This is a genomic window from Citrobacter sp. FDAARGOS_156 (assembly GCF_001559235.2).
In the GTDB taxonomy this organism is placed as follows: Bacteria; Pseudomonadota; Gammaproteobacteria; order Enterobacterales; family Enterobacteriaceae; genus Citrobacter; species Citrobacter youngae.
Genome location: NZ_CP014030.2, coordinates 692,057 through 749,727 on the forward strand (window position 1 = coordinate 692,057; position 57,671 = coordinate 749,727).

The 57,671-nt window shown below is 51.4% G+C and carries 56 protein-coding genes, 3 rRNA genes and 1 pseudogene (1 of these 60 cut by a window edge); 16 read left to right on the forward strand and 44 right to left on the reverse strand.

Annotated features, from left to right (window positions below; all coding sequences use genetic code 11):
* From AL515_RS03345 to AL515_RS03360, 4 genes are all read left to right on the forward strand, one after another.
* On the forward strand, positions 1-867 hold the 3' end of the coding sequence (locus AL515_RS03345) for a hybrid sensor histidine kinase/response regulator (protein ID WP_061067043.1). 1,398 nt of this gene lie to the left of the window's left edge; the window shows 867 of its 2,265 coding nt (coding positions 1,399-2,265); its start codon lies beyond the left edge, outside the window; it ends in the stop codon at positions 865-867.
* 69 nt (positions 868-936) lie between these two features.
* Complete coding sequence (gene yjdP / locus AL515_RS03350) at positions 937-1,266, forward strand: DDRRRQL repeat protein YjdP (RefSeq protein ID WP_048213892.1); 330 nt, start codon at positions 937-939, stop codon at positions 1,264-1,266.
* Between the two features lie 155 nt (positions 1,267-1,421).
* Entirely contained in the window at positions 1,422-1,724 is a 303-nt protein-coding gene (locus AL515_RS03355; RefSeq protein ID WP_061067044.1) for a type II toxin-antitoxin system RelE/ParE family toxin, read from the forward strand.
* Between the two features lie 26 nt (positions 1,725-1,750).
* Positions 1,751-2,092: a HigA family addiction module antitoxin gene (locus tag AL515_RS03360; protein WP_061067045.1), complete on the forward strand. Its 342-nt coding sequence runs from the start codon at positions 1,751-1,753 to the stop codon at positions 2,090-2,092.
* Positions 2,093-2,144: 52 nt separating this feature from the next.
* On the opposite strand, the gene phnP is transcribed toward AL515_RS03360, so the two are convergent.
* The 16 genes from phnP to AL515_RS03445 all read right to left on the reverse strand — a co-directional run bounded on the left by phnP (position 2,145) and on the right by AL515_RS03445 (position 14,055).
* Positions 2,145-2,903 carry a phosphonate metabolism protein PhnP gene (phnP, locus tag AL515_RS03365; protein ID WP_061067046.1) on the reverse strand — a complete coding sequence of 253 codons (759 nt, stop codon included), beginning with the start codon at positions 2,901-2,903 and terminating at the stop codon, positions 2,145-2,147.
* A gap of 8 nt (positions 2,904-2,911) precedes the next feature.
* Complete coding sequence (gene phnO / locus AL515_RS03370; protein WP_061067047.1) at positions 2,912-3,346, reverse strand: aminoalkylphosphonate N-acetyltransferase; 435 nt, start codon at positions 3,344-3,346, stop codon at positions 2,912-2,914.
* Positions 3,333-3,887, reverse strand: a complete 555-nt coding sequence (gene phnN, locus AL515_RS03375; RefSeq protein WP_061067048.1) for a ribose 1,5-bisphosphokinase — start codon at positions 3,885-3,887, stop codon at positions 3,333-3,335. The genes phnO and phnN overlap by 14 nt, the downstream gene beginning before the upstream one ends.
* A 2-nt stretch (positions 3,888-3,889) precedes the next feature.
* Positions 3,890-5,026, reverse strand: a complete 1,137-nt coding sequence (gene phnM, locus AL515_RS03380; protein WP_105242139.1) for an alpha-D-ribose 1-methylphosphonate 5-triphosphate diphosphatase — start codon at positions 5,024-5,026, stop codon at positions 3,890-3,892.
* Positions 5,023-5,703: a phosphonate C-P lyase system protein PhnL gene (phnL, locus tag AL515_RS03385; RefSeq protein ID WP_061067049.1), complete on the reverse strand. Its 681-nt coding sequence runs from the start codon at positions 5,701-5,703 to the stop codon at positions 5,023-5,025. Before phnL ends, phnM begins: the two co-directional genes overlap by 4 nt.
* Positions 5,704-5,712: 9 nt before the next feature.
* Positions 5,713-6,471: a phosphonate C-P lyase system protein PhnK gene (gene phnK / locus AL515_RS03390; RefSeq protein WP_003844769.1), complete on the reverse strand. Its 759-nt coding sequence runs from the start codon at positions 6,469-6,471 to the stop codon at positions 5,713-5,715.
* Complete coding sequence (gene phnJ, locus AL515_RS03395; RefSeq protein WP_232034721.1) at positions 6,468-7,259, reverse strand: alpha-D-ribose 1-methylphosphonate 5-phosphate C-P-lyase PhnJ; 792 nt, start codon at positions 7,257-7,259, stop codon at positions 6,468-6,470. The genes phnK and phnJ overlap by 4 nt, the downstream gene beginning before the upstream one ends.
* Positions 7,260-7,305: 46 nt before the next feature.
* A complete protein-coding gene (locus AL515_RS03400; protein ID WP_061067051.1) occupies positions 7,306-8,373 on the reverse strand; it encodes a carbon-phosphorus lyase complex subunit PhnI in 1,068 nt (355 codons plus the stop codon).
* Positions 8,373-8,957, reverse strand: coding sequence for a phosphonate C-P lyase system protein PhnH (gene phnH, locus AL515_RS03405; RefSeq protein ID WP_048213881.1), 585 nt, complete (start codon positions 8,955-8,957; stop codon positions 8,373-8,375). Before phnH ends, AL515_RS03400 begins: the two co-directional genes overlap by 1 nt.
* Positions 8,954-9,406 carry a phosphonate C-P lyase system protein PhnG gene (gene phnG / locus AL515_RS03410; RefSeq protein WP_048213880.1) on the reverse strand — a complete coding sequence of 151 codons (453 nt, stop codon included), beginning with the start codon at positions 9,404-9,406 and terminating at the stop codon, positions 8,954-8,956. The genes phnH and phnG overlap by 4 nt, the downstream gene beginning before the upstream one ends.
* The gene (phnF, locus tag AL515_RS03415) at positions 9,407-10,132 is read right to left on the reverse strand and encodes a phosphonate metabolism transcriptional regulator PhnF (protein WP_061067052.1); all 726 of its coding nucleotides are present in this window, start codon (positions 10,130-10,132) and stop codon (positions 9,407-9,409) included.
* A 20-nt stretch (positions 10,133-10,152) separates the two neighbouring features.
* Positions 10,153-10,932, reverse strand: coding sequence for a phosphonate ABC transporter, permease protein PhnE (gene phnE / locus AL515_RS03420; RefSeq protein ID WP_016155398.1), 780 nt, complete (start codon positions 10,930-10,932; stop codon positions 10,153-10,155).
* Between the two features lie 104 nt (positions 10,933-11,036).
* Complete coding sequence (phnD, locus tag AL515_RS03425) at positions 11,037-12,053, reverse strand: phosphonate ABC transporter substrate-binding protein (protein WP_048213878.1); 1,017 nt, start codon at positions 12,051-12,053, stop codon at positions 11,037-11,039.
* A 155-nt stretch (positions 12,054-12,208) separates the two neighbouring features.
* Positions 12,209-12,997 (reverse strand): phosphonate ABC transporter ATP-binding protein, encoded by a 789-nt coding sequence (phnC, locus tag AL515_RS03435; RefSeq protein WP_048213877.1) that lies wholly within the window; start codon positions 12,995-12,997, stop codon positions 12,209-12,211.
* Between the two features lie 132 nt (positions 12,998-13,129).
* A complete protein-coding gene (gene yjdN, locus AL515_RS03440) occupies positions 13,130-13,579 on the reverse strand; it encodes a VOC family metalloprotein YjdN (RefSeq protein WP_061067053.1) in 450 nt (149 codons plus the stop codon).
* Between the two features lie 140 nt (positions 13,580-13,719).
* Positions 13,720-14,055, reverse strand: a complete 336-nt coding sequence (locus AL515_RS03445; protein ID WP_003031835.1) for a zinc ribbon domain-containing protein YjdM — start codon at positions 14,053-14,055, stop codon at positions 13,720-13,722.
* A gap of 542 nt (positions 14,056-14,597) precedes the next feature.
* Here AL515_RS03445 and crfC point away from each other — a divergent pair.
* Both crfC and AL515_RS03460 read left to right on the forward strand, forming a co-directional pair.
* The gene (gene crfC, locus AL515_RS03455; RefSeq protein WP_061067054.1) at positions 14,598-16,955 is read left to right on the forward strand and encodes a clamp-binding protein CrfC; all 2,358 of its coding nucleotides are present in this window, start codon (positions 14,598-14,600) and stop codon (positions 16,953-16,955) included.
* Positions 16,952-17,845, forward strand: a complete 894-nt coding sequence (locus AL515_RS03460) for a diguanylate cyclase regulator RdcB family protein (protein WP_048213874.1) — start codon at positions 16,952-16,954, stop codon at positions 17,843-17,845. The genes crfC and AL515_RS03460 overlap by 4 nt, the downstream gene beginning before the upstream one ends.
* 24 nt (positions 17,846-17,869) lie before the next feature.
* On the opposite strand, the gene kdgT is transcribed toward AL515_RS03460, so the two are convergent.
* On the reverse strand, positions 17,870-18,868 hold the full coding sequence (kdgT, locus tag AL515_RS03465) for a 2-keto-3-deoxygluconate transporter (RefSeq protein ID WP_048213873.1): 999 nt from the start codon (positions 18,866-18,868) through the stop codon (positions 17,870-17,872).
* 699 nt (positions 18,869-19,567) lie between these two features.
* On the opposite strand from kdgT, the gene proP reads away from it, so the two are divergent.
* Together proP and pmrR are read left to right on the forward strand one after the other, a co-directional pair.
* Positions 19,568-21,070, forward strand: a complete 1,503-nt coding sequence (gene proP, locus AL515_RS03470; protein WP_048213872.1) for a glycine betaine/L-proline transporter ProP — start codon at positions 19,568-19,570, stop codon at positions 21,068-21,070.
* A 156-nt stretch (positions 21,071-21,226) separates the two neighbouring features.
* A complete protein-coding gene (gene pmrR / locus AL515_RS03475) occupies positions 21,227-21,316 on the forward strand; it encodes an LpxT activity modulator PmrR (RefSeq protein WP_003826741.1) in 90 nt (29 codons plus the stop codon).
* Here the strand turns inward: pmrR and pmrB are convergent.
* The 7 genes from pmrB to melR form a co-directional block, all read right to left on the reverse strand.
* A complete protein-coding gene (pmrB, locus tag AL515_RS03480) occupies positions 21,310-22,383 on the reverse strand; it encodes a two-component system sensor histidine kinase PmrB (protein ID WP_086523823.1) in 1,074 nt (357 codons plus the stop codon). The two genes, pmrR and pmrB, sit on opposite strands and share 7 nt — an antisense overlap.
* A gap of 9 nt (positions 22,384-22,392) precedes the next feature.
* Positions 22,393-23,061 (reverse strand): two-component system response regulator PmrA, encoded by a 669-nt coding sequence (pmrA, locus tag AL515_RS03485; protein WP_048213870.1) that lies wholly within the window; start codon positions 23,059-23,061, stop codon positions 22,393-22,395.
* 4 nt (positions 23,062-23,065) lie between these two features.
* Positions 23,066-24,703 (reverse strand): phosphoethanolamine transferase EptA, encoded by a 1,638-nt coding sequence (gene eptA, locus AL515_RS03490; protein ID WP_061067055.1) that lies wholly within the window; start codon positions 24,701-24,703, stop codon positions 23,066-23,068.
* Between the two features lie 147 nt (positions 24,704-24,850).
* On the reverse strand, positions 24,851-26,188 hold the full coding sequence (gene adiC, locus AL515_RS03495) for an arginine/agmatine antiporter (protein ID WP_048213868.1): 1,338 nt from the start codon (positions 26,186-26,188) through the stop codon (positions 24,851-24,853).
* Positions 26,189-26,315: 127 nt separating this feature from the next.
* Entirely contained in the window at positions 26,316-27,077 is a 762-nt protein-coding gene (locus AL515_RS03500; RefSeq protein ID WP_048213867.1) for an AraC family transcriptional regulator, read from the reverse strand.
* A 315-nt stretch (positions 27,078-27,392) separates the two neighbouring features.
* The gene (gene adiA, locus AL515_RS03505; protein ID WP_105242207.1) at positions 27,393-29,660 is read right to left on the reverse strand and encodes an arginine decarboxylase; all 2,268 of its coding nucleotides are present in this window, start codon (positions 29,658-29,660) and stop codon (positions 27,393-27,395) included.
* 275 nt (positions 29,661-29,935) lie between these two features.
* Positions 29,936-30,868, reverse strand: coding sequence for a transcriptional regulator MelR (melR, locus tag AL515_RS03510; protein WP_061067057.1), 933 nt, complete (start codon positions 30,866-30,868; stop codon positions 29,936-29,938).
* Between the two features lie 268 nt (positions 30,869-31,136).
* Between melR and AL515_RS03515 the strand changes: the two genes are divergently transcribed.
* Positions 31,137-32,492 (forward strand): alpha-glucosidase/alpha-galactosidase, encoded by a 1,356-nt coding sequence (locus tag AL515_RS03515; protein WP_105242140.1) that lies wholly within the window; start codon positions 31,137-31,139, stop codon positions 32,490-32,492.
* Positions 32,493-32,546: 54 nt separating this feature from the next.
* On the opposite strand, the gene AL515_RS03520 is transcribed toward AL515_RS03515, so the two are convergent.
* From AL515_RS03520 to AL515_RS03540, 5 genes are all read right to left on the reverse strand, one after another.
* The gene (locus tag AL515_RS03520) at positions 32,547-33,179 is read right to left on the reverse strand and encodes a DUF2238 domain-containing protein (RefSeq protein ID WP_048213863.1); all 633 of its coding nucleotides are present in this window, start codon (positions 33,177-33,179) and stop codon (positions 32,547-32,549) included.
* 147 nt (positions 33,180-33,326) lie between these two features.
* Positions 33,327-34,973, reverse strand: coding sequence for a class I fumarate hydratase FumA (gene fumA, locus AL515_RS03525; RefSeq protein WP_061067059.1), 1,647 nt, complete (start codon positions 34,971-34,973; stop codon positions 33,327-33,329).
* A gap of 96 nt (positions 34,974-35,069) precedes the next feature.
* Positions 35,070-36,410, reverse strand: coding sequence for an anaerobic C4-dicarboxylate transporter DcuB (gene dcuB / locus AL515_RS03530; protein WP_048213861.1), 1,341 nt, complete (start codon positions 36,408-36,410; stop codon positions 35,070-35,072).
* Positions 36,411-37,163: 753 nt separating this feature from the next.
* Positions 37,164-37,883: a two-component system response regulator DcuR gene (gene dcuR, locus AL515_RS03535; protein ID WP_061067060.1), complete on the reverse strand. Its 720-nt coding sequence runs from the start codon at positions 37,881-37,883 to the stop codon at positions 37,164-37,166.
* Positions 37,880-39,511: a sensor histidine kinase gene (locus AL515_RS03540; protein ID WP_048213859.1), complete on the reverse strand. Its 1,632-nt coding sequence runs from the start codon at positions 39,509-39,511 to the stop codon at positions 37,880-37,882. Before AL515_RS03540 ends, dcuR begins: the two co-directional genes overlap by 4 nt.
* A gap of 613 nt (positions 39,512-40,124) precedes the next feature.
* Between AL515_RS03540 and AL515_RS03550 the strand changes: the two genes are divergently transcribed.
* From AL515_RS03550 to rrf, 3 genes are all read left to right on the forward strand, one after another.
* A 16S ribosomal RNA gene (locus tag AL515_RS03550) occupies positions 40,125-41,666 on the forward strand.
* Positions 41,667-41,899: 233 nt separating this feature from the next.
* Positions 41,900-44,806: ribosomal RNA gene (locus AL515_RS03555) — 23S ribosomal RNA — on the forward strand.
* Between the two features lie 93 nt (positions 44,807-44,899).
* Positions 44,900-45,015, forward strand: a 5S ribosomal RNA gene (rrf, locus tag AL515_RS03560).
* The 16S, 23S and 5S rRNA genes sit together here, the layout of an rRNA operon.
* Before the next feature lie 114 nt (positions 45,016-45,129).
* On the opposite strand, the pseudogene AL515_RS03565 reads toward rrf, so the two are convergent.
* Positions 45,130-45,234 (reverse strand): annotated as a pseudogene (locus AL515_RS03565) (acetyltransferase); the annotation flags it as partial.
* Positions 45,235-45,498: 264 nt separating this feature from the next.
* A complete protein-coding gene (locus AL515_RS03570) occupies positions 45,499-46,335 on the reverse strand; it encodes a DUF4942 domain-containing protein (protein ID WP_061067061.1) in 837 nt (278 codons plus the stop codon).
* 266 nt (positions 46,336-46,601) lie between these two features.
* Between AL515_RS03570 and AL515_RS03575 the strand changes: the two genes are divergently transcribed.
* Positions 46,602-46,856 (forward strand): hypothetical protein, encoded by a 255-nt coding sequence (locus tag AL515_RS03575; RefSeq protein ID WP_061067062.1) that lies wholly within the window; start codon positions 46,602-46,604, stop codon positions 46,854-46,856.
* Positions 46,857-47,148: 292 nt separating this feature from the next.
* The gene (locus AL515_RS03580) at positions 47,149-49,581 is read left to right on the forward strand and encodes an autotransporter outer membrane beta-barrel domain-containing protein (protein WP_192575273.1); all 2,433 of its coding nucleotides are present in this window, start codon (positions 47,149-47,151) and stop codon (positions 49,579-49,581) included.
* Between the two features lie 189 nt (positions 49,582-49,770).
* On the opposite strand, the gene AL515_RS24055 is transcribed toward AL515_RS03580, so the two are convergent.
* The 13 genes from AL515_RS24055 to AL515_RS03640 form a co-directional block, all read right to left on the reverse strand.
* A complete protein-coding gene (locus tag AL515_RS24055; RefSeq protein ID WP_442861283.1) occupies positions 49,771-50,070 on the reverse strand; it encodes a DUF5983 family protein in 300 nt (99 codons plus the stop codon).
* A 75-nt stretch (positions 50,071-50,145) separates the two neighbouring features.
* Positions 50,146-50,247, reverse strand: coding sequence for a DUF5983 family protein (locus AL515_RS24060; protein ID WP_442861284.1), 102 nt, complete (start codon positions 50,245-50,247; stop codon positions 50,146-50,148).
* Positions 50,244-50,627, reverse strand: a complete 384-nt coding sequence (locus AL515_RS03590; RefSeq protein WP_061067064.1) for a TA system toxin CbtA family protein — start codon at positions 50,625-50,627, stop codon at positions 50,244-50,246. Before AL515_RS03590 ends, AL515_RS24060 begins: the two co-directional genes overlap by 4 nt.
* Before the next feature lie 55 nt (positions 50,628-50,682).
* Positions 50,683-50,916, reverse strand: coding sequence for a hypothetical protein (locus AL515_RS03595; RefSeq protein ID WP_061067065.1), 234 nt, complete (start codon positions 50,914-50,916; stop codon positions 50,683-50,685).
* On the reverse strand, positions 50,913-51,266 hold the full coding sequence (locus AL515_RS03600; protein ID WP_061067066.1) for a type IV toxin-antitoxin system YeeU family antitoxin: 354 nt from the start codon (positions 51,264-51,266) through the stop codon (positions 50,913-50,915). Before AL515_RS03600 ends, AL515_RS03595 begins: the two co-directional genes overlap by 4 nt.
* A gap of 32 nt (positions 51,267-51,298) precedes the next feature.
* Entirely contained in the window at positions 51,299-51,520 is a 222-nt protein-coding gene (locus AL515_RS03605; RefSeq protein ID WP_061067067.1) for a DUF987 family protein, read from the reverse strand.
* Complete coding sequence (radC, locus tag AL515_RS03610) at positions 51,517-52,026, reverse strand: RadC family protein (protein WP_061067068.1); 510 nt, start codon at positions 52,024-52,026, stop codon at positions 51,517-51,519. Before radC ends, AL515_RS03605 begins: the two co-directional genes overlap by 4 nt.
* An 11-nt stretch (positions 52,027-52,037) precedes the next feature.
* Entirely contained in the window at positions 52,038-52,457 is a 420-nt protein-coding gene (locus AL515_RS03615; RefSeq protein ID WP_061067069.1) for an antirestriction protein, read from the reverse strand.
* A gap of 115 nt (positions 52,458-52,572) precedes the next feature.
* On the reverse strand, positions 52,573-53,391 hold the full coding sequence (locus AL515_RS03620) for a DUF932 domain-containing protein (protein WP_061067070.1): 819 nt from the start codon (positions 53,389-53,391) through the stop codon (positions 52,573-52,575).
* Positions 53,392-53,472: 81 nt separating this feature from the next.
* On the reverse strand, positions 53,473-53,712 hold the full coding sequence (locus AL515_RS03625; RefSeq protein WP_061067071.1) for a DUF905 family protein: 240 nt from the start codon (positions 53,710-53,712) through the stop codon (positions 53,473-53,475).
* A 207-nt stretch (positions 53,713-53,919) separates the two neighbouring features.
* Positions 53,920-54,438 carry a GNAT family N-acetyltransferase gene (locus AL515_RS03630; protein WP_035897605.1) on the reverse strand — a complete coding sequence of 173 codons (519 nt, stop codon included), beginning with the start codon at positions 54,436-54,438 and terminating at the stop codon, positions 53,920-53,922.
* A 26-nt stretch (positions 54,439-54,464) separates the two neighbouring features.
* Complete coding sequence (locus AL515_RS03635; protein WP_061067072.1) at positions 54,465-54,926, reverse strand: GNAT family N-acetyltransferase; 462 nt, start codon at positions 54,924-54,926, stop codon at positions 54,465-54,467.
* 61 nt (positions 54,927-54,987) lie between these two features.
* Positions 54,988-55,590: a helix-turn-helix domain-containing protein gene (locus tag AL515_RS03640; protein WP_048998203.1), complete on the reverse strand. Its 603-nt coding sequence runs from the start codon at positions 55,588-55,590 to the stop codon at positions 54,988-54,990.
* Positions 55,591-55,633: 43 nt separating this feature from the next.
* Between AL515_RS03640 and AL515_RS03645 the strand changes: the two genes are divergently transcribed.
* Both AL515_RS03645 and AL515_RS03650 read left to right on the forward strand, forming a co-directional pair.
* Positions 55,634-56,329: a B3/B4 domain-containing protein gene (locus AL515_RS03645; RefSeq protein ID WP_048998202.1), complete on the forward strand. Its 696-nt coding sequence runs from the start codon at positions 55,634-55,636 to the stop codon at positions 56,327-56,329.
* Positions 56,330-56,350: 21 nt separating this feature from the next.
* Positions 56,351-57,244, forward strand: coding sequence for a dihydrodipicolinate synthase family protein (locus AL515_RS03650; RefSeq protein WP_061067073.1), 894 nt, complete (start codon positions 56,351-56,353; stop codon positions 57,242-57,244).
* Positions 57,245-57,671: the final 427 nt, after the last annotated feature.

Sequence of the window (57,671 nt, forward strand, 5' to 3'; positions counted from 1 at the left end):
AAAACGCTGCTGGAGAATCTGGGAGAGTTGATGCGTCATTCGCTACCCGCCACGCTGACGCTGGAAATTGAAGCCCAGTCTCCGGCCTGGCCCGCGTGGATTGACGTCAGCCAACTGGAAAACGCCATTATCAATCTGGTGATGAACGCCCGTGACGCCATGGACGGGCAGACGGGCACGATTAAAATCCGTACCTGGAATCAGCGGGTTACGCGCAGCGATGGGCGTAAGCAGGACATGGTGATGCTGGAGGTAGCCGACCAGGGAAGTGGGATGTCGCAGGAAGTGAAAGCGCAGGTCTTCGAGCCATTTTTCACCACCAAACAGACCGGCAGCGGCAGCGGTCTGGGATTATCGATGGTGTACGGCTTTGTGCGTCAATCCGGTGGTCGGGTGGAGATTGAAAGCGCCCCCGGGCAGGGAACCACGGTCCGGTTACAGCTTCCCCGTGCCGTTGTGCCGGTACAGATTCAGGCAGAACCGATAGCGGAACATGCGGCGAACAGCGGTGAAAAGCTGGTACTGGTGCTCGAAGATGAGGCCGACGTGCGCCAGACGTTGTGTGAACAGTTGCATCTGCTGGGCTATCTGACGCTGGAGGCCGCCAACGGCGAGCAGGCGCTGCATATGCTGGCGGCTTCCTCCGAGATTGATATTTTTATCAGCGACTTAATGCTGCCTGGAGGGTTAAGTGGGGTGGATGTCGTCAACCATGCGCTGAAGCACTACCCCCAGCTAACCATTCTGCTGATTAGCGGTCAGGATTTACGTCCGGCGCATAACCCGGCGCTGCCGGATGTGGCGCTATTGCGTAAACCGTTTACCCGAGGAGAACTGGCGCAGGCGCTGCGACTCGCACGTAATTGAGATTCCTCCGCTACCCGCGCAAATACGCTTTGATTACCGTGGGGTGTGTTTCTTGATGAGGCGGGTTTGATGCAACGCTCCCTGACATTCTTTCTTTTCAGTCTGCTAATGGTGACCACCGTTTCGGCGCAGGCCGATATTATCGATGAAGCCATCGGCAATATTCAGCAGGCGATTAACGACGCATACAAACCCGATAACGGGCGGGATTACGACGACGCCCGCGACAATGGCTGGGAACGCCAGATGAGTGACGATCGGCGCAGGCAGTATGATGACAGGCGACGCCAGTTTGAAGACCGACGTCGACAACTGGATGACCGTCAGCGCCAGCTTGATCAAGAACGGCGTCAGTTAGAAGACGAAGAACGCAGAATGGAAGAAGATTACGATCGTTAACTGTAACTATCTAAATGTAAGAATATTTTATCCCCTGTAAGGGATTTAGCTGTCAGCTCAACATCTCGCCATTTTATGTCAATACACGCACTTGAGCACAGTGCATGTATGCATTATAATCTCTCTATGCTTATGGAAAAGGAGCCGGCAATGGAATGTCTAAATCATTAAATATCAGGAGCTTTCGGGATACATGGCTTGAAGATTTTTTTGAGCGGGCGACATCGCACAGAAAAATACCAGCGGATATTCATACTGCATTAGCCAGAAAGCTGGATATCATTAATGCGGCTGTTTCGCATCGGGATTTGCGCTCGCCATCCGGTAACAGATATGAAGAGTTAACCGGAAAATTACAGGAATATTCTTCAATCAGAGTAAACAAGCAGTTCCGATTAATATTTAAATGGGTTAACGGTAAGGCCGAAGATGTGTACTTAGATCCACACATCTACTAGAACTAGAGAAAATCTAAGGTAACGATATGAAACAGGCAACCAGAAAACCAACGACTGTGGGTGATATCCTGCAATATGAATACCTGGAGCCGCTCGAACTGAAAATTAACGATCTGGCTGAAATACTGCATGTTCATCGCAATACGGTGAGCGCACTGGTCAACAATAATCGCAAATTAACAACGGATATGGCGTTTCGTTTGGCCAAAGCGTTCGATACTTCCGTTGATTTCTGGCGTAACTTACAGGCGGCGGTTGACCTGTGGGAAGTTGAAAATGACATGCGGGCGCAAGAAGAACTGAACCGCATTGTTTCGGTTAAAGATTTTATCGCTCAGCGAAATAGAGAGTCTAAAAAAGTCGCCTGACTATCGTCTTGTCGGCCGGATAAGATGTTTTCATCGCATCCGGCAAATTTCCTTACTCCAGCATAATCTCCATTCCGTCATATCCTGCCTCAAACCCTGCGGGAAGCTGGTTTTCCATCATCCACAGGTCGAACTGATGGCTGATATGCGTCAGGATCACCCGTGGACAGCGGATAACGTCGTTCAACGCGATAACGGTATTTAAATCACAGTGATTGCGCGGTGGCTCGCTACGCGGGGCGTGGCTGCAGTCGATGATAATCACCTGCGGTTGGTTATTGTGCAGAAACTTCAGCGTTTTGTCGGGCAGTCCGGCGGTATCAGAGAGCCACGCCACGCGGCTGTGCGCGGTCTCCAGCAGATAGCCAAACGTCAGCTTAGAGTGGTTGAGCGGTAAAGGGGTCACCTGCAATCCCTGTAAATCGAACACCACAAACGGCGCGACGGTCTGGCTAAAATCAAGAATGCCGGGATGCTTAAACAGATCGTCGCAGCCCTGTTCATCCGGTGGGCCGTACACCGGGATCGTTTTTCCCACCCCCCAGCGCAGCGGAAACAGTCCCTGTACATGATCCATATGGTAATGAGTGAGCAGGAACTGCTGGAAACTGCCTGCCGGCCAGTCGTCCATCAGATGCGGGATCCCTGCATCCAGCAGCGTCACCGCGTCGTTGAATTTGACCACGCCACTGCAGGGGCGTCGACGATATTGCGCCTGTAAGCGTGCTCGTTGGCAGGCCGCACAGTCGCAGCCAAATGCGGGGACCAGCTGCGCGCCGCCCGTTCCCGTCAGCGTAATGGTCAGACTCATGGCTCCCCCTACAACGGTTTGGTGAAGCGAAAATGGCTCATGGTATAGCCTTCGCGCTGGTAAAAACGGTGCGCGTCAAGACGCTGCGTGCTGGTGGAAAGCTCGGTCATTTCCGCCCCCGCTTCGCGCGCAGTGGCTTCGGCCCAGGCCAGCAGCTGGCTGCCAACGCTTAGCCCTCGTGCCTGTGGCATCACTACCAGTTCCTGAATCTCACCAATCCAGTTAGCGTGGTGCAGATGAAACTGCAAATGCAGGCCGATCAATCCGATGACCTGTCCGTCGAGCAGCGCCAGCTGGTAGTGCATATTTGGATCCTGCAGATTAGCGGCGTAACCAGCGCTAAAAGCCTGCAGGTCAAATTGACCCTGCTTCAACTCGCAGATGAGCGCGTAAACCGCATCGGTATCGTAGAGCGTGGCGCGGCGTAATTCACAGACAGACATGTTTCTTCTCCTTGCGTCCCATCAGTGCGAGCAGTGTATCGACAGACTGTAGCAAACTACCATCGTTATTCAGGACGTGGCAGTCATACGGGGCGTAGCGGGCTGCGCGTTCAAGACGGGCGGCGATTTCCGTTTCGCTCTCCCGCCCACGAGCCTGCAGGCGCTGGCGGAGAATTGCCGGAGAAACCTGTAAGCAAATGGGAAGCAAAGAAGCGCCATAACGGGCCTGCGCCTGGGGCAGATGCGCACGCGAGCCGTTGACCACCACATCAAAACCAGCGTGCAGCCAGAGGTCTATCTCCACGCCGACGCCATAGTACAAACCGTTGGCATGCCAGCTCAGCGCCAGCAGGTTCTGCCCGGCGCGGGTAAAAAACTCTGGTTCGCTTAGCGCAATATGATTTTCATTCCCGGCGTTGGCGGCGCGGGTGATGTAACGATGTGCCACCAGTAGTTGTGCAGGTTCCTGCTGGCGAAGTTCTGCCAGCAGACTGTCCTTACCGGAGCCGGATGGTCCCATCAGCCAGATCAGTTTACCCATAGTCAGAATACCCTTTTGCCCTGACGCCAGACGTGGTCGATATGGATGTTGCCGCCTTTGCGGTGTGCCAGCACCAGATCCGCGCGTTTCCCTTCGGCAATAACGCCGCGATCGTCAAGATTTAATGCCCGCGCCGGATTGCGGGTCACCAGACGAATAGCCTGCGGCAGCGTAAAGCGGTTAGCGTCGTCATCCGCTACGCGAAATGCCGCATCGAGCAGGCTGGCGGGGTAGTAGTCGGAGGAGAGAATATCCAGCAGCCCCAGCTCAGCCAGCCTATGTGCCGCCACGTTGCCGGAGTGAGAACCGCCGCGCACGATGTTAGGTGCGCCCATCAGCACGTTCATGCCATGCTGGCGTGAGGCATCGGCGGCTTCGAAAGTTGTGGGAAATTCGGCGATCACGCTGCCAAGTTGATGCGATTCAAGGACATGATCGTGGGTGGCGTCATCATGGCTCGCCAGCGCAATCTGGCGATCACGGCACATCTGGGCAATCGCCGTGCGGTTGGGCTGTGACCAACGCGCAGCCAGCGCTAACTGTTCTTCTTCATAACGGGCCATCTGCTCGTCGGTGAGCGAATACTTGCCCTGATAATACTCGCGGTACTTCTCTCGATTGGCAAACTGACGCTGGCCGGGGGAATGGTCCATCAGCGACACCAGCGTCACCGGCTCACGACCGACCAGTTTTTCAAACAGCGGCAGGGTAGTGTGATGCGGCAGCTCGCAGCGCAGATGCAGACGGTGCTCGGCGCGATTGACCCCACGCTTTTGCGTCTCTTCCACCGCGTTGATCATCTTCTCCAGATTTTCCAGACGGTCACCACCGTCGCGCACATCGCCAATCGCCACTGCGTCCAGCACGGTGGTAATGCCGCTGGCGACCATTAGCGCGTCGTGGCTGCTCATTGCCGAGTGGGCAGGCCAGTCTACCTTCGGGCGCGGGGTAAAAAATTTGTCGAGATTGTCGGTATGCAGCTCGATAAGCCCTGGCAGCAGCCAGCCGCCTTCGCCGTCCAGCGCCTCAGGTAGGCTGCTCGGACTTTCAGCAAAGGCGCGGATAATCCCGCCCTCGATTTCCAGCGATCCTTGCACCACGTCATCTTCCAGTACCAGCTTTACATTATTGATAATCATGCTGTTGTTCCCATCAGATGCAGACGATCCGCTACGCGGTCGCGCACGGTTTGATCGTGAAAAATGCCGACAATTGCCGCGCCGCGCGCTTTCGCTTCTTCAATCAATGCGACGACTGCGGCGCTATTTTTGGCGTCCAGCGAGGCGGTGGGTTCATCGAGCAGCAAAATTGGGTAATCGACGATAAACCCGCGGGCGATGTTGACGCGCTGTTGTTCGCCACCGGAAAAGGTCGACGGCGCGAGATGCCACAGTCGTTCTGGTACGTTCAGGCGGGTAAGAAGATTGGCCGCTTTGGCGGCGCACGCCTCACGGGGGACGCCCAGATCCAGCAGCGGTTGCATCACCACATCCAGCGCGGAAACCCTTGGGATCACGCGCAGAAACTGGCTTACCCAACCGATGGTTGAACGGCGAACTTCCAGCACTTTGCGCGCCGGAGCCTGCACCAGATCCACCCATTCATCGCTGTGAAGAATGTGGATGTGTCCTTCATCCGGCAGGTAGTTGGCGTACAGCGAGCGCAGCAGCGTGGATTTTCCGCTGCCGGAGTGACCGTGCAGCACCACGCATTCGCCGCTTTTCACTTCCAGAGTGGCGTTTTGCAGCACCGGCAGACGCACGCCGTTTTGCTGATGCAGCACAAAAGTTTTACTGACGTTTTCAACGCGGATCATTTGAGCCTCTTAGTTCTGCAAAACGGACGACACCAGCAACTGGGTGTACGGATGGTGCGGGTCGTCGAGCACGCGGTCGGTTAACCCACTTTCCACCACCTGACCCTGTTTCATCACCAGCAAACGGTCTGCCAGCAGACGCGCCACACCCAGATCGTGGGTGACAATCACCACCGCCAGATCCAGTTCCACCACCAGGCCGCGCAGCAGGTCCAGCAGTTTGGCCTGTACCGAAACGTCCAGCCCGCCGGTGGGTTCGTCCATAAACACCAGTTTGGGATGGGTGACGAGGTTGCGGGCGATCTGCAGGCGCTGCTGCATACCGCCGGAAAAGGTGGTTGGCAGGTCGTCGATACGCGAGGCAGGGATCTCCACCTCCTCCAGCCAGCGCTGCGCGGTGGCGCGGATGTCGCCGTAGTGACGCGCGCCGGTGGCCATCAGGCGTTCGCCGATATTGCCGCCGGCGGAGACCTGACGGCGCAGGCCATCCAGCGGATGCTGATGCACTACGCCCCATTCGGTGCGCAGCAGACGGCGACGGTCGGCCTCGTTCATGCCGTACAGCGAACGGTTCTGATATAAGATCTCACCGCTCTGCGGCGTCAGCCGTGAAGAGATCGATTTCAGCAGCGTGGTTTTGCCAGAACCGGACTCGCCGACGATACCCAGCACTTCGCCAGGCCACAGGTCAAAAGAGACATCGCTGAAGCCTTTGCCCGGCGCGTAGAGATGGGTCAGGTTATTGACTGAAAGCAGCGGTTGCGTCATTGGCTGAGGGCCTCGCTCTGTTGGCGGCAGTAGTCGGTGTCGGAGCAGACAAACATGCGTTTGCCGGTGTCATCGAGCACCACTTCATCAAGATAGCTGTGGGTTGAGCCGCAGATGGCACAAGGCTCATCCCAGCTCTGCACGGTAAACGGGTGATCGTCGAAATCGAGGCTTTCCACGCGGGTGTAAGGTGGCACGGCATAGATGCGCTTTTCGCGGCCTGCGCCAAACAGTTGCAGGGCCGGCATCATGTCCATCTTCGGGTTGTCGAATTTCGGGATTGGCGACGGGTCCATGACGTAGCGGTCGTTGACCTTTACCGGGTAGGCGTAAGTGGTGGCGATATGACCGAAGCGGGCGATATCTTCATACAGTTTCACCTGCATGATGCCGTACTCTTCCAGCGCGTGCATGGTGCGGGTTTCCGTTTCGCGCGGTTCGATAAAGCGCAGCGGCTCGGGGATCGGTACCTGGAAGATGATTATCTGATCTTCTGTTAGCGGCGTTTCCGGGATGCGGTGGCGGGTCTGGATCAGCGTTGCATCTTCCGTACGCTCAGTGGTATTCACTCCGGTCACACGTTTGAAGAAATTACGAATCGATACGGCGTTGGTGGTGTCGTCCGCACCCTGGTCAATCACCTTCAGCACGTCCGGCTCGCCAATCACGCTGGCGGTAAGTTGAATGCCGCCGGTTCCCCATCCGTAGGGCATCGGCATTTCTCGTCCGCCAAACGGTACCTGGTAACCGGGGATCGCTACCGCTTTCAGAATTGCGCGGCGGATCATGCGTTTGGTCTGCTCATCAAGGTACGCAAAGTTGTAGCCGGAGAGGTTAGTGGTCACGAGTGGCCTCCTGTTGCAGGCGTTTGAGCAGTTCCAGTTCGGCCTGGAAATCGACGTAATGGGGAAGTTTGAGGTGCGAAACAAAACCCGCCGCCTCGACGTTATCCGCATGCGCCAGCACGAACTCTTCGTCCTGCGCCGGTCCTGTGACCGTTTCATCGTATTCGGCTGCCTGTAGGGCGCGGTCCACCAGCGCCATCGCCATCGCTTTACGTTCGCTCATACCGAACACCAGCCCGTAGCCGCGGGTAAAATGAGGGGATTCGTTTTCCGGCGCGACAAAACCGTTGACCATTTCGCATTCAGTCATCAGCAGTTCGCCGACGTTCACCGCAAATCCCAGCTCTTCCGGTACGGTTTCCAGTGCCACATAGCCGCTGCGGATTTCGGCGGCAAACGGGTGGTTGCGCCCGTAGCCGCGCTGGGTGGAGTAGGCCAGCGCCAGCAAATATCCCTCGTCACCACGCATCAGCTGTTGCAGACGTGAAGCGCGTGAGCAGGGGTAAACCGGCGGCGTGCGGGTGATGTCGTCGGGTGTCGCGCCATCATCCTCTTCACGTTTTGCCAGGCCCTGGTTCGCCAGCAGGGAAAAGACGTGCGGGGAGGCATCTTGTTCGCTCTCAGCGGTGCGCAGCGGCGGCACTTCACCATTGGCCAGTAAGGTAAAATCCAGCAGACGATGGGTGTAATCGTAGGTTGGGCCTAATAACTGCCCGCCGGGAATATCCTTGTAGACCGCGGAGATTCTGCGCTCAAGGCGCATTTCTGCGCTGTTAACCGGTTCGCTGACAGCGACCTTTGCCAGCGTAGTGCGGTAAGCGCGGAGCAAAAAGATGGCTTCGACGTTATCGCCGCTGGATTGTTTTAGCGCCAGTGCCGCCAGTTCGCGATCGGCGATGCCGCCTTCGGTCATCACCCGGTCGACGGCCAGGTTCATCTGCTGTTCGATTTGCGCCACGCTCAGTTCAGCAATGGTCTCATCGCCCCGGCGTCGGTTTTCCTGCAGGGCGTGGGCGTTGGCTATCGCCTTTTCGCCCCCTTTGACGGCGACGTACATCAGCACACCTCCACATGGGTGGTTCGCGGAATAGCCAGCAGCCGTTCGCCGCAGGTGAGGATCAGATCGACCCCCAGCGGGAACGGATGCGGGCGTTCGGTGAGTTCGTGAATCAGGCATTCCGGCAGCTGTGGCGCGATCATGCGCTCTTCGGCGATGCCTGCGCCGGTCAGACGCAGCATGCGTCCACCGCTTAAGCCAGAAACTTGCACAATCAGCGTGGCGCTGGTTTCAGGTGCGACGGCGGAACCGGCTGAGAGGGCATTTAGCTGTTCGCTGCTAATGCGTTCGTCGGTGACGGCAAAGGCCGCCAGCTGCGGCTGATCCACCAGCGGCGCGTTGGTGTGAAAACGCAGGTTCTGCCGGGCGATATCGTTATCCATCGACGGCGCCAGCCAGACCGGCGTGTCGCCATCGACCAGGGTCAGCAGCACGCTGGTGGTCGCCAGACCCAGCGGCTGCCAGCCGTGTTTCAGTTGATGCAGGGCGACGATTACGCCCGGTTCGCTCATGGCTTTCAGCAGGCGACGAAAGCTCTGCTGAGCATCCTGAACGGGTAAATTAAATGCGGTCTGTAAGGTCATGCGTTATCTCCGCGTACCAGCGTGAAGAAGTCGACCCGGCTGGCGTTGACTTCGGCACGGCGGGCGCTAATCAGCGCCTCGCGTTCCGCTTCCAGCGGGGCAATTAAGGTTTCCATGAGGTTCTGGAAATGCGTTTGTTCCTGCAGCAATGCGTCAATGACCGCACACTGCTCGGCGTGTTGTTTATTGCGACCCAGCAGGTAGCTGTAGCCCAGCGTCCCGCTTTTCAGGCGAATAACCGCGCGGGTGAGCGTGGTGTCGCCAGCAAAGAAGCGATTACCGGTGCCGCCCATACGGGCCTGGATCTGCATCAGTCCGCTTTCCGGGGCGCGGATAAGCTCATAGTCCGGCGTTAGTTTGAGCGCCTTGATACGCGCATTCAGGGCATCGGCATTGCTGTAAGCCAGCGCGCGCATCCAACGCTGGCGAGTGGCGGTATCGAAATGCATTCAGTGCTCCATGGTGAATTCGATCATGTCGGCGCGGGTCAGGCTGACGGAATATTCCGCCGCCTGTTCTTCGCCTTCACGGTGGTTCAGAGTGCGCACGCACAGCAGCGGCGCCATATTGGGGATTTCCAGCACCTTGCTCTCTTTGGCCTGCGCACGGCGGGCGCTGATGCGCGTTTGCGTGCGCAGCAGCGTCAGACCGGATTGTTCGCGCAGGTAATCGTGCAGTGAGCCGCTGTTAAAGCCTTGCAGCAGCGGCCACAGCGTGAGGTCGGAAAAATAGTGGTCGATCTGACACAGTGCGATGCCGTTTACCCGGCGCAGGGTGCGCAGGTGAATCACGTTATCGCCCTCGTTAATGCTGAGCGCATCGGCAATGTGGCCGGAGGCCGGACGCAGCACCGCCAGCAGTTTTTCACTGGTGGGGTGGCTGCCCTGGTCCAGCAGGTTCTGACTAAAGCGCGCCTGGGCATTCAGCGGGTAGTCGAACGGGCGCATCAGCACCAGCACGCCGACTCCCTGGCGACGCTGAACCCAACCGCGTTCAACCAACTGGTCAATGGCGCGGCGCAGGGTGTGGCGGTTTACCTCGAAGCGCGCGGCAAGCTGATGCTCGGCGGGCAGATAGTCACCGCAGCGATAATGTTGACGAAGCTCCTGCTCAAGTCTCGCGGCAATTTCCTGATAACGCGTTGGATAACTGGTCGGATGTGTAGACAAGTGCATAGCAATCAATGCCTCGCTAATCAGATAAAGTGCTTACGCAAACGCTGGGAAAGGAAATCCAGCAGGCTGACGGTGACGATGATTAACACCATCAGGGCGCAGGTTTGCTGGAACTGAAAGCCGCGAATCGCTTCCCATAAGGTCACGCCAATACCACCTGCGCCCACCATGCCGACTACCGTGGCCGAGCGAACATTGGATTCAAAGCGATACAGCGAGTAGGAGATAAGCAGCGGCATGACCTGTGGCAGAACGCCGTACAGAATCTCTTCAATTTTGTTGGCTCCGGTGGCGCGAATACCTTCTACCGGACCCGGCTCAATGGCTTCTACCGCTTCGGAAAGCAGCTTGGAGAGTACCCCGGTAGTGTGGATAAACAGCGCCATCACCCCGGCGAATGGCCCTAACCCGACGGCGACCACGAACAGCATGGCGAAGACCATTTCGTTGATGGCGCGACAGGCATCCATCAGGCGACGCATCGGCTGGTAAATCCACCACGGCACGAGGTTATCGGCGCACATCAGACCGAAGGGAATCGACAACACCACGGCGAGGGCGGTACCCCAGACGGCGATTTGCAGCGTGACGGCCATTTCACCGAGATAGTCCTGCCACTGACTGAAGTCAGGTGGAAAGAAGTCGGCAGCGAAGGTTGCCATATTGCCGGAATCCTGGATCAGCGTGAGCGGGGCCATTTCGGCGCCTTTCCACGAGACCACCAGCACGGCGAGAAGAATGGCCCAGCTCAGCAGCGAGAACCAGCTACGCTTGGGCGGGGCAACGGTGATGGTTTGCATGTTTGGCTCCGTGCATCGGTTATTGCCGGATGGCGGCGCAAGCGCCTTATCCGGCCTACAAAACATCGTAGGCCCGGTAAGCGAAGCGCCACCGGGCATCAGGGTTATTGCACCGCTTTGGTGACGCTGGTCATGGCGCCCAGGGCGGCGGTCAGGCGGTCGAGATCATCAAGCTGTGCTTTCAGCGCCGAGGTTTTGCTGGTTTTCTCTTCCTCGTTCAGCCCTTTGTTGTCCTTCACGCCCTGCATCTCTTTAAACAGCGCCAGTTGGCGAATCGGCACCAGTTGCAGATCGCTGGAGGCACGGAACGGCGCCCAACCCAGGCGTTCCAGGACGGTTTTCTGCTCCGGCGTTTTGCCGTAGTTCATGAAGAAGTCGTACACCTTGTCCTTGGTGGCTTCAGAGAGGTTCTTACGCCAGACGATCGGATCGCCTGGGATCAGCGGTGACTTCCAGATAACCTTCAACTCTTTCAGCTTGTCCGGTGCGGACGTTTTCAGCTTGTCGAGGTTTTCGGTGTTGTTGGTAGCCACATCCACCTGTTTGTTGGCGACGGCCAGGGCGTTAGTTTCGTGCCCGGCGTTAACGGTGCGTTTGAAGTCGCTGGCGGAGATGTTGTTTTTGGCGAAGACGTAATAACCGGGGACGAGGAAACCTGACGTAGAGTTGGGATCGCCGTTGCCGAAGGTCAGATCCTTACGTTTGGCGATCAGATCGTTCAGGTTGTTGATCGGGCTGTCTTTGTTAACGATCAACACGCTCCAGTAACCCGGGGATCCGTCGGCGGCTACGGTCTGGGCAAACACTTGTCCGTTAGCGCGATCCACCGCTTCCATTGCTGAGAGGTTGCCGTACCAGGCGATATCCACTTTGTTAAAGCGCATGCCCTGGATGATCCCGGCGTAGTCCGGAGCGAAGAAGGCGTTTACTTTCACGCCCAGCGATTTTTCCATGTCCTTCAGGAACGGTTCCCACTGTGGCTTCAGGTTTTGCTGTGATTCGGTCGAAATAATGCCAAAGTTAAGCGCTTTTTCTTGCTCTTCGGCATGGGCCGGGCTTAACAAGGTACTGACGCTAAACATGCTGGTGAAAGCCAGCGCGGCAACTGTCTTATAGCTCATGTCGTTTCCTTAATTAGTCATTGTTCCAGGCTATTTCACTTGCCAGCCTGAATCCGGGCAGTGCTCAAAATCCTCACGTACTGCGTGTACGCTCCGGTTTTTCCGCGCTGGCCGTCCCCAGCCTGGCTGCGCCAATAACGCCTGGTTTTTTAGAACTATGCAGCCTGCGCGTTCTGTTCGACGCGGTTCATGCTGCGGTAGAGATGGTCAAAACGGTCGTTGTCAAAATGCTGGCTGCTGCCATCAAAGAAGACGTTGCCCTGGCGCAGCGCGACAATGCGTTCGCAGTAGCGCAGGGCGTAATCCACCTGATGCAGCGTGACGACCACGGTGATGCCGTCGGTCTGGTTGATGTCGCGCAGGGTGTCCATCACGATGCGCGCGGATTCCGGATCCAGCGAGGCAATCGGCTCATCGGCAAGGATCACTTTGGCCTGCTGCATCAGCGCGCGGGCAATCGCGACGCGCTGCTGTTGTCCGCCGGAGAGCGTGGAAACACGCTGGTATGCAAAGTGCGCCATGCCGACGCGGGTCAGCGCCTGTAACGCGCGTTGTTTCTGCTCAGCGGTAAACCAGCTAAAACAGGTGCGCCAGAACGGCGTGCTGCCGAGCGCGCCAATCAGGACGTTCTCCAGCACCGTCAGGCGGTTCACCAGATTGAACTGCTGGAAGATGTAGCCGGTGTGGGCGCGGCTTTTGCGGATATCGCGCGCCAGGCGGCCTTCATGTTGAACGGTGCGACCCAGCAGTTCGATGTGGCTACCAGGTGATTTATCACCGACGATCAAACCGCTTAAATGACGTAAAAGGGTGGATTTGCCGGAGCCGGACGGCCCAAGCAGAGCCACCATCTCACCGGCACAGATATTCAGATCAACCGCATTAAGCGCCTGATGTTGATTGAAGGATTTGGAGAGTTTCTCGACGCGAATAACCGTTTGCATGATGCGGCCTCCCTAAAAAAGTGGCCCCATCGTGGCGGATCAATGTGACGTTTTCGTTAAAGGAAGGTTACTTGGCGATGAAGAGTTGAGCGATATTTGATGACAGTACGGGAGGGGTTGCCTCCCGTTTGATTACTCGGTTGGCGGCTGCTGCTGTTTGACGACGTTGATCATCCACGGCACGCCATACTGGTCGCTCACTTTACCGAAACCGTGGGCCCAGAAGGTTTCCTGCCAGTCCATTTCGATTTTTCCGTTTACTGCCAGGTTATCAAACCAGCGTTTACCTTCGTCGACGTTTTGTGTGTCGAGCACCAGCGTAAAGCCAGAGTAGTGCGCGTTTCCGTCGGGGGCGCTATCGCTCATCATGATATCGCTGCCCGCAACGCGCAGGTTGGCGTGGGCAATAGCGGTATCGGGGAATTTCATGCCAGAAGGGCAACCTTCTTCACTGTCCTGCGCCGATTTGGGCATTTCACCGAAGTTGATTTTGTAGAGCAGCTCAGCGCCTAACGTTTTTTGGTAGAAGGCGATAGCGTCAGCGCAGTTGCCTGCAAAGGAGATATAGGGACTTAACGGCATAATCTTTACCTCAGAGTAAGAGAAGCCAGTTAAGTGTAGTTATCGTCTGTATAAATAAACCAGGCGGGAAGTATGGGCTTCCCGCCTGGCAGATGAGCTGGTGTAGACCTGATGAGCGTAGCGCCGTCAGGCAATTTGCATCAGTTCTTTTTCACAAACTCAGATTTCAGCTTCATTGGGCCAAAGCCATCGATTTTGCAATCGATGTTGTGGTCGCCTTCAACCAGGCGGATATTCTTCACTTTGGTACCGATCTTCAGCATGGAAGAGCTACCTTTTACCTTCAGATCTTTTACTACGGTAACGCTGTCGCCATCGGCGAGCAGGTTGCCATTAGCATCTTTAACGATCAGTTCGTCGCTGTCCTGAGCGGGTTCAGCGTCGTTCCATTCGTGAGCGCATTCCGGGCAGATGAACATGCCGTTATCTTCGTAAGTGTATTCGGAGTTGCATTGTGGGCAGTGTGGTAATGACATGTGGATTTCCTCAAAAGTCAGCAGGGGCAAAAGCGCCCAAAATTGGCAGATTGCCGAAAAAGGCCGCAATTATACATAAAATCCCTGCTTTTGTCGGGGCTACAGGCCAATTATGCCCAACTATCTGTTGTGGCGTCAGGTTGCTTTCACGTCTATGAAAACCAGAAGGAATATTTTTTAAGGGAAATTGCTACGTTTAGCTATTTAAGATAAGGTGAGGCGAAACACCCGATATTCATAGGTAGCATGGCTTACAGACTAGCTAAGTCATTGTGAGTGAATACTTTGTGACCCCCTTAAATTTGGTAGGGGAATTAAGCTGGCATTTTTTAAAACTGAACTACTCTGTTTATCTTTCTTACTTAATATAGTAAGTGAGAGGCATCAGGCCAGCAGTCATACGATAAATTTTATTTTAATAATATCAGCTGGTTGTTTTAATTTTAATTATTTCCACACGTAATTATAAAAGCCGAAAATCTATAAATAAAACGATTTGGCTAAATAAAAGTAATGCTATTTGCGTTAAGGAAAGATTTTCCATGTACACACAGACAATTTATGAATTAAGTCAGGAAGCTGAACGCTTACTGATGCTCTCTCTTGAACATCTCAGGCAATTGCAGAAATTGCCAATGACCTCGGCGAATGATGTCATGCTGAAAAAAGGAGAGCATAGTGGACAGGTTGTTCAGCCCCTGCATTTCAGCGCGCGTGGCATGGATGTCCAGCAGGCAACGCTCAACAATGAACTGCGAAAGATTACCCGTCTGGAAATGGTTCTGGCGATCGTCGGTACGATGAAGGCGGGAAAGTCGACGACGATTAACGCGATTGTCGGAACTGAGGTTTTACCTAATCGTAATCGCCCGATGACGGCGTTACCGACCCTTATCCGCCATACACCGGGACAGAAAGAGCCGGTGCTGCATTTTTCGCATGTCGCGCCAATTGACGCCTTAATGAAAGTATTACAGCAGCGCGTGCGGGAATGCGATCGTCAGCGTCTGGCTCAGACGCTGGAAATAGATAAGGATATGAATGCCCTGCTTCAACATATTGAAAACGGCGTGGCATTTGAACGGTATTACCTTGGCGCACAGCCTATTTTCCATTTTCTCAAGAGCCTGAACGATCTGGTGCGTTTGTCTAAAGCGCTGGAGGTGGAGTTTCCGTTTGTCGCCTATGCTGCAATTGAGCATATTCCGGTTATTGAGGTTGAGTTCGTGCATCTGGCCGGGCTGGCAAGTTATCCGGGACAATTGACGCTGCTGGATACGCCCGGGCCGAATGAAGCCGGGCAGCCACACTTACAACAAATGCTCAATGAACAGCTGGCTCGGGCTTCAGCGGTACTGGCGGTGATGGATTATACCCAACTGAAGTCGATTTCGGATGAGGAAGTCCGTCAGGCCATTATGGCGGTTGGAAAGTCAGTACCGCTGTATGCGCTGGTTAACAAATTCGATCAGAAAGACCGCAACAGTGATGATGAAGAGCAGGTGCGGGCGTTAATTTCCGGTACGTTGATGAAAGGTGGTATTACGCCTGAACGTATTTATCCGGTCTCCTCAATGTGGGGATATCTGGCCAACAGGGCACGTCATGAACTCGTGAATAATGGGCGCTTGCCGGATCATCAGGAGCAGCGCTGGGTCCAGGACTTTGCCGAAGCGGCACTCGGCAGGCGCTGGCGTACCACCGATCTTGAGGATAAAGAACATATTCGCCATGCCGCCGATCTGCTGTGGGAGGATTCGTTGTTTGAGCAGCCGATCCAGAAAGTCATTCACGCCGCTCACGCCAATGCTTCGCTGTATGCGCTTCGCTCGGCATCGCACAAGTTGTTGAACTATTCGCAAAGCGCACACGAATACCTGGAGTTTCGCGCCCACGGCTTAACCGTAGCCTATGAGCAGTTGCAGATGAACATCGCGCATATTGAAGATGATATGCAACAGTTGCAGAGAAGCCAGGCGCGGGTGGGTGACGAGGTCAGTCACGAGGTTGAGCTGGCGCTGGAGGCTGCTGCGGCCTATCTCAGTGAGCAACAGACCGAGATTCTGTGCGGCATCAATACGTTCTTTGTTAAAGAAAACGTGCTGATGATGTCACAACATGGCATGGGAGCTGACATTGCAACGGCGGAAATGGCCGGTGATATGCTGGTGTTGCATGACGAGGGGCAAGCGAAAATTGTGTTAGATAAAATTCGCTCCTCCTGTGAGGTTGTCCTGCTGGCGGCGCAGGAGAGTATCAGCCGGGACCTGGCGCTGCGTTTTGAGGCGCTTGAATCGACGTTATCCCGGGCGCTGAATGACGCTATGCGGCCTATTGAGCAGCGGGTGAAAGACGATCTGAATCATGCCGGATTTCGGGCGCGGATCCGTTTTCCAGCCTTTCATGCGGCGATGTTTAATTTCAATACCCGTCAGTTGTTTAACGAGGCTATTGAACAGGATATCCCTGCTGATAATACCCCGTCCACCGGTGGTGTTGTGCGTGACACGTTCTCACGTTGGTTGAATCAGCCCAACTGGGGATGGAATGATTATGTCGAAACAAAAACGCGTTACCTCATTGATATGGGCGCGTTGCACAAGAATCTTGTCCATTATGTCACTCAGTTTTGCCAACAAATTCGTAAAGCTTTAGTTGCTCAGGTCGATATTTCCGTTACGGCAGGCATGGCCACGTTTTTTGCTGATTTTTCACTGTGTCTGACGCAATTGCAGGCGAGCCTGCGCGAGAGTCTGACCCTGCGCCAGCAAAATGAATCGGCGGTGAATGCAATGAATGAACAATTGCAGCATCGTATTACGACGGCGGCATGGATTTATGAAGATTCCCGCTTGCTGCGTGACGATATCCACACCCTTTTTGCAACCGAGCATACATGACTAACGTGTTACTGGAAGGCCCTGGGCGGACGCTGGAGTGCGTCTACCCGAAGTTTATGGTCGATCTGGTTCAGGGAGATGAAACCAAACGTTCCGGCGGTTTTCTGCAGCAGCAGCAGCGGTTGCGTGCGCGCCTGACGCAGGAAGTGTTATCCCAGACGCAACTGCGGGCGTGGGTGATGGCGGGGGTTTCCAGCGAACACCTGGTGATGCGCCTTAAGCTGGTGGAAAAACTGGCGGGTACTATCGATCCTGGTCACCTGGCGCTGGTACGTATTGCCGAGCGACTGGTGTTCTTACAACAAACTGAACAGCCACGCGGACAATCAACTCCCGGCGTGATGCAGCAATTAATTTCACTGGCTGACGGGTTTGCCCAACGTAGCGCATATAAAGAGAAAGCGTTGACGCAACGTGGGCTGACCGTGCAGGCAGGCGAACACAGTGAACAGATTTTTACTCGCTGGCGGGCTGGCGCGTATGACGGCTGGTCATTACCCGGACGCTGCTTTGTTGCGCTGGAGGAACTGCGCTGGGGCGCCTTTGGTGATGCCTGTCGGCTGGCGAATGCCGATGTAGTGTCGATGCTAAAAGACAATTTACGCACGATGGCTGCCCAGACGCTGGCGCATAGCGTGAATGCGGCACCTACTACGCGCCATTATTATCATCAATGGCTGAACTCACCTGCAGTTGGGGGGTCGAGCGAACATAACGATCTGCTGAGTTGGCTGGGTGACTGGTGCGATGCACAGCGCCATCCGGTGAGCTGGTCGGTGACGCAGCGTTGGCAGAATGTGGCGTTAGGGATGCCGAGACTGTGTTCGGCAAAGCGACTGGTTGATGCGATGGTTGAGGAGATTTTCGCACCCCCCCAGCTCATCAGTTGAGCTGGGGGGGAGGCAAAGGCAGGCTTAGTGGTGCAGTGAGTCTGCCGGGGTCGCCACCGTCTCGTTGGCGACCTGATTTTTATTAAAACGTTTGGCATACAACGCGGTGATAATCGGCACCAGAATGGCGGTGACAATCACGCTGGCAGCGACCAGAGCAGTTGCCGAAGCGGCAACCGGTTCAAATGCCGGGTTAATCTGGGCGATGATGACTGGGTTAGCCACCGCGGCACCAGCTGCAGAAGAGGCTGCTACGCCCGCCGTACCGTTCCCGCCACCAATGACGCGGTCAGCAATAATCAGCGGGATACCGGTGATAACGATGACGGCCACACCCAGCAGGATACCCAGCAGACCGGTATCAACGATGACGCTCAGGTTAATGGTGTTACCCAGTGCGAAGCCGAAGAACGGAATCAGTACCGGTGTCGCTTTGCTAAAGAAGGCACGCAGGTCGTGATCCAGGTTGCCCAGTGTAAAGCCGATCAGGAACGGCAGGACCGCGCCGATGAAATGGTGCGGCTCGAAAGAGGCCAGACCGGCAGAGCCCAGAATGACCATGGTCATTAACGGACCGGATTCCAGAGACATTAACACAAATGCGCCAGACTCTTCTTTCGTACCGTACTGGTTCATCAGGCTGGCGTACAAACCCCCGTTGGTCATGTCCATTGCTGAGACAATTGCCAGTACGGAAAGACCTGCAAAGAACCCGGTTTGAATGCCTGTATCAGGAATAAATGAAGCGGCAATCATTGCCACTGCCCAGGCTACGGCTATTTTGGTTAATACCAATGTACCGGACTTGCGTAATACCGTGCCGGTTGCCCGTAAATCAATAGATGCGCCGATACAAAAAAACCACACTGCCAGAATCGGTACCGTTCCGCTGATCATTCCTTTGGTAAACGAACCGAAATACGCACCGGTATCCGGAGCTAACGTATTTAACACTGCGCCTAATAACAGAGGAATCAACATCATTCCGCCGGGGATGCGTTCAATCGTGGCTTTAATTTTCATAAACGTCCTCATGTCTTGTCGCCGCTAATACTAGCGCAAGAGGGTAAAAATTAATAAATTCAAATGGTTACTGGTTTTTCTTAACAAAGAAAATCGCTATCTCTTTGTTTTATAAAATCTAACGCGGCATACGTTGAGCGTGTTGCTGCTCCCAGGGATATTGCGTCTGGAATTAGTTTGCATTCACAGGAACATTGATTCAATCAAAATAAAACGATGTTTTAGTTATCTTCATCACATATTCCGAGCAAAAGTTCCCGGTCGCTCTGATTATTAAAAAAGCTGTGATCTTTTTGTGAAGGGATTAGGTGTTTTTTTGCTAGCAGAATAATAATGACCGCTGTGATTGTTGGTGCAATAAAGTGATTTATTCTTGTATTTAATTGTCAGTAAATCGCAAGCGTTACATGTAAAAAAGATGACTAAGAATGACCTAATTTACGCATGTTGACGAAATGAAAAACTATATGTGAAGTTGATCACAAATTTAAACGCTGTTAGGGTAAAGAGGTCATTAACCGCCCAATCAGGCGTCAACAGGTTCGGTTGTACTGCTCATTTTCAGTCAGTGTAAGTAAACCTGCTACGCTTGTTACAGGGATTGCGCCTGTGCAATCCCCGCTCGGCGATGACCTTAGCGCATACGGCGTTGGGAGACTCGAACTGTAGCGCGACAGGGCTAAGTCTATGAGGACTGGTATGCTAAAAAGGAAAAAAATAAAGCCAATTACGCTTCGCGACGTCACCATTATTGATGACGGAAAACTGCGAAAAGCCATTACCGCCGCGTCACTCGGTAATGCAATGGAGTGGTTTGATTTTGGTGTTTATGGGTTTGTTGCTTACGCATTAGGTAAAGTGTTCTTCCCGGGGGCTGACCCCAGCGTGCAGATGGTTGCTGCACTCGCTACCTTCTCCGTTCCCTTTCTGATTCGACCGCTTGGCGGATTGTTCTTCGGTATGCTTGGCGATAAATACGGTCGCCAAAAGATCCTGGCTATCACGATTGTGATTATGTCGATCAGTACCTTCTGTATTGGGTTGATCCCTTCGTATGCGTCTATTGGTATCTGGGCACCGATCCTGCTGTTGCTGTGTAAGATGGCACAGGGCTTTTCGGTCGGCGGCGAGTATACCGGCGCGTCGATTTTTGTCGCAGAGTATTCCCCGGACCGTAAGCGTGGATTTATGGGCAGTTGGCTGGACTTCGGCTCGATTGCCGGGTTTGTGCTGGGTGCGGGCGTGGTAGTCCTGATCTCAACTGTCGTCGGCGAAGACAACTTCCTTGAGTGGGGCTGGCGTATTCCGTTCTTCCTGGCGCTACCGTTAGGGCTGATTGGCCTGTATCTGCGTCATGCTCTGGAAGAAACACCTGCATTTCAGCAGCATGTCGACAAGCTGGAGCAGGGCGATCGTCAGGGTCTGCAGGAAGGACCGAAGATTTCGTTTAAAGAAATTGCGACTAAACACTGGCGTAGCCTGCTGGCGTGCATCGGTCTGGTGATTGCGACCAACGTCACCTACTACATGCTGCTCACCTATATGCCGAGCTACCTGTCGCATAACCTGCACTACTCTGAAGATCACGGTGTGCTGATTATTATCGCCATTATGATTGGTATGCTGTTTGTGCAGCCGATTATGGGGCTGCTGAGTGACCGCTTCGGACGCCGTCCGTTTGTGATTATGGGCAGTATTGCGCTGTTTGTGCTGGCCATTCCGGCATTTATCCTGATTAACAGTAACGTTATCGGCCTGATTTTCGCCGGGTTGCTGATGCTGGCGGTGATCCTTAACTGCTTCACCGGGGTGATGGCATCAACGTTACCGGCGATGTTCCCGACACATATTCGCTACAGTGCGCTGGCCGCCGCGTTTAATATCTCGGTCCTGGTAGCTGGTCTGACCCCGACGCTGGCCGCCTGGCTGGTGGAAAGCTCGCAGAACCTGATGATGCCAGCTTATTATCTGATGGTGATTGCGGTGATAGGTTTAATTACCGGCGTGACCATGAAAGAAACCGCCAATCAGCCGCTGAAAGGGGCGACACCTGCCGCTTCGGATATTCAGGAAGCGAAAGAGATCCTCGGCGAGCACTACGACAATATTGAGCAGAAAATCGAAGACATCGATCAGGAAATTGCAGAGCTGCAGCTTAAGCGTTCGCGCCTGGTGCAGCAGCATCCGCGTATTGATGAGTAATCGTGTCATTGCCTGATGGCGCGAGCTTTTAGGCCTACGGGTAGCATTGTACTTTGTAGGCCGGATAAGGCGTCAGCCGCCATCCGGCGCGTGGCCTTAAGGTTGGCTTAATATCCTTCAGGCAAACTCTCCTCCATAGTATCGGAGGAGAGTGTCATGAAAACCCGTATTTATGAAAGTTTGACCACCGTTTGCAGCGTACTGATTGTGAGCAGTTTTTTGTACGTGTGGGTGAGCTCTTACTGATCTTTCTCCAGCACCACCCAGGCGCGAGTGCCACTGGCTCCTGGGCGGTTTTGCAAAAAGAACTGCCCGTGATGTAACTGGGTAATTCGACTGACAATGCTCAGCCCCAGCCCAATCCCGCCAAAACGGCTATCCATACGCACAAACGCTTTGCTCAGTTCCCCACATTTACTTTCATCAATGCCTGGCCCTTCATCTTCGACGGCCATGACGGCATCATGCTCTGTATTCAGGCTAATCGTAATATGGGTGCCTTCCGGGCTGTAGCGATGGGCGTTCTCCACCAGATTTCTCAGCAGCATCCGCAATAGCGTGGCGTCGCCGCGTACGATGACATCCTCTGCGCTCGCCGGTAGGAGCAACGTTTGCTGGCGTTGGTCCAGCATCGTGCTGAGTTCATCGTAAGAGGGCAGAATCACGTCCTCCAGTAGTTTGACGTGCTGGTAGCTTCCGGCCGAAAACGACTGACCCACACGGGCGAGTTGCAACAGCTGCGACACGCTGTCCATCATTTGGTCGAGACGGGTGATGAGCGGCGTAACGTCAACATTGTGGGTTTTTGACAGCAATTCCAGATGCAGACGAACGCCGGATAGTGGCGTTCGTAGCTCATGGGCAACGTCGGCAGTAAACAGACGCTCGTTGTCGATAGTGGTTGTTAGCCGCGTAACCAACTGATTGAGCGCCGTCACCACCGCCTGTATCTCAATGGTGGAGCTACGGATATTAATGGGAGCCAGATTATCCGCTGTGCGAGTTTCTAACTCCTGTTGGAGATCGGCAAGAGGACGGGTAATGCGCCGTACCGCCTGATAGCAAATAATGAGCGTCAGGCTGACCATAAAAATGCCGGGGACGATCAGGCTGGCGATAGCCTCGCGGATCTCATGCATGATATGGCGATCGTTGTTACGGTTTTCGCGTAACGCCTGTTCGAACAGCTGTATTTGCTCGGTGCTTTCGTGCCACAACCAGAAGGTGCTAATCAGCTGGAAGACCAGCAGAATCAGGCCGATCGTCAGCATTAAACGCTGGCGAAGCGGGAGCGGTTGTTTTAGAAAACGCATCAAATTCACTTAGCTTTCCTCAGTAGCGGCCAGCATGTAGCCAAAACCTCGAACCGTGCGAATGCGTGATTTTCCCACTTTATCGCGCAGGTTGTGGATGTGGACTTCCAGCGTATTGGTTGACGGCTCGTTGTCCCAGCTGTAGATGTCGTTATACAGAATCTCCCGGTGTACCGGGCTCCCCGCTTTGAGCATCAGCCGCGATAATAGCGCGTACTCTTTTGGCGTTAAGACAATTTCTTGTCCATCCATCCACACCTGGCGGCGGCCGATATTCAATGTCAGGTTGCCAATGATAATCTCACTTTCACCCTGATTGTTATGCCGACGTAACAGCGCCCGAATGCGGGCATGCAGTTCTTCCAGCGCGAACGGTTTGACCAGATAGTCATCAGCGCCGACATCCAGTCCGGTGATGCGGTCTTTCACGGTGTCGCGGGCGGTCAGGATGAGTACCGGCACGGTGTATTTTTTCTGCCTGATGCGGGTCAGAAAATGCAGGCCATCCTCATCCGGTAAACCTAAATCCAGAACGACAAGGCTGTAATGCCCCGTTTCCAGGCAATGCTCGGCGGCACGGGCCGTGGATACGCCATCGCAGGCGTAGCCTTCCGTTTGTGCGGCAAGTATCAGCCCCTGTAGTAACAGCGTATCGTCTTCAACAATCAGAATTTTCATTCGGTTAGCCTCCCCGGCAGGGTTGCAGAATATCATCTGCCGCTTGGTATTTCTGTGTTTGCACGCCCGTTAATCCCAGCAGGGTTGAGAACAGATTATCCTGTGAGAAATCTTCTGAGCTGGCCCGTTTTTGTAAACATGTCTGAGAGACCTGATAGCGTTGCTGATAATCTTCTGAGAGCCACAACAGCATCGGTACATGTTTTTGTGTGTCAGGTGCAATCGAATACGGCAGACCGTGCAAGTAGACGCCGTTTTCTCCTAAGGATTCACCGTGATCGGAAAGATAAACCAGGCTGGTGGTGAAATTGTCCTGATGCGCTTTCAGTATATTGATCGCTTTATCAACAATATAGTCAATGTACAGGATGGTATTGTCGTAGGTATTCACCAGTTGCTGCTGTGAACAGGTTTGAATTTCGTTGGTATCGCAGGTTGGGGTAAATTTCTTAAACTGTGGCGGATAACGGTTGTAATAGGTTGGACCATGGCTGCCGATGGTGTGCAGCACGATCACGCTGTCGCCCTTCAGGTTATTAATGTACTCTTCCAGCCCGTGGAACAGGACTTCATCGTAGCATTCACCGTTAATACACTGTCCTGGTAAGTTCAGCGCAGTCATATCCTGATGCGGTACGCGGTCACAGGCACCTTTACAGCCGCCGTCGTTATCATTCCACAGAACGTTAATTCCCGCCCGTTGGATGATATCGAGTACGCCTTCCTGGTGGTGAGCCAGCTCTTCATCGTAATGCGCTCGTGGCATGTCGGAGAACATGCAGGGAACGGAAACGGCTGTCGCCGTACCGCAGGACGTTGTATGCGGGAAATAAACGACATCATCTTTTTCCAGCAACGGATTGGTCTGACGTGAATAACCTGACAGAGAAAAGTTGTCGCCGCGTGACGTTTCACCGAGCACCACAATAGTGAGGTTCTTACGTTTTCCTTTCACCATTTCTGGATTACGGTGTGCATCTTCGCCAATACGCACCAGCGGCAGGTTGGCCAGTCTCTGGTGTGAATACCAGGATGACGTTGCCACGATGCTGTTGGACGGGCTGAGGGACTTAACCAGCTCTTTGTTATTACGAAACAGCGATGCGTAATCTTTATAGAAGAAGGCGGCGACCAGCACGATAAGCAGTGCCGATATCAGGATATTCGCAGCGCGATACAACACGCTGCGCAGCACTGGCGTAATGGGTTTGATTCTTATCCAGCAGGCAACGGTGGCAGCCAGAATGCCGCTCAGCCCCAGCGTCAGGAGCATTTGCGGCGTCATGAGGGCGAAGGTTTCAGCCGGTGTGGTATCCATCATGTTGGCGATCATCGAGCGGTCGATGATGATGCCGTAGGTCATGATGAAATACTGGGCGGATGCTCCGACCAAAATGAAAATGCACGCGACCAGGCGGTTAAGCCACAGGAAAGAGGCCAGCGTGAGCACGATATTCATGACGCTGAACGCGACAACCGGCATCGATAAGAACACCAGGATATTGCGCAGGGAATCCAGCGGAAGGTCTTGCAGTACCTGTTTGTAGAACGCGATGTTCAGGAAGGTCGCAAGATAAAATGAGATCAGCAATAGCCAGCTGATTTGCCCGAGAGTCGGTCTTTTAAACAGGAGCTTTAACATTAAGGGGGTTCCATCGACTAAGTGGAGCGGATCCTCTCAAAGTAAAATTAAGCCAACATTAAGTTCTTAATGTTAGCAGGTACTGGTGGGGTGTGTGATGCGTAGGCCCGATGCGCTTATGTCATCGGGCAACGACGCTTACAGGCATTAATTATTGTTGGTCGGGGCATCCAGAGGATACGGGTTTTTATGGATCCGGTTGTAATTGAGCGCATACAGTGCGGTGATTACCATCAACATCACGAACGACCACATCACTTCTTTGGCGCCAGAACCCACCACCGCCCAGATGCAGTAGACAAATGCCACAAAGGTCACCAGTAAGTACATCGGACGCGCTTTACCAAAGTGACCGTGGCCCAGCAGCAGCAATGCCGCGCAGGTGTACAGATATGGCACCAGGGTGAAGATAACGGAGACCGAAGAGACCAGACCAAATTCTTTTGCTGCGTTTGGCGACATGCTGCTGAACTGGAAGAGGGTCATCAGGATCCCGACGATGATTAGCCCGGCAACCGGTGTTCCCGCCTTGTTGACGCGAGCGAAAATCGGTGGGAACAGGCCGTCATCGGCTGCCGCTTTTGCGGTCTGGCCGGCCAACAGTGTCCAACCACCCAGTGAGCCAAGGCACCCAGCCGCTGCACAGAAGGAGACAATGGCCCCAGCGGTATCACCCAGTGCCATGCGTGCAGCATCACCAAACGGTGAGGCTGACACCCGCAGTGCAGCGTTAGGGATCATACCCATAATCGCCGTAGTTGAGAGAACGTAGCAGACGGCGGCAATCAGTACCCCGCCAATGGTGGCGATAGGGACGTTACGTTTCGGGTTTTTAACCACACCGGCGGCAACGGAGGCGCTTTCAACCCCAATGAACGACCATAAGGTTACGTTTAAGGTGCTTTGGATGGCGCCGAAGGTATTCATGCCGCTGACGTTCCAGGCCGCCATATAGGTTTCACCGCGGAACCAGAACCAGCCGAAGACGGCAATACCGACAATGGGCACCAGTGCCAGTACTGTCGCAACGGCCTGCACGCGAGTGATCATTTTTGGACCGACAATATTCAGCAAGACGAAAACCCACAGTACAACGACACAGGTGAGCGTCAGAACCAACGGATCTTTTAAGATAGGGAAGAAGTAGCTCAGGTAACCGACGCCAATAACGACCATGGCGATGTTACCAATCCAGCAGGCCAGCCAGTACAGCACGTTGGTCTGGTAGCCTAAAAAAGGACCGAAACAGCGGCGCGCATAAGCGTAAGAACCACCGGGACTGGAGTCTAAGGACGACATTTTGGCGTACACCATCGACAGTGCCAGCGCACCGATAATAGTGACCAACCATCCGTAGATTGCAATCCCGCCAGTTGACGCCAGGTTTGCGGGTAGCAGGAATACACCGGAACCCATAATATTCCCCGACACCATAAGGGTGACGGGGATTAAGCCCACTTTGTGAGCATCAGCATCCGTCGACATATTTTTTAACTCCTGATAAGGATAAATGACGTCACATCATACCTCTTCAGAAGACTATTTTATGATGGCGAAACAGGGGTATCGCCAATGCTGATATTATTATGGCTCATCGCTAAATGATCAAAAATCAGGCAGCGGAGGGTTCCCGATGTTGACTGACATAATGCAGTGGCGTCATTCCATAGAACTCTTTGAAGACGGAGATAAAGTATGAAGTACTGTTATATCCGCACAGCTGAGATACCTGTGAAATGTTTTTCCCGTCCATCATTAATTGATTGACGGCATAACGCATACGGCACGTGGTTATTATTTGACTGTAACTTGTATTTTCATTTTTTAGCTTTTTCTTTAACAAACTGGGACTCAGGCATAAGCAACTGGCGACCATGCTTAAATTCCAGTCTTTATGAATATCGCTCTCAATGATGTGGTAAACGCTGTCGCTGATGCGATTGCGTAACATATGCATAAGTAGGGAGATAAACTTTTTGCTGTCGAGAAAACGCGATAATACGGTGAACAGTAGCGAACGGGTACGCTCATTTTCGCCTTCGTTTTGCGTTTCCATCACGCTGTGTTGAGCGGCAACCCGAAAGACATCCGGCGTCAGGCATACGGCGGTCATCACCGGATTGGCGCTACGTTGCCAGAGAGGGAACTGTGAAAGATCTTTATTTAAAAATCGTAGATAGTCTTTAATGACATCGCGACTGATATGTACGACCAGTGCGTTATTAAGTGAAGAAAAATCGATAATATTATTATCACACGCCACCAGAGCCATGTGGTTAGCTTTTAAACTGATGGCTTCTTTACCGTTAATCCTTAACCAAACATCTTTCTCCGTTAATACAACAACACAAGCTTCTTTGCTGCAAAGCCTCATACCCAAACTCCCGGAATATGAACATCAAATACCGTAACTCAGCACCTGCTGAGTAATTGCGGCTAAAAAAAATTGTATGATGAATCAAGACAAGCGATAAAATAGCGTGATTTTTAGTAATTACAATATCTGTAGGGATTCTTGGCATGTACATAATTTTTTACGCAAGTGGCAACGTACTATTTGCGTATAAAAAAAGCGCGGGGTGGTCCCGCGCAAAAGGTATGACAATGTTATTGTTTTGCAGCAATACTCAGGAATTACTCAACTATCACACGTCAATCTTATAAAAAATAGACTATCTAAAAAACGACATTAGGCTTTCACGCACATGACGTGATACACACCGTCAATAATTTCCGTTCCTTCGGTTTCATGTTCAAAGCCAGGGAAATGATGATCCCAGGATTGCAACGAACGTAGATAACTAATCTGCGGGCTGTTGGCATCGCCAAAGTTTTCCCCGGACAGCAGCATTGGAATTCCCGGTGGGTAAGGAATGACGGAGTTGGCTGCGATACGACCCGGCAGATTTTCAATCGCCACCATCTCAACGTTATCGCTGACTATCGCGTTATAGGCTTCACGCGGGGTCATTTCAGCAACAGGCAGGCCAGAGTAGGCCGCATTGAGTCGGCTACCTGGGTTATTTTCTTTCAGCCAGGCGAACATGGTGTCGCCCAGATCGTGAATACCCATATTTGCGTAAGTGTCAGGATGTTCCTCTACCAGTTCCGGCATCACCTGTGAGAGCGGAGTATTGGCATCATAGTGGTGTTTGAAAGAGCACAGTGTGTTTATCAGCGTGCCCCATTTACCACGGGTGATCCCCATTGAGAACAAGAACATAATCTGGAAATCGGTGGTACGGGTCGGTACGATGCCGTGGCGGCTAAGCCAGGCGGTAACCAGCGCCGCCGGAACACCGGTCTGTTCCAGTTCACCATCATCACCCATACCTGGCGCCAGAATACTGACTTTAATGGGGTCCAGCATGCTCCAGTTATCTGGCAGGTCTTTAAACCCATGCCAGGATTCACCGGGGCGCATTACCCAGCAGTTCTGGTCGGTCGTCAGGAGTTGGGTTGGCGCATCGGCAAAGTCATAGGTTTTTCCGGTCTGCGGATCGGTAACCACCTCTTTGTTCCACGGTTTGAAGAACCAGTCGCCTTCAGCCGTGAATTCTTTGTACAACCGTGCCATCGCCTGACGGAAATCGACGGCTTCATCGATCACTTCCTGGGTGAGCGACAGGCCACTGTTACCGTCCATCATGGAAACTGCCACGTCGTTTGATGCACAGATGGCATATAGCGGAGACGTAGTGGCGTGCATCATGTACGCCTGGTTAAAGCGGGAGAAATTAACCGCGCCACGGCCTTCACGGACGTGAATGTAAGATGCCTGAGAGAGCGCATTCAGCAACTTATGGGTCGAGTGGGTGGCAAAAACGGTGGGGCCGTTATGGTCGCCAGGTGCACCACGCATAGCGTAGTGATCGGCATAAATCGGGTTGAAACGCGCATAGCCGTACCAGGCTTCATCGAAATGAATGCGATCGCTGGTCTGGGCTAGCAGGTCTTGCGCCTCTTTTGCGTTGTAGCAGACGCCGTCATAGGTGCAGTTGGTTACAACGCTATATGACAGTTTCTGTCCGGTTTTGTCTTTTGTCAGTGGGCTTTCGCTGATTTTTCTCTGCAATGTTTCGGGCTGCATTTCCTGCGGGTAGATAGGCCCGATAATGCCGTAGCGGTTGCGGCTTGGTACCATGTACACCGGTTTTGCCCCGGTAAGAATGAGCCCTTGTTCAATGGATTTATGGCAGTTACGGTCCAGCACTACCACATCGTTATCAGTCATGCATGCCTGCATGATGGTGCGGTTAGAGCCAGAAGTACCGACCACCACGGACCATGAGTGGTCAGCGCCGAAGACACGTGCGGCATATTTTTCGCTTTCACCAAACGCGCCAGTATGGTCAAGCAGTGAACCCAGTGATGCGCGTTCAATACCCATGTCGCTACGGAATAGGTTTTCACCGTAGTAGTCATGATAGAAACGACCGGCCGGCGTTTTAGTAAATCCCACGCCGCCCTGGTGACCAGGGGCTGCCCAGGAATATTCGTGAATGTCACTGTATTTCATCAGCGCGCTGAACAGCGGTGGTAACAGCTGTTGGCGGTAACGGGTCATCGCAGCAACGGCGCGCCCGGCGATAAAGTCAGCGGTATCTTCAAGAATCCAGGCGAATTCATCGACAAGCTCCAGCAGATCGCGATCCAGCGATGCGGTGGCTTTTTCCCGATCGCCCAGCAGGAAAACGGGGACGTTTTGCTGGCGTTCGTGGAGCTTGCCGATCAATTGCCTGACATTCAGGTGTTCATCTTGTTGTTCCATTTGATAGCTGAACATCAGGCAATCAATGGCTTCATTTGCCGCGAGGATGGCATAACCATCGTCGAATGAGGTGGATTTAATGACGGTAACATTTTGGCGACTTAAGGCATCTGCCAGACGCTCAACAGCGCTACCAACCCAGGTGTCCTGATGCAGAAACTCACTTTCAACAATTAATACTTTCATCATCTTTTACCCGGTAGTGGAGAGGTTGCAATTTATGGATTGCAGACACACCGTATGAATGTGACGCAGGCAAGTATTATCCTGACAAATTGGGCTGTAAAGTGGCTGATAAATGAGCGTATTTTATTTTTATTACTTTATAAACAAATAGTTAATATTCATCGAAGGCAGTTTTTCAGCATTGTTTATCGACAGGGGAATTATTTTTTTGGCTGATACTGATATTGCCGAATGGGGTGTGCTGTCAGTGGGCATGTGTTTGCGCCATCCGACGCTTATCCGGCTATCGATTGTCGATGTTGCTGGCTCAGTTTGCGGTACTGCTGTGGTGACATGCCGACAAATTTGCTGAAAGTATCGTAAAAACGACTGCTGGAGCGAAATCCGGCGGTAAGGGCGACGTCCAGAATGGTTTTATCAGTGTCGCTCAGCAATGCGCGAACGTGGTTGATACGCATCGCGGTAATGTACTGCTTCATGGTGAGTTGCATCACACGCTGGAAAATCCCCATTGCATAGTTGGGGTTGAGCTTCACGTGCTCCGCAACATCGTTGATGGTGAGCGCCTGATCGTAGTTGTCGGCAATAAAACTGAGCATTTGACTCACGTAAAACTGCGCGTGACGTGAAACGCTGTTTTTGTGCGTGCCCGCGGTTTTATTGACCAGGACGGGCTGCCAGCCGGAGAGGCTAAACCGCTTGAGCATCAGGCTAATTTCATCGATGGCAAGCTGGCGAATCTGTTCGTTCGGGCTGCTTAGCTCCTGTTGCCAGCGCTGAACTTCAAAGGTGCTCAACTGCTGAGAGGCCTGTGATTTGATGACCATGCCATGAGTGACGTGGTTGATCAGCTCACGGTCCAGCGGCCAGGAGAGAAACAGGTGCATGGGTAAATTAAAGATAGCCATGTTCTGGCAGGCGCCAGGTCGTATTAACTGGTGCGGCGTACAGGCCCAAAACAGGGTGATATGGCCCTGTTTTATCTGCACCACTTCGTTATTGATCAGGTATTCCACATCGCCGTCGAACGGTACGTTAATCTCCACCTGTCCATGCCAGTGGCTGGTGGTCATGGCGTGCGGTGCGCGTAGTTCGATATCGAGACGTTGATATTCCGAGTACAGCGACAGTGGGCTACGGGTTTGTTTCTCATCGCTGTTACACATGTGCGGATCGGGGGGAAGCGCTGAGATTGGCGGCGTGGTCATGGTAACTCCAGTTCCTGATTGTTCAGAATCATGCCATTTTTCAGCGGATAAGACTGCGAATCGGCGCGCAAATCAGGTCACCATTACCGGGTAGTGTGCTTTTTTGAACCCGTATACTCTGCTTTTCGGCAAAAATTATCCCAGAAACTCAGTTTTCGCCCGAACGAAAAGGCGAACTGAGTTTCTGGGAGTACTCGGTACAGAAGCCGGACGTTTTTCTTGCGTCCTCATGCCACCATGGCGTCATCACCCCACGTTCTGGAGAGTCATGATGTCTGCACCCAAAATTACTTTTATCGGCGCGGGATCGACGATTTTCGTGAAGAATATTCTCGGAGATGTCTTTCACCGCGATGCGCTGAAATCCGCACATATTGCTTTAATGGATATCGATGCAGCCCGCCTGGAAGAGTCGCATATTGTGGTGCGTAAGCTGATGGACTCGGCTGGCGCTTGCGGCCAGATCACTTGCTATACCGATCAAAAAACGGCATTGCAGGATGCCGATTTTGTAATAGTCGCTTTCCAGATTGGCGGTTACGAGCCGTGTACCGTGACCGATTTTTCCGTGTGCAAACGCCACGGTCTGGAACAAACGATAGCCGACACATTGGGGCCTGGTGGCATTATGCGCGCGCTGCGTACGATTCCGCATTTATGGCAGATTTGCGAGGATATGACCGACGTCTGCCCGCATGCCACCCTGCTTAATTATGTTAATCCCATGGCGATGAACACCTGGGCAATGTATGCACGCTATCCGCATATTAAACAGGTTGGGTTATGTCATTCGGTGCAGGGAACGGCGGAAGAGTTGGCGCGGGATCTGGATATTGATCCTGCTTCTTTGCGTTATCGCAGCGCCGGGATCAACCATATGGCGTTTTATCTGCAACTGGAGCGTAAAACGGCTGATGGGACCTATGTCGATCTCTATCCGGAACTGCTGGCAGCTTATGCAACAGGCCAGGTGCCGAAACCGAATATCCACGGCAATACTCGCTGCCAGAACATTGTGCGTTATGAAATGTTCAAAAAATTGGGGTATTTCGTCACCGAGTCGTCGGAACACTTTGCTGAATACACGCCGTGGTTTATCAAACCGGGTCGTGAAGATCTGATTGAGCGCTATAAGATTCCGCTGGATGAATATCCGAAGCGCTGTGTAGAGCAACTGGCGAACTGGCATAAAGAGCTGGAAGAGTACAAAACGATGGCGCGCATTGATATCAAACCGTCAAGGGAATATGCCAGCACAATCATGAATGCTATCTGGACCGGAGAACCCAGCGTGGTGTATGGCAATGTTCGTAACGACAACCTGATCGATAACCTGCCGCAGGGTTGTTGTGTCGAGGTGGCTTGTTTGGTTGATGCCAATGGTATTCAGCCGATAAAAGTGGGGGCTCTCCCGTCTCATTTGGCGGCGATGATGCAAACGAATATCAATGTTCAAACCCTGCTGACGGAAGCTATTCTGACGGAGAATCGCGATCGTATTTATCACGCGGCGATGATGGATCCGCATACCGCTGCGGTATTAGGGATTGAAGAGATTTATGCGTTGGTGGATGATCTGATTGACGCGCACGGTGAGTGGTTGCCGGCCTGGTTGCATCAATAAGGTCCATCTTGCGTCTGCCGGATGAACGTTATCGACATCCGGCAGTATGTATATTTAGTTGGCGATTACCAGTCCGTAGCGACGCAGCTGTGCACAGTGAACTCGCGCCAGTACAAGCACTGTCGTTAGCGCGCCGAGCAGGGCGCAGAACATATCCGACTGGGTATCCCATGGATCGCCCTGCGTACCCAGGAAGTCATCCGCGCCTTGCCCCATCGCCAGTGCCGCCCACCATTCAATGAGCTCATAGGTGGCGCTGATTGCCAGTGCTACGCAGCAGACTAAAAACGCTAACATCTTGCGGCCGCGGACAATATTGCCGCGGACTAAAATCTCTCTTGCCGTCAGCGCTGGCACCAGTCCCTGGAAAAAATGACCCAGTTTGTCATAGGGGTTGCGACTGAGATCCAACCACGCCTGCACTTCAAAACCAATGGGGACTTTGGCATAGGTATACATGCCGCCAACCATCAAAATGATGGCATGAAAGAAGATAAGCGTGTAGAGCATGGGAGTCAGCGGGTAGCGCTTCATGGTGGCGAGCAGCAATGGCACAACAATAATGACCGGCGTCACTTCCATCAGCCAGGTCAATTTTTCGGTGGCACAGAAGCCAGTGTAGATAAGGATCAGCGCCAGCACTATAGCGCCAGTGTTCAGTATTACAGGATTCAGTGTGCGGAGCATGGCGAATTCACAAGTAATGGAAAATATTACTATTCACTGTGAACGGCAAAAATTCAACGCCAGTTAATGGGGGGATAAAGTTGGCCCGGGGGGATCACTGGGCTGGCCCCAAAAATTTGGTGTCAGTCCAGTGCCGGGCCGAATAGGTTACTTCGCGCAGTTAGCGCATTGTTTGCTCACGATTTGCTGGAAGAAATCGTTGCCTTTGTCATCGACCAGGATGAAAGCAGGGAAATCTTCAACTTCGATTTTCCAGATAGCTTCCATTCCCAGCTCTGGGTATTCCACGCATTCCAGATGCTTAATGCTCTGTTGCGCCAGTACAGCTGCCGGACCACCGATGCTACCTAAGTAGAAGCCGCCGTGTTTATGGCAGGCGTCGGTCACTTGTTGGCTGCGGTTACCTTTCGCCAGCATGATCATGCTGCCGCCATGGGACTGCAGCAGGTCAACATAGGAGTCCATACGACCCGCAGTGGTTGGACCCAAAGAACCGGACGGGTAACCTGCCGGCGTTTTCGCCGGACCCGCGTAGTAGATCGGGTGATCTTTCACGTACTGCGGCAGACCTTCGCCGGACTCGATACGTTCTTTCAGCTTCGCGTGGGCGATGTCGCGACCCACAATGATTGTACCGCTCAGCGACAGACGGGTGGATACCGGGTACTGAGAAAGCTGGGCAAGGATCTCTTTCATCGGACGGTTAAGGTCGACTTTAACCACTTCGCCTTCGCCGGCCTGGCGCAGAGATTCCGGGATGTACTGGCCTGGATTATGTTCCAGTTTTTCGATCCAGATACCTTCGCGGTTAATCTTGGCCTTAATATTACGGTCTGCGGAGCAGGAAACGCCCATGCCTACCGGGCAGGATGCGCCGTGGCGAGGCAGTCGAATCACGCGGATGTCGTGAGCGAAATATTTCCCGCCAAACTGGGCGCCGAGGCCGAGTTTCTGGGCTTCTTCCAGCAGTTCTTGTTCCAGTTGCAGATCGCGAAATGCCTGACCGTGAGCGTTACCTTCAGTCGGCAGCGCATCATAGTAGTGTGTGCTGGCCAGTTTCACCGTTTTGAGGGTGCTTTCTGCTGACGTACCACCAATTACAAATGCGATATGGTACGGCGGGCAAGCTGCAGTCCCCAGCGTACGCATTTTCTCAACCAGGAAGTTTTTCAGTTTGCCGGGAGTCAGCAGTGCTTTCGTTTCCTGATACAGATAGGTTTTGTTGGCAGAACCGCCGCCTTTTGCCACGCACAGGAATTTATATTCGTCGCCGTCCACGCTGTACAGGTCGATTTGCGCAGGCAGGTTAGTGCCGGTATTCACTTCTTTGTACATATCCAGCGCCGCGTTTTGCGAGTAGCGCAGGTTATCTTCAATATAGGTATTAAATACGCCTCTGGAGAGCGCCGCTTCGTCACCGCCGCCGGTCCAGACACGTTGACCTTTTTTACCCATGATAATGGCCGTGCCGGTATCCTGACAGGTTGGCAATACGCCTTTGGCGGCAATCTCGGAGTTTCTCAGGAATTGCAGCGCAACATACTTATCGTTTTCGCTGGCTTCAGGATCATGGAGTATGGAGGCGACTTGCTGTTGGTGTTCAGGGCGAAGCATGAAGGAGGCATCGTGGAAGGCTTGCTGGGCCAGTAGCGTAAGTGCTTCAGGCGCTACTTTCAGGATTGACTCGCCTTCAAACTCGCCGACGCTGACGTGATCGGATGTCAGCAGGTAGTACTCAGTTTTGTCTTCCCCCAGTGGGAAAGCCGCCTGGTAAGTGAATTCAACTTTTGACATTTGCTTCCAGCCTTTTCATTTTTATCAGGAATTTAAAAATTCTCTGCGTCTTAACGGTGGCGTGCCGCACCATAGCGGACGGCACGCGAAGTGTGATTACAGGAAACCGTACATTGCGGCGAAGACCCAACCAAAGACACAGGATACGCTTACGCCGATCAAACCAGGCAGAATGAAGCTGTGGTTGATAACGAAACGGCCAATGTGGGTGGTACCTGAACGGTCAAACTGAATAGCAGCCAGATCGCTCGGGTAGGTCGGCAGAATGTAGTAACCGTAACAAGCCGGAGCAGAAGCAACGATGTACGCTGGATCAACCCCGATAGCCAGTGCGACTGGAACGATAGCGGCCAGCGCTGCAGCCTGAGAGTTTACAAACTTGGAGACTAACAGCAGGACGATCGCATAGGCCCACGGATGTTCTTTCACCATCTCGCCCAGTACGCCCTGAATTTCAGACATATGCGCACCGAACATGGTTTCGGCCATCCAGGCAATACCGTACACCGCAACAATCGCGATCATACCTGAACGGAAGACTTCATTTTTTGAGATAGATGCGGGATTCGTTTTGGTTAAGATGATAATCAATGCGCCAGTCAGCAGCATGAACATCTGGATAACCAGGACCATTGACAGCGGTTTGCCACCAAAAGAAGGGCGCAGTTCAGATACTGCACCGAGCACGGCAACAACGGCGATGGCAGCGAGGAAGATCCACATTGCCAGCCAGTTACTTTTCGGCAGTTTTTTGTCTAACAGTGTTGCCGTGTCGCCATACACATAGTGATGGTTTTCAGGTACGGAAATAAACTTCTGGAACTCTTCATCTTTATCCAGATCTTTACCACGGAACCAGCTGAAAATACCGATAGCCAGGATACCCAGCAGGGTAGACGGAATGGTGATGCCAAGCAGGTCGAGGAATTCGAGGTGCTTGCCTTCAAATGTCACGTTACCCAGCATCGCAACCAGCGAGACAACGGCTACAGAAACCGGACTGGCGATAATCCCCATCTGTGCACCGATAGAACTCGCCGCCATTGGGCGTTCCGGGCGAATATTGTTCTTAATGGCGACGTCATAAATGATCGGCAGAATGGTGTACACCACGTGGCCGGTACCGCACAGGATAGTCAGGGTACAGGTAACAAATGGTGCTACGATAGAAACGTATTTTGGGTTACGACGCAGCAGCTTTTCAGCAATTTGCAGCATAACGTCAAGACCGCCGGAGGCTTGCAAGGTTGCAGAAGCGGCCACCACGGCAATAATAACCAGCATTACATCAACAGGGGGTTTACCCGGCTGGAGATGGAACACGAAAACCAGAATAACCAGACCGATACCGCCTAACAAACCCAGCGCGATACCGCCCTTTCTGGCACCATAAAACAAACATATTAATATTATGAGAAGTTGTATACTAAATAACATTTTATTTACCCTCGCGAAAAACCCAGTCAATTTTTTGAAAAATGGATCTGTGGCACATTCTTTTTTGCCGGAATAAGCATCAAAAAATGGTCAGTATTCGATATGTCCGTATTTGCGATTAATGTTTAAATGTCTGGCTAGAATGTATTTATAACTTTTTGGAAATATTTAGCTTTTTTCTATGGCATTGATCAGAGGAGAGAATCCTCAGGCGATGGGAAGTAGGGCTGGTTATGAAGCGCTGCGGCTGACGCTGTAGTTGGGCTGGCTTACACCGGTTTTCCGGGGGCTGACCGTTGGTTCTACATTGTCCGCTATTACGTAAAACACCGGTATACCTGGTGAGTGTATTCTTTATGTGATCGCGGTCACGCCATGTCATGTGGTAATGAGTCTGGCGTACGGATACGTTTATTTGCTCACAAAAATGTACGGTGTCCATAGTACGTAGCATGGTCTCCATTGCTACCAGTCTAGATTTTTATGTCTGATGAAATTCAGACTAATCCTTTAGGAGTAAAAATACACACTCTGTGAGTTAGTTAATACTTAATTAACTTTTGTTAGCGATTTTGAAATTAAAAACAGTGTGATGTTTATCAATAACAAAATAATGAATTTAACATGTTTTATACAAATATATTTGATCTAACGCAAATTAACTATTTATCTGTTTTAGCGGGATGAAAAGGGATTTTTCATTATTTTAATAATTGTTACTTTTATATAACGAATAATCCCTGGGGGAGCGTTTTATTGGCAGTATTGTTTAAGTAATGAGTAATGCTCAGCCTGAACGCGGTAGCGGTAAACCGGTCGGCCAGTAACACCATAATGGATACTGGTAAATAAGATATGACAATTGACGAGCCAGATAAGGTATTTACGGCATGAGACCCGGGAGATATTGACCTCGTTCGCCAGTTCATCCGTGGAGAATTCCTGGTCCTGGTGCTCATCAATCCACTGGCACAGCGTACGTAACGTTTGTGGTGTCAGCCCCTTAGGTAAGCGCCGCGTTTCCTGCTCGCTGGAAGAGCTACCATGAATCAGTTGGTCAAGCTCTGACTGTTCATAGTACTGATGCTTCTCCATATCCGTTTTCTTCTGCAGCCAGTTGGTTAAGGCTTCTTCAAAGCGTGAGGCCTGAAATGGTTTGATCAGATAATCAACGACACCGTAGTGGAGTGAGTCTTTAATGGTTGTCGCATCGGCGGCGGAGGAGATGACGATGACATCACATTTACAGCCTTCGCTGTGCAGAATGGGTAACAGGTCCAGACCGTTTTCTTTCTGCATATAAATATCCAGTAGAATCAGGTCAATACGATGTTCGCCATGAAAGATGATCTCTTTGGCTTTTTCGAGAGTAGAGGCCGTTCCGCAGCAATGAAAACCAGACAGCTGCGCGACATAACGGCGGTTTAACTCCGCTACCATTGCATCGTCATCGACAACTAAGACATTGATCATCTGCTGGCCCTCTCACCATTCCACGGTAACTGTACAAAAAATTGGGTGAAGACCCCAGGTTCGGATTCGACGGAAATATTGCCGCCAACGTTTTCAACCTGCTGTTTCACAAGTGCTAAACCGACGCCTCGTTCGGTTCCTTTTGACGAGACGCCCTTCTCAAAGATGTGGTCAATGCGTTCGGGGGCGATCCCCGGACCATCGTCATTCACTTCGCAATGCAACCAGCCGTGTCGATAATGTAAGGATACGCTGATCTCACCCCCCGGTTCTTGACCTAGCGCCTCCAGGGCGTTTTCAATCAAATTACCCAGCACGGTGATCAACACCGCCACCTGATCTTCATTACTATTTTCCGGCAACTGGCTTTCATTACTAATGATCAGACTATGACCTAAATCAGATGTGCGATTAATCTTACTGAGTAAAAAGCCCGCGATCACCGGTGATTTTATTTTGCCTAACAGTGAGCCAATCTCTTCCTGATAATTGTTGGCCGTCTTAATGATATAATTTTCCAACTGCTTATAACTTTTCAGGTGCAATAATCCCAGAATCACGTGTAACTTGTTCATGAATTCGTGGGATCGTTCACGAAGTGCATCGGCATAGTTAACCATACCGTCCAGACGTTGCATGAGTTTTCGGACTTCCGTCTTGTCTCTGAACGTTGAAATTGCCCCGATGATTCTGCCATTGCTGAGTACTGGAACGGTGTTGATTAAAAGCAGCCGGTCCTTCACCGTGATCTCCTCATCACGGCGTGGTGTTCCATCACGTAGCACCTGCGAAAGATCAACTACCTGAGACCATGCATGGCTGAGTGTGGAGAGTTGGGCATCATCCTGCGACTTTCGGTAATCCAATAGCTCCTGGGCGGCCTGGTTTATTAGCGTGACCTCACCACTATCATCAACGGCAATGACCCCCTCCTTTATAGAGTGCAGCATCGCCTGGCGCTGTTCGAACAGGTTGGATATTTCATAAGGCTCCAGACCAAACAGAATGCGTTTGAGAACCTTCACCAATACCCAGGTACCTAGTAACCCAACCAGAACGCCAAATAAGATAGACCAAAAGATACTGCCGCGGCTGTTATTGATCTGTTCTGTGACCCTGCTTAACTCGAGACCGATCGACACAACCCCAATCTGCTGGTGATGATCGTCATAAATGGGGGTGAAAACGCGTAGCGCTTTAGCCAGAAAGCCGCGATTAATGGCAACGTTCTCTTTGCCCTGTAACGCCAACAGGATATCGTCGCCTTTAAACGGTTGGCCGATACGTTGTGCTTCAGGGTGCGAATAACGAATGCTTTTCATATCCGTGACAACGATGAATAAAAAATCGTTGCGCTTATTTACCGCTTGAGCAATTGCCTGGATGCCGCTGTCCTCAGGCTTTTTCTTGAGCCCCTCGCGGATTTCAGGAGAGTTTGCCAACGTTCGCGCGACCGCAAGCGCTTTGTCTGCTAAGGCATCACGTGTCGTGTTGCTGATTTGCGAGAAGTAAATCAAATGAACGACGAGTAGCACAGAGAAGAGGACCGCGCTGACCATGAGGATCACGGTTGTGCCGAGTTTCATCGGGCGTTTGCGTATAGCCGTTCGTTGCAGAGGGTGTCTCATCGCCGTCCTGGAATCACTGTTTGTGCGGGTATTATCGCCCGATGAGGTACGTAATTCAAAGGTAGTAGGGGGATTCGGGCATTCCCGCCGCCATCCCTTCTTATATATGTAGTAGAAAATGGGCATCCGTTATTTTCTTTCTATATAGAAAAGAGGATTCAATGTTGGTTTCTTCTTTTTCCGGGATGTGATGCAGGAAATATTGACGGCTTTGTGGATAACTCTGTGCGTAAATAGGTATAAGGCGGGGTTTTGCTGGGGATTGCAGCAGTCAGTCATTTTTCTGTCATTTAAGGGTTGCGGGTTGAGGGAAACCCCCTATAATGCGCCTCCATCGACACGGCGGATGTGAATCACTTCACACAAACAGCCGGGCCGGTTGAAGAGAAAAACCTGAAAATGAGGGTTGACTCTGAAAGAGGAAAGCGTAATATACGCCACCTCGCGACAGAGCGCTAAAGCGCGTCGCAACTGCTCTTTAACAATTTATCAGACAATCTGTGTGGGCACTCGAAGATACGGATTCTTAACGTCGCAAGACGAAAAATGAATACTCAAGTCTCTGAGTGAACACGTAATTCATTACGAAGTTTAATTCACGAGCATCAAACTTAAATTGAAGAGTTTGATCATGGCTCAGATTGAACGCTGGCGGCAGGCCTAACACATGCAAGTCGAACGGTAGCACAGAGGAGCTTGCTCCTTGGGTGACGAGTGGCGGACGGGTGAGTAATGTCTGGGAAACTGCCCGATGGAGGGGGATAACTACTGGAAACGGTAGCTAATACCGCATAACGTCGCAAGACCAAAGAGGGGGACCTTCGGGCCTCTTGCCATCGGATGTGCCCAGATGGGATTAGCTAGTAGGTGGGGTAACGGCTCACCTAGGCGACGATCCCTAGCTGGTCTGAGAGGATGACCAGCCACACTGGAACTGAGACACGGTCCAGACTCCTACGGGAGGCAGCAGTGGGGAATATTGCACAATGGGCGCAAGCCTGATGCAGCCATGCCGCGTGTATGAAGAAGGCCTTCGGGTTGTAAAGTACTTTCAGCGAGGAGGAAGGCATTAAGGTTAATAACCTTAGTGATTGACGTTACTCGCAGAAGAAGCACCGGCTAACTCCGTGCCAGCAGCCGCGGTAATACGGAGGGTGCAAGCGTTAATCGGAATTACTGGGCGTAAAGCGCACGCAGGCGGTCTGTCAAGTCGGATGTGAAATCCCCGGGCTCAACCTGGGAACTGCATCCGAAACTGGCAGGCTAGAGTCTTGTAGAGGGGGGTAGAATTCCAGGTGTAGCGGTGAAATGCGTAGAGATCTGGAGGAATACCGGTGGCGAAGGCGGCCCCCTGGACAAAGACTGACGCTCAGGTGCGAAAGCGTGGGGAGCAAACAGGATTAGATACCCTGGTAGTCCACGCCGTAAACGATGTCGACTTGGAGGTTGTGCCCTTGAGGCGTGGCTTCCGGAGCTAACGCGTTAAGTCGACCGCCTGGGGAGTACGGCCGCAAGGTTAAAACTCAAATGAATTGACGGGGGCCCGCACAAGCGGTGGAGCATGTGGTTTAATTCGATGCAACGCGAAGAACCTTACCTACTCTTGACATCCACGGAACTTGCCAGAGATGGCTTGGTGCCTTCGGGAACCGTGAGACAGGTGCTGCATGGCTGTCGTCAGCTCGTGTTGTGAAATGTTGGGTTAAGTCCCGCAACGAGCGCAACCCTTATCCTTTGTTGCCAGCGGTCCGGCCGGGAACTCAAAGGAGACTGCCAGTGATAAACTGGAGGAAGGTGGGGATGACGTCAAGTCATCATGGCCCTTACGAGTAGGGCTACACACGTGCTACAATGGCGCATACAAAGAGAAGCGACCTCGCGAGAGCAAGCGGACCTCATAAAGTGCGTCGTAGTCCGGATTGGAGTCTGCAACTCGACTCCATGAAGTCGGAATCGCTAGTAATCGTGGATCAGAATGCCACGGTGAATACGTTCCCGGGCCTTGTACACACCGCCCGTCACACCATGGGAGTGGGTTGCAAAAGAAGTAGGTAGCTTAACCTTCGGGAGGGCGCTTACCACTTTGTGATTCATGACTGGGGTGAAGTCGTAACAAGGTAACCGTAGGGGAACCTGCGGTTGGATCACCTCCTTACCTTAAAGAAACGTTCTTTGTAGTGCTCACACAGATTGTCTGATGAATGATGAACTTCTGAATGTACTTTCGAGTGCATTAAGAAGTTTTGCTCTTTAAAAATCTGGATCAAGCTGAAAATTGAAACGACACACTGTTTTATTTCTCCGTAATAAGAAATGAAAAGCAGTGTGTTCGAGTCTCTCAAATTTTCACAACACGGTGGTGTTTTACGAAACATCTTCGGGTTGTGAGGTTAAGCGACTAAGCGTACACGGTGGATGCCCTGGCAGTCAGAGGCGATGAAGGACGTGCTAATCTGCGATAAGCGTCGGTAAGGTGATATGAACCGTTATAACCGGCGATTTCCGAATGGGGAAACCCAGTGTGTTTCGACACACTATCATTACGTGAATCCATAGCGTAATGAAGCGAACCGGGGGAACTGAAACATCTAAGTACCCCGAGGAAAAGAAATCAACCGAGATTCCCCCAGTAGCGGCGAGCGAACGGGGAGCAGCCCAGAGTCTGAATCAGCTTGTGTGTTAGTGGAACGGTCTGGAAAGTCCGACGGTACAGGGTGATAGTCCCGTACACCAAAATGCACAGGTTGTGAACTCGAAGAGTAGGGCGGGACACGTGGTATCCTGTCTGAATATGGGGGGACCATCCTCCAAGGCTAAATACTCCTGACTGACCGATAGTGAACCAGTACCGTGAGGGAAAGGCGAAAAGAACCCCGGCGAGGGGAGTGAAAAAGAACCTGAAACCGTGTACGTACAAGCAGTGGGAGCCTCTTTATGGGGTGACTGCGTACCTTTTGTATAATGGGTCAGCGACTTATATTCTGTAGCAAGGTTAACCGAATAGGGGAGCCGAAGGGAAACCGAGTCTTAACTGGGCGTTAAGTTGCAGGGTATAGACCCGAAACCCGGTGATCTAGCCATGGGCAGGTTGAAGGTTGGGTAACACTAACTGGAGGACCGAACCGACTAATGTTGAAAAATTAGCGGATGACTTGTGGCTGGGGGTGAAAGGCCAATCAAACCGGGAGATAGCTGGTTCTCCCCGAAAGCTATTTAGGTAGCGCCTCGTGAATTCATCTTCGGGGGTAGAGCACTGTTTCGGCTAGGGGGTCATCCCGACTTACCAACCCGATGCAAACTGCGAATACCGAAGAATGTTATCACGGGAGACACACGGCGGGTGCTAACGTCCGTCGTGAAGAGGGAAACAACCCAGACCGCCAGCTAAGGTCCCAAAGTCACAGTTAAGTGGGAAACGATGTGGGAAGGCACAGACAGCCAGGATGTTGGCTTAGAAGCAGCCATCATTTAAAGAAAGCGTAATAGCTCACTGGTCGAGTCGGCCTGCGCGGAAGATGTAACGGGGCTAAACTGTGCACCGAAGCTGCGGCAGCGACACTATGTGTTGTTGGGTAGGGGAGCGTTCTGTAAGCCGTTGAAGGTGTGTCGTGAGGCATGCTGGAGGTATCAGAAGTGCGAATGCTGACATAAGTAACGATAATGCGGGTGAAAAACCCGCACGCCGGAAGACCAAGGGTTCCTGTCCAACGTTAATCGGGGCAGGGTGAGTCGACCCCTAAGGCGAGGCCGAAAGGCGTAGTCGATGGGAAACAGGTTAATATTCCTGTACTTGGTGTTACTGCGAAGGGGGGACGGAGAAGGCTATGTTAGCCGGGCGACGGTTGTCCCGGTTTAAGCATGTAGGCGGAGGTTCCAGGTAAATCCGGTACCTTTTTAACGCTGAGGTGTGATGACGAGGCACTACGGTGCTGAAGTAACAAATGCCCTGCTTCCAGGAAAAGCCTCTAAGCATCAGGTAACACGAAATCGTACCCCAAACCGACACAGGTGGTCAGGTAGAGAATACCAAGGCGCTTGAGAGAACTCGGGTGAAGGAACTAGGCAAAATGGTGCCGTAACTTCGGGAGAAGGCACGCTGATATGTAGGTGAAGTGATTTACTCATGGAGCTGAAATCAGTCGAAGATACCAGCTGGCTGCAACTGTTTATTAAAAACACAGCACTGTGCAAACACGAAAGTGGACGTATACGGTGTGACGCCTGCCCGGTGCCGGAAGGTTAATTGATGGGGTTATCCGTAAGGAGAAGCTCTTGATCGAAGCCCCGGTAAACGGCGGCCGTAACTATAACGGTCCTAAGGTAGCGAAATTCCTTGTCGGGTAAGTTCCGACCTGCACGAATGGCGTAATGATGGCCAGGCTGTCTCCACCCGAGACTCAGTGAAATTGAACTCGCTGTGAAGATGCAGTGTACCCGCGGCAAGACGGAAAGACCCCGTGAACCTTTACTATAGCTTGACACTGAACACTGGTCCTTGATGTGTAGGATAGGTGGGAGGCTTTGAAGTGTGGACGCCAGTCTGCATGGAGCCAACCTTGAAATACCACCCTTTAATGGCTGGTGTTCTAACGTGGACCCGTAATCCGGGTTGCGGACAGTGTCTGGTGGGTAGTTTGACTGGGGCGGTCTCCTCCTAAAGAGTAACGGAGGAGCACGAAGGTTAGCTAATCCTGGTCGGACATCAGGAGGTTAGTGCAAAGGCATAAGCTAGCTTGACTGCGAGAGTGACGGCTCGAGCAGGTGCGAAAGCAGGTCTTAGTGATCCGGTGGTTCTGAATGGAAGGGCCATCGCTCAACGGATAAAAGGTACTCCGGGGATAACAGGCTGATACCGCCCAAGAGTTCATATCGACGGCGGTGTTTGGCACCTCGATGTCGGCTCATCACATCCTGGGGCTGAAGTAGGTCCCAAGGGTATGGCTGTTCGCCATTTAAAGTGGTACGCGAGCTGGGTTTAGAACGTCGTGAGACAGTTCGGTCCCTATCTGCCGTGGGCGCTGGAGAATTGAGGGGGGCTGCTCCTAGTACGAGAGGACCGGAGTGGACGCATCACTGGTGTTCGGGTTGTCATGCCAATGGCATTGCCCGGTAGCTAAATGCGGAAGAGATAAGTGCTGAAAGCATCTAAGCACGAAACTTGCCCCGAGATGAGTTCTCCCTGAGACTATAAGTCTCCTGAAGGAACGTTAAAGACGATGACGTTGATAGGTCGGGTGTGTAAGTGTAGCGATACATTGAGCTAACCGATACTAATGAACCGTGAGGCTTAACCTTACAACGCCGAAGGTGTTTTGGCGAAGAGACATCAGATTCAGCTTGATTACAGATGACATCAGAACGCAGAAGCGGTCTGATAAACAGAATTTGCCTGGCGGCTGTAGCGCGGTGGTCCCACCTGACCCCATGCCGAACTCAGAAGTGAAACGCCGTAGCGCCGATGGTAGTGTGGGGTCTCCCCATGCGAGAGTAGGGAACTGCCAGGCATTAATTAAAGTGAAGAAGCCCATCCTGACGGATGGGCTTTTTTGCGTCTGTATTCCCGGATAACCAGGCTGTTGTAGGCCTGATAAGCGCAGCGCATCAGGCAATAAGTACGGCTACCCGTGTACGAGGCTGAGTAACGGGTACGGTCGTCCGAGATCGTCCACTTCCCTCCGTCCCGTCACGCTAAATCCCATCTTCTTATAGAATCCAGATGTCTGCTTGAACACGGGTACGGCTAATCGTTCGTGCGGATTTTGTGAGGGGGTGTGCTGTATGGATATTGAGGGATGAGCGATTGGAAAGTATCAGAACCACAAAAGCAAAAAACCAGCCCGTAGGCTGGTTCTTCTAAATAGTGGTGCCGGACTCGGAATCGATATATTAATTTAACTGATTGTAATATAAAAATTTTGTTTGATGTGATTAATTTTGTACCCTCATTTGTGCCCTCAGTCCCTTTTGTAAAGAATAGGGAACCGAACTCAGGCTTTTGCGGGTAGGGCTGAAGGGTAATGCTTTGCCAGAATGTCATTCATCTTATCAACCAAATCTGCTCGTTTAAAGATAATGTGTGCGGTGCCTTTCTGGAAGTAGCGTATTGTAAAGAAGTCATCGTTATACACGCTGGCCGTGCGTTGCTTGTTGATATGTTCGGAGAGTTTGACCGTCAGGTCGTGGCGGTTTTCTGGTATGGGTTTTCCGTCCAGCAGATTCAGCATACGATCCAGATCAGCTAACTGATCGTGCTGCCGTCCCCAGTTCAGGCTAAACCCCCATTTGTCATGCCTTACCAGACCGGTCATCACGATCTTCTTACCAAACCGACAGGGCGAATTAGTGCGATAGTCCCAACTGAGCCCCTTAAAGAGATTGATAATCCCCCGCTCAAAGACCTCACCTTTGCTGTGATGCAGTTGCTTAAAGGTAGAAAGAATATTGGCTTCGCTGATTTCTGGCAACGTGCTGGCCTCCAGATTCCGGTGCCACTCATCACGCGCCTGGGCATCCATCAGCACTATCATCCCCGATTTCAGCATCAGATCTCGCCAGATATCGCGATCAATGCTTCGGGTTATGGCCTTCATAGCGGCATCAACCGGCTCTGTCAGCCAACTGCCGAAACGATGGCTGTCTCTTTGCCCCCAGTCGTTCGCCGTTCCGCCGCCAATACTGCTGGTTAGCGTGGAGATCTCTGATAGCTGCTGGATAAGGCTGTTGATTTGTTGCAGCGCTGCATTACGTCCTATAACGATATGTTCAATGTTGGTGGAGCAAATCAGCTCGTTGTGATCGGTTAAAACTTCAACTTCTGTTTGCATGATTGTTCGTCCGTATAAAAACAAACGTACCTGCCGGGAACGGCAGGTACGTTATGTTGTGGAAGTGAAGATCAAAGAAATAAATCAGGAAGGTGAACGGCAATAATCGGTTCTGCTTTATTGATTAACGAACCAGAAATTCAAAATGTCTCAAATGCGACACTCATCACAAATTTTATGCCGTCTGTCAGGAAATACTTAATCCTGAAGTTATACGTACCGCTAGTTAATGAAACTGCCTTTACGATTTTATGTCAGGAGTTTGTATGGTTAACCCTATTGGATTTGGTGGTGGATATGCTTTGGAACCCTATTCGAGGGGGAGTGTCCAGTCGTTACCCGCAGGAACAACAGCTTCATCTGGTGCGCTTTGCCCTCAGACCGGCGTATGGAAAAGCGAAAGCTACCAGGTTGTCGTGGGTGTAAATAAAGGGACTGTTATGCCACAGTATCAAAGTAAAGATGTTGACTGGGAGCTGACTGAATATTCGCTGTCTGATCTTGATAAGGCTCAGAACTGAGAATAGCGCTTAGTTAGAAGAAAACATAATGTTCTTATACCGATGCGACCAGTGGTTCACTGGGTCGCATTTAATTTATTTAACAATAATATCCATAAGTAAGCATCTCTCCAATCATCATCAATTGTTTTTTGCCAAAATGGCATTTATGTTAAAAAACATCATTCATTGTGATTTGTTGTGTGCAGTAATATCTTGATGGTTAAAGATAATGAAGGTGGAGATTATTTAAGTTTGGAGATTTTTGGCCGCTATACATCTAATACTTAATCGGATGGGAATAGCTGAAACTATGTTTTCTTTAAACAAACTCACTAAATGTATCATTTTATCAACATCGACGTTAGCAATTAGTGGCGCATTTACATCGGCCCTGGCATCTTCACCATGTAGAACAAACGCAGATGGAATATCACAGACTTGTACTACTGTTACTAATGTGGAAGAGGGCAATCCAGATAACATTGATAACGGTATTACTACTAGTACTGGCAACGATATTGTTAACCTGGTCCATCAATCGCGAGTTTATGGTTCTGGGATTAGCACTGGTGATGGTAATGATACGATCACCCTTGATGACACCTATGTGTTTGGTTCTACATCAGATGGTTATGCTGTGGATGCCGGTGCCGGGAATGACACTATCACGCTTAACAATTATAAGGATGGTTATAGCAATGATGATGCGATTTATGAAGGCGGTGATGGTAATGACATTATTTCCATTAACAATGTACATGATGACGATATTAATTCAAAAACGGGTAAAGCAGCATTACAACCTAGTTTAGATGGTGCGACATTTGATGGTGGAAATGGAAATGACACTATTTCAGTAAAAAATGACACTGATCACTTCCTGATGTCTTTTAATGTAAATGGTGGTGATGGAGATGATTATATCGCTTTAGGCAGTGATGATGCATCATCCCCACTTAAAGTAGAAGTTGCTACGATAAATGGTGGTGCAGGTAGTGACACGATTGAGCTAAATAATACTGTATGTGTCATGGGGTGTTATATTGATGGTGGAGTAAATGAAAATAGTACTGATACTAATAAATTAGTATTAAATAATAGTCATGTCTCTGCTGGTGTTCCTTTAACTATGATTACTGATGATACAGATGACAATGGTAATCCTACATATGGAACAGCTACATTTAATGGTGAAATTAATAACATCAATGAATTTGATATAACACACAAAAGCTCATTAGTTGTTATGGATGGTACTAATGATTCAGGAACCGGTAACAGTTCCGGTCTGGATTATGGTGCAGATCCTGATAATAACTCATTTGCTTCCGCAGATACGATTAATGTAACTGATAATAGCAAGCTTCTTGTTGGTGGGGACAATAACTATTTTGTTGATGGTACTGATGTTAATGTAGAAAGCAATAGTGTGCTCATCGTGTCTGGGGCTGCTGCAAACTCTTTAACTAATGCGAATGTTAATACCAGTGCAGATAGTTATCTGGTTATTGGTGGGAAAACTAATGATCCAGTAAATGTTACGTTAAGTGAGCTTGGTAATACGGGATCTCAAGGTGGGGTTATCTATTCTACAGATAATTCGAATAATATAAATGTAGCCTTTGCTAATGGTCAGCAGTCTGTTACTGCTCGCTCTGGTGCATATAATTACGATGCCACGATTGATTCAACAACAAATACTGATAAAACCATAGCATCTCAAAACCTGACAGCAGACGCAGCAACCACTACCACAGCCAGCGTAACCATGGCTAAAGCTGGTCTGGCAAGTGATGTTCAGGGCGCTATTGCTGGCCTGGATGCGGCCAAACAGTCCAGCGATGTTATTGCTTCAGATATTGCAGCTCACATGGATTCTATCAATAACATTAATTTGCGTTATGGGGTACAGGAAGGCGCTCATATCTGGGGTGATTTCCTGTATCAGAATGGTAATTATCAGGACGATGTGAATTATAAAAGTGTGCTGCAAGGAACCCAGGGCGGTATGGACTGGACTACTGAGCTGGGTAATACCGATAGTCTGACTGGAGGTATTGCGCTGGGTTATATCCGTAATAAAACCAGTCATGGTGATAACTCAGGCCACTTTAACAATGATGTTTATGGTAACTACTATAGCGTTTACGGTGGATGGCAACAGCATTTGCATGAAACTGGTTGGGGATTGTTTGCTGATGGTAGCTTCAGCTATGGCGATATGCGATATTCTATGTCCGGGAGCAATGTTGGTACTCAGACAACGGGTAATCAGCAGTCTTATAGCTCCTCATACCAGGGGAATGCTTATAATGTTGAGTCCCGTGCTGGTGTGAATATGATGCTGCCATCACAGACGTTAGTTCAGACGTATGCCCTGGCTGGCTGGGATAAGGCAACCTCTGACGGATTTAGTGAATCTGGCATTGAATATTCTGATAATAATATATCTGTATGGCATGCTGGAGCCGGAGTTCGTGTAACAACAGAAGTAGATGTGGCGAATATCAGCCTTATGCCGTGGGCCGATGCTCGTTATCAGGCTGAATTTTCTGATAACTCCGACTTCACCGCAGCGGATTACCATATGAGTGAAGGAAACAACCAGAAGCTTGGTATCTTTGGGCTGGGTGTAAATGCCGGGTTGAATAAAGACCTTACTTTTAATGTCAGCACCTATTATGGCACTGGTGATATTGACAGCGATGTCAGCGTACAGGCTGGGCTTAATTATCATTTCTGATAGCTACTAGCAACATGAGCAGCCAGAAAGGGCTGCTCATGTTTAATACTGTTATATGGACAAAGCTGATCGGGGGGGGATTATTTCACAACGATAATTTCACTGTTACGAGTAATGTTAATAGGGTTGAAATGGGAAAACCAGCCGATACAGACGAGCTGGCAGTAATGTTGATGGAAAAAAGGTTCACTAGTTGAATATCTCAAAATCTGGTAGTAGTTCTCCAAAGGCATCAAAATGAATGATGCTGCATGAATAACGCAGCATCAGCGTGATGATCAATTTACGTAGACCCAGCCACTTCAACCGTAATACCGGAAACGACCGGGCATCAAGACGCAGCAGATAGCCAGGGCCGGTGTAATTCGCCCACTCGGCATCACCGTATTCTTCGGCCTGATGTGGCAACGCGTGCAGTAGCCGGTTATCCGCATCGGTAATATGCGCCGTGCTGCACTGGATATCGGGCAACTGGGCAGGTATGGGCAAAGGATCTTCAACGATAACCGGCCTCGGAACAATCAGGACCCGGAACGTATAGCCGTTATCGTTGACGACATTGAGCTACGCGTCTATATCCACACCGTCAACTTCAACGGCAATTTTCCCTATATTGAGCGCCAGGACATAAACGCCTTCAGCTTCAACGTTAAGTGAGGTTGTCATCGCGACTCTCCCTGACGGTGATTTTTTCCGTTAGTGATCTTCGAAACGGCTTTATAACCGTCGCGCTTCATCAGCCCTGCTGCCCGGCGGGCATACAGGATGTCGATAGCGCTAATGAAAGGAGGGCGCTCCAGGAGCGAGGGACTGCTGCGATCGATACGAACCAGTTCGTATTTCTCCACAATAAAGTTCACGGCGTCACACAGCGAAATACCAGCCTCAATGTGTTCCTGGATAACCTTCTTTTCGCTAAACGGCGTGTCGTTGAGCGTGAGACCATAATGCTTAGCCAGTAAATGGGTCAGCATTTTCTGCCAGATTTCGACAGGCGACGGTTGTGTCGATACCGCCCGTATCGGGTGCAAGGGTTGGGTTTGCATAAAAGTGTCTCTGTTAAGTGAAAGGGATATTCTGGTTACGGAGGGGGATTATGGACTACTTCTGGCGAATAGCCTGCAATGCGGCGTCCAGTGCGTCCCAGTTAATGCCCTGCTCAGCATTGTGGTGCTTTGCGGCGTGGCTGAGTACGGCTCTGGCCTTTTCTGTCGTGACGGAAGGATCAACACTTCGCACGTCATCTTCATACCACAGGCTGCAAAGGACAAAATCGTCGTTCTGATGCTGTTGCAGGTGGGCAATAACTTCACTGATTTTACAGGCGCGGGTCATAGCGCTTCTCCCTGGCTCTGCGTAGTCGGGTAAATCACGATATAGACATAGCCAAACGAGCCATTGGTATCGGCCTCCAGGGTCATGCCATTCAGTGTGGATGTAAACCGTCTGGCTTTGCGCGGATCGAGTTCACCGGAACGTAACGCGGCTTGCATCTGTTTTACAAACGCCGGAAAGACGATGTTCAGCGTCTGTAGTTGCGCCTGGGTGAATGTACCGTTAATAGCCGAACGGTCGGCCAGATAATGCAATTGCTTACCCTCCTGGACCAGGCGCGCGCCAAATGACGGATTAGAGGTCGTGGGCAATCCCCATGCAGGGGTTGATTTAGTATTATTTGATTTCATTTTTAGTTTTCCTTAAAGATAACGAGCGGTGATTAATTCAGGGTCACGCAGCGCAGGAGTGCATAGGGTCCGTGGCGGTCCTGCCGCCGTTCGGCAAAAACGGCCAGTACGCCGCTGATATCCCGGACGTGGCGACCGGTGTAATGGCAGACGCTGCCGGTCCAGCGATAGCGGCCTTTGCAATAAGTTGCCAGCCGCGAACCGGGAGTCTGCCGGTAAAGCGTCATCGCCTGGCGCTTACTGATGATGTTCATAGCCAGCCTCTCTCAGCAAACGAGACAATATCCCGGTGGCCGACGATGAAGTGATCGAGAGTCTGCACCTCAACCAGCAGCAGCGTATTTTGCAGATTACTGGTGATAAGCCGGTCCGCTTTGCTGGGCTCTGCCGTGCCGGAAGGATGGTTATGCGCGAGGATCACCGCTGCGGCGTTATGGCGCAGGGCTGCTTTCACTATTTCACGGGGATGGACTTCAACGTGGCTGAGGGTGCCGGTAAACAGGGTTTCAGCCGCCAGTAGCTGATGCTGGTTATCCAGGAACAGAACCATAAACTCCTCCCGCTCCAGTCCGGCCATTTTCAGGCGCAGCCAGTCGCGGGTTGCCTCTGCCGAGAGGAATGACACACCGGGCTGGCGCAGGTGCTGTTCCAGTATCGACAGCGCCTGGCGGATGATGCGCTGAGCGCCTGGGGTCAGGCTGATTGCCGCAGAAGGTACTACATCGGGCTGGATGGAAACCAGCAATAGTGCTGTGTTCATAAGGGTTCACCTCAGTCAATCAGCCGCATGATACCGCTGCATTCAGGATGGGCCAGCGCGTAATTGCGCAGGCGGTAGTAGTGTTCACTGATAGCCTGGCAACCGGTACGGCAGGCATGGTGACTCCAGGCCATCAGGCACACTGCAATACCGGTGGCTTCAGTGCTGAGTTCGGCGTCATTGCCGTTATGCTCGTTAAACAGCGTGTAACTCTCCAGCTCCAGCGGTGTCAGAAATGCGCCGCCATTCGACAGTATGTGAAAATCCCAGATGCCGCCCTGATAGTCGGTGCTCCAGAGGTCGAGCCAGGAAAACACCTGGGGCTCGAGAAATACCCACTGGCGGACGCGACCAAAGCGACGGCCCCAGAAGGCGATTCGTTCTTCGTCGGGGACAAGGCTGGCCGTGATAACGGTGCGCTCAGGTTGCATCTGGCGTACCGGTGTCGTTGTTGCTTCGGGTGTGGTGGTGTGTTGCATGATGAAATCTCGCTGTAAATAAATGCGTTGGACAGATAAGGGAAAAGGGATGTGGTGCTGTCGGGTATCAGCTCAGCGCCTGCTGGAGTTCTTCGGCCATCACCCATAACGCCCGATTGAGCTTCAGGTCGCCGTCAATGCCTTTCACGGCGCGGGTGTGACTACGTTTCCCCAGGGCAGAGCGTCCGGCCAGACCGCCTTTTATCAGCGACTCCTGGATGCGGTTATAGACCGTCCACAGGTCGCCGGATTCGTCCTGCCAGCGGCGGGGTGCCAGTACCTGCGCTTCAGTCACCGGCTGGTGGTCTTCGCCAAAGCGGTAGGTCAGTGCGGCTCTGGCAAAAGCCTGCTGTGCCGGAGGCGGGAGTTGCAGCGACTGCATGGCCTCGCGCTTTTCCTCCACGCGGTCAAACACACCGAGCACCTCGTAAGCCCCTTCAATCACCTTCTCAACGACGTTACCTTTATGTGGTACACGCACCTCACCAAATGACTCTCCGCAAATCAAACCATTCTGACAGATCGCACGAAACAGACCTGGCAACATCTGATACGAACTGGAACCATCATGGGAATTGAGCAATATGATTTCCGGCACCTGCTTACCGGTAATCTGACCTTCACGGCGTAAGCGCAGCATATGTTTGGTATGCTCGCGCTTGTTTAAATCCCTGACGCGGGTCTGGCAGGCAAAGAAGGGCTGAAAGCCTTCCCGCTTAAGATTATCCAGTAATGTAATGGTCGGGATATACGTGTATCTGGTACTGCGTGATTTATGTTTTTCTTCACTGAAGATGCTCGGAACATGGGCAAACAACTCTTCATGAGTTAATGGCCGGTCACGGCGAATAAGATTCACGCGACCAAAGCGGGATGCTAAACGCATAGCGGATTCCTTATCAGCAGAACAAGGGTAAAGCCATGCCTCCCGAAGGAAGCATGGCTTAATGGTGAGTTAAGATTTAAATCAGGAAGCGGTACGGGGAATGCCGTCACTGTCAATAAAGCGATTAAGCATCACTCCGGCTTCAGCGGCAAAGTTCCAGTCCCGCCAGATAAGACTGCCATCGGTGTCACGAATAACTAAACGAAAGTGCGTTCCCTGGTCATCTTCGATGGTGATATTGCTGTAGAGCGCAACCAGCACTTCGGCATCAAAGCGCGTAAATGGACCGTCAGACAGCAAAGCGGATTCAGATTGAGGCATTGTAAGCTCCATAAAGAAAAAGCCCTGTAGCGTTAACCACAGGGCTTAAAACGTGAATGAAAGAAAACGGATTGGTGTTTCGTTATGGTGATATAGATCTCAAGTTTTTTATAAGTTAACACTAATCTGCTTCAGGCTACGCTTCCCATATCTGGCAGGAGTCGGCTCGCCAGTCTGCTTTGTGCCAAATATAGTCAAAATGTGTGTTCAGCTAGCGTAAGTTGAGCGTTTCATAATGATATCTCTCTGCGGGTCTGACCCAACCTGAAAGATATGCTCACCCACCTCGGTAAACCCAAGCTTACGGTAAAAAGAGATGGCTCTTGGGTTATGTTCCCAGACACCTAACCAGACAGGATCCGATCCCTTTGCCTCAAATTCAGCAAAGCACTTTTGCATCAGTGCCTGTGCAAATCCTTTACCATGGTAGGGCTCATCGACATACAGACACAGAATTTCTCCGGCATGGATGCTATTGACACAGGGAGGAAACTCTTCCCACCTTAGTTGAGCGTACCCAATCAGTTTGCTCTCGTATTCGCAGACTAATGTAATCCAGTCTTGTCTGAGGATTTCTTTCAACTGGATATTAGTTGAATAGCTTGCATGGCAGTGAAGATCCATATCCTCCTGAGTATTACCATCCTGGAAAGTCTTTCTGAAGGTTCGCTCGGCTAAAATAGCCAGCTCTTCTGCATCAGAGGAACTGGCCCTACGGATTAACATTTATCATTACTCTCTGAAAAGTATTCTTATTTTTGTCCGGCATTACGATAAATCTCGGGCCGATTGATCTGCCAGACAAAATCTTTCCGGTTCAATGGGTTATAACCCAGTTTTTGGTATAGCCAGGGCGCGCTGTCAGTGACCAACATTATCCGTCGCAGGCGTGACATCAACGGATGGGCGTGACAGCATTCGATCAGCCAGCGGCCGAGACCACTTTTCTGATAATCGTTTAATACGTAGACGTCACACAAATAACCAAAAGTGGCATAGTCTGTGACAAGGCGGGCGAAGCCGATTTGTCTTGTTCCATCCAGAAGCGCAAAACAAAGGCTGTTCTGGATTGATATTCTGACCGTTTCGGCATCAATGCCTGGAGCCCAGGACGATTGCGAGAGGTAATCGTGAATGGCTTCCAGTTGAAAAAAAGCGGGATCGGTTGTGACAGTAAACTGGCTTTTGGCAAAACTCAGATGTTGATTATCCACTGAACCACTCCATGCAAACTTACCTGTGATAAAACAAGCCCTATTGCTTGCCGGGCGACAATCAGGATGTTTTCTCATGTACTGTCATGATGAACACCAATGGTCCCTCCTCCTGGTTTTCATAGAAATGAGGAACGTCCGTTCTGGCTGTTGCTGAACAGCCGGTTTTTACCTGATACAGGTGGTCCTTCACACCCAGCGTGAGCGTGCCTGTCTGAACATAAAACAGCTCAAGCGTCCCTTCCGTGTGGCCGGGCGAAGCAAACTTTTCCCCCGGTTGCATTTCCCACATCCAGAGCTCGGTCATATCAGGGCCGCCCGAACCAGCGAGCAACCTTGCTCTCCCTCCTTTTTCACCAGCCCACAATTCTGGGATCTCATCTTCAGCAATGAGATGCACGGTCGGTTTGGAACTGACATCCACAAAATCGGCTACCGAAACCCCCATCGCGGCAGCCAGGCGGCATAACAGGGCTATGCTGGGATTTGCCCGGCATCCCTCAATCTCAACCAGCGCGCCCTTGCTGACGCCCGCCCGGCGGGAGAGTTCATCGAGCGATATTTTCTTTTGCTTACGATACAGCTTAATCCGCTGAGATACGGCTTCATTTACGGTGCTGACGATAGAATCTGCATCGGTCATTAAATTGACTTTCTTGGTCATCGGTCATTATCATGGGATAAATTGGTCATTACAGGATTATCACGTGTTAACAGTCTCTCCGTCAATTGCCCCTGAAATTTATCGCATTGCGCCTGGTTTTCGGGCACTCAGTGTCTACGTAAAAGCTGCACCAGTGCTTAACTCCGATATCGGAGAAACAGCGCTGCGAGAAGCCTGTGAAGCGGTTCTGGCCGGTGAGCCTGAGTGGGCGGAAGCGCATCTGACCGCATGGGCAGAGGTTTTTCAAAAGTTTGGTGCTAAACCTAAACGTACCCCTTGCTCAGCGGATGCGTTACGCAAGCGCGTATTACGTGACGGAACGATGCCAGCACTTGATCCCATCGTTGATCTTTATAATGCCGTTAGTCTCCGCTACGCCGTTCCGGTGGGTGGAGAGAATATCGCTGCCTATCAGGGTTCACCATGTCTGGCCGTGGCAAAAGGAACAGAGCCTTTTGATACAGTCAAAGAGGGGGAAAAGGCCGTTGAATATCCTTCACAAGGCGAGATCATCTGGTGTGATGATATCGGTGTGACCTGCCGTCGCTGGAACTGGCGACAGGGGCTCAGAACCCGCTTAGGTGTGGAAGCTCAGCAAATGTGGTTTATTCTGGAAAGCCTGCCGCAGATGCCGCTGGAGAGACTTCACGAAGCCGGGAAGATGCTGACCGACGGCCTGGAAAAAATGATGCCCGGTCTGTGGTTTGAGGTTGCTCTCATCGAAGAACAACAGCAGTAATATCATTCAGGAGAAACTTTTATGTTTACCGGTTTGTCGGCGTTTCCATTAACCCCACTCACCGCCAGCGGCGTGGATGAAAAGGGTTTCAGCCATATTCTTTCCCGCCTGACAGAAGCTCGGGTTGATTCTATGGGCATCCTGGGGTCAACCGGAAGCTACGCCTATCTGACCCGGGAGCAGCGCAAGCGCGTAGCAACGCTGGCAAAACAGCATGCCGGGGATATCCCAATGATGGTATGTGTGGGAGCGGTCAGTACCGATGCTATCCTGCATCTGGCAGATGACGCGCAGGCAGCCGGCGCGAATGCTCTGTTACTCCCGGCGGTCAGCTACCAGCCACTCCGTGACGAAGAAGTATTCTCACTCTTTGAGACCGTTACCCGGCACGTGTCTGTACCGGTGTGTATCTATGATAATCCGGGCACTACGCATTTTACCTTTACGGATGAACTTCACGGCCGTCTCTCATCACTTGAGGGGATTCGCTCGGTCAAGATCCCTGGCGTACCGGATAGCCCCGCTGCAGCGACTGAGCGGGTGAATGCGTTACGTCAACATCTGCGCCCTGGTGTAACAATCGGTATCAGTGGCGACGCTTATGCGGGGCTGGGATTAAACGCTGGTTGTGAAGTCTGGTACTCCGTGTGTGGCGGTCTGTTCCCTGAGATGGCGAAACAAATCACTGAAGCCGCGGCGGTAAAGGATCATCAACGCGTTACTGCCCTGACAGCCCGCCTTGAACCTTTGTGGGCGCTGTTCCGTAAACATGGTGGAAGTCTTCGTGTTATTGCCACAGCTGCTGGAGTGCTTGGGCTAACCGACATGGATTGCCTGCCTCGTCCTTTGCAGCCGTTGTCAGCAGGCGATATCGCGGATATTGCCCATGTGATAAGTATGCTGGAGCTGAAGTAATCTCCCCGCAGGACCGGCAGTCTGTCGGTCCTTCTGAAATCTGGCTGGATATCAATCATCATCGCATGTTTGAAGCTATATATTTAGGTCAGCTCATCGCTCTGAGCAGACATTATAATCAGCCCTATCCAATAACCATAAAACACCATATTGCTAATGCGAAATACAACGAATGAATAAAGATAATTCGAGAGTTAATATTAGCATGTAATTAACCTGTTTCTATGGTTTTCTTCTTCTATTGCAATTTAATATTCTATCAATATATCAGTGTCGGTTTGTCTATTATAATAAGCAATGTCTTTAATACGAAATATACATAGAAGAAATAAACAATGCCTTTAATGATAAATATAAAAAATAATATTATTGATAAGATAAATATCTATGTTAATAGTTAATGCAATATAAAAACAATAATTGTTTA

Coding starts and splice junctions, on each gene's coding strand:
- yjdP (WP_048213892.1), top strand. CDS start 937: ATGCAACGCTCCCTGACATTCTTTCTTTTCAGTCTGCTAATGGTGACC.
- AL515_RS03355 (WP_061067044.1), top strand. CDS start 1,422: ATGTCTAAATCATTAAATATCAGGAGCTTTCGGGATACATGGCTTGAA.
- AL515_RS03360 (WP_061067045.1), top strand. CDS start 1,751: ATGAAACAGGCAACCAGAAAACCAACGACTGTGGGTGATATCCTGCAA.
- phnP (WP_061067046.1), bottom strand. CDS start 2,903: ATGAGTCTGACCATTACGCTGACGGGAACGGGCGGCGCGCAGCTGGTC.
- phnO (WP_061067047.1), bottom strand. CDS start 3,346: ATGTCTGTCTGTGAATTACGCCGCGCCACGCTCTACGATACCGATGCG.
- phnN (WP_061067048.1), bottom strand. CDS start 3,887: ATGGGTAAACTGATCTGGCTGATGGGACCATCCGGCTCCGGTAAGGAC.
- phnM (WP_105242139.1), bottom strand. CDS start 5,026: ATGATTATCAATAATGTAAAGCTGGTACTGGAAGATGACGTGGTGCAA.
- phnL (WP_061067049.1), bottom strand. CDS start 5,703: ATGATCCGCGTTGAAAACGTCAGTAAAACTTTTGTGCTGCATCAGCAA.
- phnK (WP_003844769.1), bottom strand. CDS start 6,471: ATGACGCAACCGCTGCTTTCAGTCAATAACCTGACCCATCTCTACGCG.
- phnJ (WP_232034721.1), bottom strand. CDS start 7,259: ATGATCCGCCGCGCAATTCTGAAAGCGGTAGCGATCCCCGGTTACCAG.
- AL515_RS03400 (WP_061067051.1), bottom strand. CDS start 8,373: ATGTACGTCGCCGTCAAAGGGGGCGAAAAGGCGATAGCCAACGCCCAC.
- phnH (WP_048213881.1), bottom strand. CDS start 8,957: ATGACCTTACAGACCGCATTTAATTTACCCGTTCAGGATGCTCAGCAG.
- phnG (WP_048213880.1), bottom strand. CDS start 9,406: ATGCATTTCGATACCGCCACTCGCCAGCGTTGGATGCGCGCGCTGGCT.
- phnF (WP_061067052.1), bottom strand. CDS start 10,132: ATGCACTTGTCTACACATCCGACCAGTTATCCAACGCGTTATCAGGAA.
- phnE (WP_016155398.1), bottom strand. CDS start 10,932: ATGCAAACCATCACCGTTGCCCCGCCCAAGCGTAGCTGGTTCTCGCTG.
- phnD (WP_048213878.1), bottom strand. CDS start 12,053: ATGAGCTATAAGACAGTTGCCGCGCTGGCTTTCACCAGCATGTTTAGC.
- phnC (WP_048213877.1), bottom strand. CDS start 12,997: ATGCAAACGGTTATTCGCGTCGAGAAACTCTCCAAATCCTTCAATCAA.
- yjdN (WP_061067053.1), bottom strand. CDS start 13,579: ATGCCGTTAAGTCCCTATATCTCCTTTGCAGGCAACTGCGCTGACGCT.
- AL515_RS03445 (WP_003031835.1), bottom strand. CDS start 14,055: ATGTCATTACCACACTGCCCACAATGCAACTCCGAATACACTTACGAA.
- crfC (WP_061067054.1), top strand. CDS start 14,598: ATGTACACACAGACAATTTATGAATTAAGTCAGGAAGCTGAACGCTTA.
- AL515_RS03460 (WP_048213874.1), top strand. CDS start 16,952: ATGACTAACGTGTTACTGGAAGGCCCTGGGCGGACGCTGGAGTGCGTC.
- kdgT (WP_048213873.1), bottom strand. CDS start 18,868: ATGAAAATTAAAGCCACGATTGAACGCATCCCCGGCGGAATGATGTTG.
- proP (WP_048213872.1), top strand. CDS start 19,568: ATGCTAAAAAGGAAAAAAATAAAGCCAATTACGCTTCGCGACGTCACC.
- pmrR (WP_003826741.1), top strand. CDS start 21,227: ATGAAAACCCGTATTTATGAAAGTTTGACCACCGTTTGCAGCGTACTG.
- pmrB (WP_086523823.1), bottom strand. CDS start 22,383: ATGCGTTTTCTAAAACAACCGCTCCCGCTTCGCCAGCGTTTAATGCTG.
- pmrA (WP_048213870.1), bottom strand. CDS start 23,061: ATGAAAATTCTGATTGTTGAAGACGATACGCTGTTACTACAGGGGCTG.
- eptA (WP_061067055.1), bottom strand. CDS start 24,703: ATGTTAAAGCTCCTGTTTAAAAGACCGACTCTCGGGCAAATCAGCTGG.
- adiC (WP_048213868.1), bottom strand. CDS start 26,188: ATGTCGACGGATGCTGATGCTCACAAAGTGGGCTTAATCCCCGTCACC.
- AL515_RS03500 (WP_048213867.1), bottom strand. CDS start 27,077: ATGAGGCTTTGCAGCAAAGAAGCTTGTGTTGTTGTATTAACGGAGAAA.
- adiA (WP_105242207.1), bottom strand. CDS start 29,660: ATGAAAGTATTAATTGTTGAAAGTGAGTTTCTGCATCAGGACACCTGG.
- melR (WP_061067057.1), bottom strand. CDS start 30,868: ATGACCACGCCGCCAATCTCAGCGCTTCCCCCCGATCCGCACATGTGT.
- AL515_RS03515 (WP_105242140.1), top strand. CDS start 31,137: ATGATGTCTGCACCCAAAATTACTTTTATCGGCGCGGGATCGACGATT.
- AL515_RS03520 (WP_048213863.1), bottom strand. CDS start 33,179: ATGCTCCGCACACTGAATCCTGTAATACTGAACACTGGCGCTATAGTG.
- fumA (WP_061067059.1), bottom strand. CDS start 34,973: ATGTCAAAAGTTGAATTCACTTACCAGGCGGCTTTCCCACTGGGGGAA.
- dcuB (WP_048213861.1), bottom strand. CDS start 36,410: ATGTTATTTAGTATACAACTTCTCATAATATTAATATGTTTGTTTTAT.
- dcuR (WP_061067060.1), bottom strand. CDS start 37,883: ATGATCAATGTCTTAGTTGTCGATGACGATGCAATGGTAGCGGAGTTA.
- AL515_RS03540 (WP_048213859.1), bottom strand. CDS start 39,511: ATGAGACACCCTCTGCAACGAACGGCTATACGCAAACGCCCGATGAAA.
- AL515_RS03570 (WP_061067061.1), bottom strand. CDS start 46,335: ATGCAAACAGAAGTTGAAGTTTTAACCGATCACAACGAGCTGATTTGC.
- AL515_RS03575 (WP_061067062.1), top strand. CDS start 46,602: ATGGTTAACCCTATTGGATTTGGTGGTGGATATGCTTTGGAACCCTAT.
- AL515_RS03580 (WP_192575273.1), top strand. CDS start 47,149: ATGTTTTCTTTAAACAAACTCACTAAATGTATCATTTTATCAACATCG.
- AL515_RS24060 (WP_442861284.1), bottom strand. CDS start 50,247: ATGACAACCTCACTTAACGTTGAAGCTGAAGGCGTTTATGTCCTGGCG.
- AL515_RS03590 (WP_061067064.1), bottom strand. CDS start 50,627: ATGCAAACCCAACCCTTGCACCCGATACGGGCGGTATCGACACAACCG.
- AL515_RS03595 (WP_061067065.1), bottom strand. CDS start 50,916: ATGACCCGCGCCTGTAAAATCAGTGAAGTTATTGCCCACCTGCAACAG.
- AL515_RS03600 (WP_061067066.1), bottom strand. CDS start 51,266: ATGAAATCAAATAATACTAAATCAACCCCTGCATGGGGATTGCCCACG.
- AL515_RS03605 (WP_061067067.1), bottom strand. CDS start 51,520: ATGAACATCATCAGTAAGCGCCAGGCGATGACGCTTTACCGGCAGACT.
- radC (WP_061067068.1), bottom strand. CDS start 52,026: ATGAACACAGCACTATTGCTGGTTTCCATCCAGCCCGATGTAGTACCT.
- AL515_RS03615 (WP_061067069.1), bottom strand. CDS start 52,457: ATGCAACCTGAGCGCACCGTTATCACGGCCAGCCTTGTCCCCGACGAA.
- AL515_RS03620 (WP_061067070.1), bottom strand. CDS start 53,391: ATGCGTTTAGCATCCCGCTTTGGTCGCGTGAATCTTATTCGCCGTGAC.
- AL515_RS03625 (WP_061067071.1), bottom strand. CDS start 53,712: ATGCCTCAATCTGAATCCGCTTTGCTGTCTGACGGTCCATTTACGCGC.
- AL515_RS03630 (WP_035897605.1), bottom strand. CDS start 54,438: ATGTTAATCCGTAGGGCCAGTTCCTCTGATGCAGAAGAGCTGGCTATT.
- AL515_RS03640 (WP_048998203.1), bottom strand. CDS start 55,590: ATGACCAAGAAAGTCAATTTAATGACCGATGCAGATTCTATCGTCAGC.
- AL515_RS03650 (WP_061067073.1), top strand. CDS start 56,351: ATGTTTACCGGTTTGTCGGCGTTTCCATTAACCCCACTCACCGCCAGC.